This is a genomic window from Sporolactobacillus shoreae, assembly GCF_004684935.1.
GTDB lineage: Bacteria > Bacillota > Bacilli > Bacillales > Sporolactobacillaceae > Sporolactobacillus > Sporolactobacillus shoreae.
On the sequence record NZ_SRJD01000002.1, the window covers coordinates 1 to 57,671 of the forward strand.

The 57,671-nt window shown below is 49.2% G+C and carries 58 protein-coding genes (1 of these 58 running past the window's edge); 41 read left to right on the forward strand and 17 right to left on the reverse strand.

What is annotated here, in order from left to right:
- Positions 1 to 118: 118 nt before the first annotated feature.
- Both E4665_RS18640 and E4665_RS01915 read right to left on the reverse strand, forming a co-directional pair.
- Positions 119 to 250, reverse strand: coding sequence for a hypothetical protein (locus tag E4665_RS18640; RefSeq protein WP_277752199.1), 132 nt, complete (start codon positions 248 to 250; stop codon positions 119 to 121).
- A 50-nt stretch (positions 251 to 300) separates the two neighbouring features.
- Positions 301 to 2,343, reverse strand: a complete 2,043-nt coding sequence (locus E4665_RS01915) for a transglycosylase domain-containing protein (protein WP_135347125.1) — start codon at positions 2,341 to 2,343, stop codon at positions 301 to 303.
- Positions 2,344 to 2,619: 276 nt separating this feature from the next.
- On the opposite strand from E4665_RS01915, the gene E4665_RS01920 reads away from it, so the two are divergent.
- Positions 2,620 to 3,066 carry a YwiB family protein gene (locus E4665_RS01920; RefSeq protein ID WP_135347126.1) on the forward strand — a complete coding sequence of 149 codons (447 nt, stop codon included), beginning with the start codon at positions 2,620 to 2,622 and terminating at the stop codon, positions 3,064 to 3,066.
- 51 nt (positions 3,067 to 3,117) lie between these two features.
- Positions 3,118 to 4,788 carry an arginine--tRNA ligase gene (gene argS / locus E4665_RS01925; protein WP_135347127.1) on the forward strand — a complete coding sequence of 557 codons (1,671 nt, stop codon included), beginning with the start codon at positions 3,118 to 3,120 and terminating at the stop codon, positions 4,786 to 4,788.
- A 90-nt stretch (positions 4,789 to 4,878) separates the two neighbouring features.
- Here argS and E4665_RS01930 read toward each other — a convergent pair whose 3' ends face one another.
- Complete coding sequence (locus E4665_RS01930; protein WP_135347128.1) at positions 4,879 to 6,087, reverse strand: phospholipase D-like domain-containing protein; 1,209 nt, start codon at positions 6,085 to 6,087, stop codon at positions 4,879 to 4,881.
- Positions 6,088 to 6,455: 368 nt separating this feature from the next.
- Between E4665_RS01930 and rpoE the strand changes: the two genes are divergently transcribed.
- The 12 genes from rpoE to E4665_RS01990 all read left to right on the forward strand — a co-directional run bounded on the left by rpoE (position 6,456) and on the right by E4665_RS01990 (position 19,225).
- Positions 6,456 to 6,929: a DNA-directed RNA polymerase subunit delta gene (gene rpoE / locus E4665_RS01935; protein ID WP_241654615.1), complete on the forward strand. Its 474-nt coding sequence runs from the start codon at positions 6,456 to 6,458 to the stop codon at positions 6,927 to 6,929.
- 318 nt (positions 6,930 to 7,247) lie between these two features.
- Positions 7,248 to 8,849, forward strand: a complete 1,602-nt coding sequence (locus E4665_RS01940) for a CTP synthase (protein ID WP_135347130.1) — start codon at positions 7,248 to 7,250, stop codon at positions 8,847 to 8,849.
- A gap of 181 nt (positions 8,850 to 9,030) precedes the next feature.
- Entirely contained in the window at positions 9,031 to 9,411 is a 381-nt protein-coding gene (locus tag E4665_RS01945; RefSeq protein ID WP_135347131.1) for a response regulator, read from the forward strand.
- 278 nt (positions 9,412 to 9,689) lie between these two features.
- On the forward strand, positions 9,690 to 10,985 hold the full coding sequence (locus E4665_RS01950) for a UDP-N-acetylglucosamine 1-carboxyvinyltransferase (RefSeq protein WP_135347132.1): 1,296 nt from the start codon (positions 9,690 to 9,692) through the stop codon (positions 10,983 to 10,985).
- Positions 10,986 to 11,275: 290 nt separating this feature from the next.
- Complete coding sequence (locus E4665_RS01955) at positions 11,276 to 12,121, forward strand: zinc ribbon domain-containing protein (protein WP_135347133.1); 846 nt, start codon at positions 11,276 to 11,278, stop codon at positions 12,119 to 12,121.
- Between the two features lie 575 nt (positions 12,122 to 12,696).
- Entirely contained in the window at positions 12,697 to 13,971 is a 1,275-nt protein-coding gene (gene rho, locus E4665_RS01960; RefSeq protein WP_135347134.1) for a transcription termination factor Rho, read from the forward strand.
- Between the two features lie 111 nt (positions 13,972 to 14,082).
- Positions 14,083 to 14,328 carry a type B 50S ribosomal protein L31 gene (locus tag E4665_RS01965; RefSeq protein WP_135347135.1) on the forward strand — a complete coding sequence of 82 codons (246 nt, stop codon included), beginning with the start codon at positions 14,083 to 14,085 and terminating at the stop codon, positions 14,326 to 14,328.
- Between the two features lie 302 nt (positions 14,329 to 14,630).
- Positions 14,631 to 15,203: a thymidine kinase gene (locus E4665_RS01970; protein WP_135347136.1), complete on the forward strand. Its 573-nt coding sequence runs from the start codon at positions 14,631 to 14,633 to the stop codon at positions 15,201 to 15,203.
- Positions 15,204 to 15,290: 87 nt separating this feature from the next.
- Complete coding sequence (prfA, locus tag E4665_RS01975) at positions 15,291 to 16,364, forward strand: peptide chain release factor 1 (protein ID WP_135347137.1); 1,074 nt, start codon at positions 15,291 to 15,293, stop codon at positions 16,362 to 16,364.
- Entirely contained in the window at positions 16,361 to 17,233 is an 873-nt protein-coding gene (gene prmC / locus E4665_RS01980) for a peptide chain release factor N(5)-glutamine methyltransferase (RefSeq protein WP_135347138.1), read from the forward strand. Before prfA ends, prmC begins: the two co-directional genes overlap by 4 nt.
- A 63-nt stretch (positions 17,234 to 17,296) precedes the next feature.
- On the forward strand, positions 17,297 to 17,998 hold the full coding sequence (spoIIR, locus tag E4665_RS01985; protein ID WP_241654616.1) for a stage II sporulation protein R: 702 nt from the start codon (positions 17,297 to 17,299) through the stop codon (positions 17,996 to 17,998).
- Positions 17,999 to 18,181: 183 nt separating this feature from the next.
- Positions 18,182 to 19,225, forward strand: coding sequence for an L-threonylcarbamoyladenylate synthase (locus tag E4665_RS01990; protein WP_135347140.1), 1,044 nt, complete (start codon positions 18,182 to 18,184; stop codon positions 19,223 to 19,225).
- A gap of 231 nt (positions 19,226 to 19,456) precedes the next feature.
- On the opposite strand, the gene E4665_RS01995 is transcribed toward E4665_RS01990, so the two are convergent.
- From E4665_RS01995 to E4665_RS02025, 7 genes are read right to left on the reverse strand one after another with little or no spacing between them, the layout of a single operon-like run.
- Entirely contained in the window at positions 19,457 to 20,470 is a 1,014-nt protein-coding gene (locus E4665_RS01995; protein ID WP_167815076.1) for a serine hydrolase domain-containing protein, read from the reverse strand.
- Positions 20,454 to 21,347, reverse strand: coding sequence for an N-acetylmuramic acid 6-phosphate etherase (gene murQ / locus E4665_RS02000; RefSeq protein WP_135347142.1), 894 nt, complete (start codon positions 21,345 to 21,347; stop codon positions 20,454 to 20,456). The genes E4665_RS01995 and murQ overlap by 17 nt, the downstream gene beginning before the upstream one ends.
- Positions 21,348 to 21,359: 12 nt before the next feature.
- Positions 21,360 to 22,202 carry a MurR/RpiR family transcriptional regulator gene (locus tag E4665_RS02005; RefSeq protein WP_135347143.1) on the reverse strand — a complete coding sequence of 281 codons (843 nt, stop codon included), beginning with the start codon at positions 22,200 to 22,202 and terminating at the stop codon, positions 21,360 to 21,362.
- 27 nt (positions 22,203 to 22,229) lie between these two features.
- A complete protein-coding gene (locus tag E4665_RS02010) occupies positions 22,230 to 22,718 on the reverse strand; it encodes a PTS sugar transporter subunit IIB (protein ID WP_135347144.1) in 489 nt (162 codons plus the stop codon).
- An 18-nt stretch (positions 22,719 to 22,736) separates the two neighbouring features.
- Positions 22,737 to 23,561 (reverse strand): PTS system mannose/fructose/sorbose family transporter subunit IID, encoded by an 825-nt coding sequence (locus E4665_RS02015; RefSeq protein ID WP_135347145.1) that lies wholly within the window; start codon positions 23,559 to 23,561, stop codon positions 22,737 to 22,739.
- On the reverse strand, positions 23,554 to 24,372 hold the full coding sequence (locus tag E4665_RS02020; protein ID WP_135347146.1) for a PTS mannose/fructose/sorbose/N-acetylgalactosamine transporter subunit IIC: 819 nt from the start codon (positions 24,370 to 24,372) through the stop codon (positions 23,554 to 23,556). Before E4665_RS02020 ends, E4665_RS02015 begins: the two co-directional genes overlap by 8 nt.
- Positions 24,373 to 24,384: 12 nt before the next feature.
- The gene (locus E4665_RS02025) at positions 24,385 to 24,807 is read right to left on the reverse strand and encodes a PTS sugar transporter subunit IIA (RefSeq protein WP_241654640.1); all 423 of its coding nucleotides are present in this window, start codon (positions 24,805 to 24,807) and stop codon (positions 24,385 to 24,387) included.
- A gap of 318 nt (positions 24,808 to 25,125) precedes the next feature.
- Here E4665_RS02025 and E4665_RS02030 point away from each other — a divergent pair, with 318 nt between their 5' ends.
- The 5 genes from E4665_RS02030 to E4665_RS02050 all read left to right on the forward strand — a co-directional run bounded on the left by E4665_RS02030 (position 25,126) and on the right by E4665_RS02050 (position 29,132).
- Positions 25,126 to 25,701 carry a manganese efflux pump MntP gene (locus E4665_RS02030; protein ID WP_174845432.1) on the forward strand — a complete coding sequence of 192 codons (576 nt, stop codon included), beginning with the start codon at positions 25,126 to 25,128 and terminating at the stop codon, positions 25,699 to 25,701.
- Positions 25,702 to 25,792: 91 nt separating this feature from the next.
- Positions 25,793 to 26,968 carry an N-acetylglucosamine-6-phosphate deacetylase gene (gene nagA / locus E4665_RS02035; protein ID WP_135347149.1) on the forward strand — a complete coding sequence of 392 codons (1,176 nt, stop codon included), beginning with the start codon at positions 25,793 to 25,795 and terminating at the stop codon, positions 26,966 to 26,968.
- Positions 26,965 to 27,714 carry a glucosamine-6-phosphate deaminase gene (nagB, locus tag E4665_RS02040; RefSeq protein ID WP_135347150.1) on the forward strand — a complete coding sequence of 250 codons (750 nt, stop codon included), beginning with the start codon at positions 26,965 to 26,967 and terminating at the stop codon, positions 27,712 to 27,714. Before nagA ends, nagB begins: the two co-directional genes overlap by 4 nt.
- Positions 27,715 to 28,443 (forward strand): GntR family transcriptional regulator, encoded by a 729-nt coding sequence (locus E4665_RS02045; protein WP_135347151.1) that lies wholly within the window; start codon positions 27,715 to 27,717, stop codon positions 28,441 to 28,443.
- A gap of 119 nt (positions 28,444 to 28,562) precedes the next feature.
- The gene (locus tag E4665_RS02050; protein ID WP_135347152.1) at positions 28,563 to 29,132 is read left to right on the forward strand and encodes a TIGR01440 family protein; all 570 of its coding nucleotides are present in this window, start codon (positions 28,563 to 28,565) and stop codon (positions 29,130 to 29,132) included.
- A 366-nt stretch (positions 29,133 to 29,498) separates the two neighbouring features.
- On the opposite strand, the gene E4665_RS02055 is transcribed toward E4665_RS02050, so the two are convergent.
- Together E4665_RS02055 and E4665_RS02060 are read right to left on the reverse strand one after the other, a co-directional pair.
- Entirely contained in the window at positions 29,499 to 31,277 is a 1,779-nt protein-coding gene (locus E4665_RS02055) for a glycoside hydrolase family 66 protein (protein ID WP_135347153.1), read from the reverse strand.
- A 181-nt stretch (positions 31,278 to 31,458) separates the two neighbouring features.
- Positions 31,459 to 33,993 carry a glycoside hydrolase family 31 protein gene (locus tag E4665_RS02060; protein WP_241654617.1) on the reverse strand — a complete coding sequence of 845 codons (2,535 nt, stop codon included), beginning with the start codon at positions 33,991 to 33,993 and terminating at the stop codon, positions 31,459 to 31,461.
- A gap of 778 nt (positions 33,994 to 34,771) precedes the next feature.
- On the opposite strand from E4665_RS02060, the gene E4665_RS02065 reads away from it, so the two are divergent.
- The 22 genes from E4665_RS02065 to E4665_RS02170 all read left to right on the forward strand — a co-directional run bounded on the left by E4665_RS02065 (position 34,772) and on the right by E4665_RS02170 (position 53,384).
- Complete coding sequence (locus tag E4665_RS02065; RefSeq protein ID WP_135347155.1) at positions 34,772 to 36,028, forward strand: serine hydroxymethyltransferase; 1,257 nt, start codon at positions 34,772 to 34,774, stop codon at positions 36,026 to 36,028.
- A gap of 102 nt (positions 36,029 to 36,130) precedes the next feature.
- Positions 36,131 to 36,760, forward strand: a complete 630-nt coding sequence (upp, locus tag E4665_RS02070; protein WP_135347156.1) for a uracil phosphoribosyltransferase — start codon at positions 36,131 to 36,133, stop codon at positions 36,758 to 36,760.
- A 473-nt stretch (positions 36,761 to 37,233) separates the two neighbouring features.
- Entirely contained in the window at positions 37,234 to 37,455 is a 222-nt protein-coding gene (locus E4665_RS02075) for an AtpZ/AtpI family protein (protein WP_135347157.1), read from the forward strand.
- A gap of 6 nt (positions 37,456 to 37,461) precedes the next feature.
- Positions 37,462 to 37,911, forward strand: coding sequence for an ATP synthase subunit I (locus tag E4665_RS02080; RefSeq protein WP_135347158.1), 450 nt, complete (start codon positions 37,462 to 37,464; stop codon positions 37,909 to 37,911).
- On the forward strand, positions 37,868 to 38,611 hold the full coding sequence (gene atpB / locus E4665_RS02085) for a F0F1 ATP synthase subunit A (RefSeq protein WP_135347159.1): 744 nt from the start codon (positions 37,868 to 37,870) through the stop codon (positions 38,609 to 38,611). The genes E4665_RS02080 and atpB overlap by 44 nt, the downstream gene beginning before the upstream one ends.
- A 74-nt stretch (positions 38,612 to 38,685) precedes the next feature.
- A complete protein-coding gene (gene atpE / locus E4665_RS02090) occupies positions 38,686 to 38,910 on the forward strand; it encodes a F0F1 ATP synthase subunit C (protein ID WP_135347160.1) in 225 nt (74 codons plus the stop codon).
- A 101-nt stretch (positions 38,911 to 39,011) separates the two neighbouring features.
- Positions 39,012 to 39,497 (forward strand): F0F1 ATP synthase subunit B, encoded by a 486-nt coding sequence (atpF, locus tag E4665_RS02095; protein ID WP_135347161.1) that lies wholly within the window; start codon positions 39,012 to 39,014, stop codon positions 39,495 to 39,497.
- Positions 39,494 to 40,033, forward strand: a complete 540-nt coding sequence (locus E4665_RS02100; RefSeq protein ID WP_135347162.1) for a F0F1 ATP synthase subunit delta — start codon at positions 39,494 to 39,496, stop codon at positions 40,031 to 40,033. Before atpF ends, E4665_RS02100 begins: the two co-directional genes overlap by 4 nt.
- A 13-nt stretch (positions 40,034 to 40,046) precedes the next feature.
- Positions 40,047 to 41,561, forward strand: a complete 1,515-nt coding sequence (gene atpA / locus E4665_RS02105) for a F0F1 ATP synthase subunit alpha (RefSeq protein ID WP_135347163.1) — start codon at positions 40,047 to 40,049, stop codon at positions 41,559 to 41,561.
- A 141-nt stretch (positions 41,562 to 41,702) separates the two neighbouring features.
- Positions 41,703 to 42,572, forward strand: coding sequence for an ATP synthase F1 subunit gamma (atpG, locus tag E4665_RS02110; RefSeq protein ID WP_135347164.1), 870 nt, complete (start codon positions 41,703 to 41,705; stop codon positions 42,570 to 42,572).
- 33 nt (positions 42,573 to 42,605) lie between these two features.
- Positions 42,606 to 44,015 (forward strand): F0F1 ATP synthase subunit beta, encoded by a 1,410-nt coding sequence (gene atpD, locus E4665_RS02115; protein ID WP_135347165.1) that lies wholly within the window; start codon positions 42,606 to 42,608, stop codon positions 44,013 to 44,015.
- A gap of 37 nt (positions 44,016 to 44,052) precedes the next feature.
- Positions 44,053 to 44,481 carry an ATP synthase F1 subunit epsilon gene (atpC, locus tag E4665_RS02120; protein ID WP_135347166.1) on the forward strand — a complete coding sequence of 143 codons (429 nt, stop codon included), beginning with the start codon at positions 44,053 to 44,055 and terminating at the stop codon, positions 44,479 to 44,481.
- Between the two features lie 362 nt (positions 44,482 to 44,843).
- On the forward strand, positions 44,844 to 45,812 hold the full coding sequence (locus E4665_RS02125; RefSeq protein ID WP_135347167.1) for a nuclease-related domain-containing protein: 969 nt from the start codon (positions 44,844 to 44,846) through the stop codon (positions 45,810 to 45,812).
- Positions 45,813 to 46,290: 478 nt separating this feature from the next.
- Positions 46,291 to 46,527, forward strand: a complete 237-nt coding sequence (locus E4665_RS02130) for a DUF1146 family protein (RefSeq protein WP_135347168.1) — start codon at positions 46,291 to 46,293, stop codon at positions 46,525 to 46,527.
- A 131-nt stretch (positions 46,528 to 46,658) separates the two neighbouring features.
- On the forward strand, positions 46,659 to 47,411 hold the full coding sequence (locus tag E4665_RS02135; RefSeq protein WP_135347169.1) for a YwmB family TATA-box binding protein: 753 nt from the start codon (positions 46,659 to 46,661) through the stop codon (positions 47,409 to 47,411).
- A gap of 104 nt (positions 47,412 to 47,515) precedes the next feature.
- Complete coding sequence (gene murA / locus E4665_RS02140; RefSeq protein WP_135347170.1) at positions 47,516 to 48,853, forward strand: UDP-N-acetylglucosamine 1-carboxyvinyltransferase; 1,338 nt, start codon at positions 47,516 to 47,518, stop codon at positions 48,851 to 48,853.
- Between the two features lie 259 nt (positions 48,854 to 49,112).
- Complete coding sequence (gene spoIID / locus E4665_RS02145; protein WP_135347171.1) at positions 49,113 to 50,105, forward strand: stage II sporulation protein D; 993 nt, start codon at positions 49,113 to 49,115, stop codon at positions 50,103 to 50,105.
- 109 nt (positions 50,106 to 50,214) lie between these two features.
- Positions 50,215 to 51,078 (forward strand): stage II sporulation protein SpoIIQ, encoded by an 864-nt coding sequence (locus tag E4665_RS02150; RefSeq protein WP_135347172.1) that lies wholly within the window; start codon positions 50,215 to 50,217, stop codon positions 51,076 to 51,078.
- 204 nt (positions 51,079 to 51,282) lie between these two features.
- Complete coding sequence (locus E4665_RS02155) at positions 51,283 to 51,642, forward strand: 3D domain-containing protein (protein ID WP_135347173.1); 360 nt, start codon at positions 51,283 to 51,285, stop codon at positions 51,640 to 51,642.
- 128 nt (positions 51,643 to 51,770) lie between these two features.
- On the forward strand, positions 51,771 to 52,379 hold the full coding sequence (locus E4665_RS02160) for a chromate transporter (RefSeq protein WP_174845433.1): 609 nt from the start codon (positions 51,771 to 51,773) through the stop codon (positions 52,377 to 52,379).
- Positions 52,376 to 52,909 carry a chromate transporter gene (locus tag E4665_RS02165; protein ID WP_135347174.1) on the forward strand — a complete coding sequence of 178 codons (534 nt, stop codon included), beginning with the start codon at positions 52,376 to 52,378 and terminating at the stop codon, positions 52,907 to 52,909. The genes E4665_RS02160 and E4665_RS02165 overlap by 4 nt, the downstream gene beginning before the upstream one ends.
- Positions 52,910 to 52,913: 4 nt before the next feature.
- On the forward strand, positions 52,914 to 53,384 hold the full coding sequence (locus E4665_RS02170; RefSeq protein WP_135347175.1) for a hypothetical protein: 471 nt from the start codon (positions 52,914 to 52,916) through the stop codon (positions 53,382 to 53,384).
- Positions 53,385 to 53,522: 138 nt separating this feature from the next.
- On the opposite strand, the gene cysC is transcribed toward E4665_RS02170, so the two are convergent.
- The 5 genes from cysC to cysW all read right to left on the reverse strand — a co-directional run.
- Positions 53,523 to 54,116 (reverse strand): adenylyl-sulfate kinase, encoded by a 594-nt coding sequence (gene cysC / locus E4665_RS02175; RefSeq protein ID WP_135347176.1) that lies wholly within the window; start codon positions 54,114 to 54,116, stop codon positions 53,523 to 53,525.
- 12 nt (positions 54,117 to 54,128) lie between these two features.
- Positions 54,129 to 55,283, reverse strand: a complete 1,155-nt coding sequence (gene sat, locus E4665_RS02180; RefSeq protein ID WP_135347177.1) for a sulfate adenylyltransferase — start codon at positions 55,281 to 55,283, stop codon at positions 54,129 to 54,131.
- Between the two features lie 22 nt (positions 55,284 to 55,305).
- Positions 55,306 to 56,031 (reverse strand): phosphoadenylyl-sulfate reductase, encoded by a 726-nt coding sequence (locus E4665_RS02185; RefSeq protein WP_422067239.1) that lies wholly within the window; start codon positions 56,029 to 56,031, stop codon positions 55,306 to 55,308.
- Positions 56,032 to 56,139: 108 nt separating this feature from the next.
- Complete coding sequence (locus E4665_RS02190) at positions 56,140 to 57,198, reverse strand: sulfate/molybdate ABC transporter ATP-binding protein (RefSeq protein WP_135347179.1); 1,059 nt, start codon at positions 57,196 to 57,198, stop codon at positions 56,140 to 56,142.
- 22 nt (positions 57,199 to 57,220) lie between these two features.
- Positions 57,221 to 57,671, reverse strand: the 3' portion of a protein-coding gene (cysW, locus tag E4665_RS02195; RefSeq protein ID WP_135347180.1) for a sulfate ABC transporter permease subunit CysW. It continues 428 nt past the right edge of the window; only the last 451 of its 879 coding nucleotides appear in the window; its start codon lies off the right edge, out of view; it ends in the stop codon at positions 57,221 to 57,223.

A 57,671-nucleotide genomic window follows, 5' to 3' on the forward strand; every position in this document is an offset into this window, starting at 1 on the left:
AACGACCAATTTGGCGACATATTCTCGGTACTCCGAATCAAAAGCCATTTTCGAACACGCCCTTTTTTAGGATAGTACAATCATATGGGATCCCATTCTGACGTGTCCACTTAAAAGACTAACTCCTGTAAAGCACGGAAAGCGGCTGGTAAAGCACGGAAAGCGGCTGGTAAAGCACGGAAAGCGGCTGGTAAAGCACGGAAAGCGGCTGGTAAAGCGCGGAAATCCCGCTGATAGCACGCATTTGCATCCAGCATTTTTGCCCGCTCTCCGTACAAACACTTCAAATAGAAAAATTTTTCACCTAAACCAATGGAACAGTCTGTAAAAAAAGCCCTTGTTCTCCGCTTTTTTCGGTTTTACCGTATTTTCCGTTGTTTCACTGCAGTAAGCAGTCGGCTGCGTGCCTTTGACAAAATAGGTCGGGCGTCCCGGGCATCCATTGCCCGCAAGCAGCCCGGTTTTCGGATCCATGCTGACACTGATCACACCCTCCGGTGGCTTAAACTGGTTTTCCGGCATGCCGTCGAGGGCGGATTCCATAAAATGGGACCAGATGTCCTTCGCGTATCCGGTTTCTGGAAAAGTGCTGATTGTCTCACCCTTGTCATAACCGACCCAGACGGTGGCGACGAGATCAGGAGTAAATCCCGACATCCAGCTGTCGGTCGGTGTTGATCCGGTTTTGGCGGCGATTTTATGTGTCAGCCGTTCGGAGACCTGAGCACCGGTCACTTTTGTATAGCCGTCAAGCCTTTTATCGAAAATGCCGGTCATCATTTGCGATAGTACGAACGAAGCATCCTTGTTCATCACCTGTTTTTTTTGCGGTGACCACTCATACAGCACATGCCCTGCCTGATCTGTTACTTTGGTAATCAGATCGGGCTGAACTCTTTCGCCTTCGTTTGCCAGAGTGGCGTAGCCCCGCGCCATTTCAAGAACGCTGACCGGTTCGGATCCAAGTGCCAGCGAGGGAACCGGGGCGAGTGGACTCGTGATTCCTGCCTCCCGGGCGGCATTGACCAGCTTGTCCATGCCGATGGCCAGATGCGTTTTAACGGCGAAAATATTGTCGGAAAGGGCGAGTGCCTGTTCCATAGTGATCGGCTTGTCCGCATAGTAGCCGCCGAAGTTGTTCGGCGTGTAAGTTTTTTTCCCGTCATCAAAAGTGAAAACGGTCGGCGTGCTTTTGAGCTGCGTTGCCGGAGTAAATCCGTTTCTAAGCGCCGCATAATAGAGAAAAGGCTTGAAGGCGGAACCGGGCGCGCGCTTTGCTGAGACCGCCCGGTTGAATGTGCTGCTCTGATAATTACGGCCGCCGACCATGGCCACTACGCCGCCGGTTTTCGGATCAATAGCGACAAGCGCGGTCTGTATTTTTGAATTCGCCGGAATCGTCTTTTGTACCCAATATTCAGCGGCCTGCTGCGATTCCGCGTCGAGCGTTGTGTAGACTTTCAGACCTCCCGATTCCAGCTCTTTAGCAGTTAGATGCAGTCGGCCGGTCAGTTCCTGTCGGACGGCGTCTTGAAAATAGGGGGCGGTCCGCTGTACTGTTTTCTCTTTGTGGGCGAGTGCGAGTGGTTCCCGGTAAGCGGCATCGGCGCGACTTTTTGTAAGAAAACCGCTGGCAACCATTGTATCCAGAACGACACGTTGTCTTTTTTTTGCTTCATTGTAATTCAAGAGCGGAGAATAGATACTCGGCCCATTCGGAATTCCAGCAAGCATGCTGGATTCTGCCAGTGTCAGATCGTCTGCGTCCTTATTAAAATAGGTTTTTGCTGCGGCCTCGATGCCGTACGCACCGTGACCGTAATAGATCGTGTTCAGGTAGCCCTCAAGGATGTCTTTCTTTGATTCGTTCATTTCCAGACGAATGGTATAAAACACTTCAGTAGCTTTGCGCATCCATGTTTTATCATTGGTTAAAAATAAATTTTTCGCGTATTGCATTGTGATTGTGCTCGCACCCTCAGCCTTGGAAAAACTTCGTAGATCAGCAATAGCCGAACCCGCAATGCGGCGGAGATCAAAACCGTGGTGCTGAAAGAAGCGCCGGTCCTCGATCGCAAGCGTAGCCAGCTTAATAGAAGGGGCCATGTGGTTGATCGCAACCCATTGCTGGCTCTTTGTCTCCCATTTTCCGATCAGCTTCCCTCGGCTGTCGTAAAACAGCGCTGGTCGCGCATCCGGAATGTCCATCGGTCCGGCCAGCTTTGCAGCCAGAAAAATCGCGCATATGAAAAGAAGCAGCGAGCCAAAAAAAACAGCGCTGATCCGCGTCAGCCAGAAAAAAAAGAACCTTTTTCTATTTCTCGCATGTGCGCTATGATACATAGTCAAAGAACCTCCCAAACGAAAAAACGATCTTCCCCGCTCAATCCGTTTCAAATATCTTTTCCGGACATCTTATTTTTCCAATAGTATGCTTCAGTGTTGAGAGATCTAAACGTGGCCGGAAAGGCTAATCTCCCCCTTTTTGGTCAAAGATAGAAAAAATAGCGTTTTAACAAAAAAAGATACTCAGAACCTTGCCCGATGACAGTCATTATTTTATAGTAGTAGAAGTATGGAAAATTGCGCCGAATCGGATGGCGGACTGGAGGCGGGCTCGTGGAGACACATGATATTAATCTTGTTTTTACGAGCCGGACGGAAAATGAAGGTCTGCCGGAAGCGGACGGTGAAACGCGGTCCGTGCTTCAGGGCCGGCTGGCTGAAGGTGCCGGCGGTCTTTATCTTTTTTTCAGCGACAGAATTGAGCATTCGGGAAAAGCGAATTACACAATAAAAATCGGAGATGGTGAAGCGCTGCTCCGGCGTGCGGGAGATCTCCCTCTGAGACAGCCGCTTTTTCTCGGAAAAAGGATGACCGGGAGTTGTGAATTGCCCATTGGTCAGGTGACGACCGAAGCCACGGCGGAAAAAATCGAAGCCGCGTGGGACCGCAAAAGCGGGTCGGGTGCGGCAAAACTGGTCTACGAATTAAAACTTCAGGGGCAGTTCGCCGGGAAATTTTATTTGGATTTCCGATATGATCTGAAACACAAGAAAAATTAAGCTTGTTTCAATAAATTGCGACAGGTTTGAAGGTAATTTGGAGGTTAAAAGATGACGATTGTCGAGCAAGTCAAGCAGCAATTAAAGGAAGAAATCAAGCACGCTGTGGTCAAAGCCGGGCTGGCTGAGCCAGAGCAAGTACCTGAAGTCGTACTTGAAGCGCCAAAGGATAAAGCGCACGGCGACTTCGCAGCGAACATGGCGATGCAGCTGGCGCGGATTGCGAAAAAAGCGCCGCGTAAAATCGCGGAAGAGTTGGTCGCGAACTTTGACAAGAAAAAAGGCCACATTCGCGAAATCGAGATTGCCGGGCCGGGCTTTATTAATTTTTTTCTGGATAATCAGTATCTGACTGACCTGATTCCTGCGATTCTCGAAGCCGGCGACGCCTATGGGGCTTCCGAAGCCGGGGCGGGCAAGAAAATTCTTGTCGAATTTGTCTCCGCCAACCCGACCGGAAGCCTGCACCTCGGCCACGCGCGCGGCGCGGCGGTTGGTGATACACTGTGCAAACTGCTGAACAAGGCGGGTTATCAAGCGAGCGCAGAATATTATATCAACGATGGTGGTAATCAGATTAGCAATCTGGCCGTTTCATTGGAAGCCCGCTACCGCCAGAAACTGGGCGCGGAAGCGGAAATTCCTGAAAATGGCTATCATGGCAAAGACATCATTGAGCTGGCCAAACAATTGGTCGCGCAGTACGGTGACTCGATCATCAGTAAACCTGAAGAAGAGCGCCTGCGCTTCTTCCGCAACTTCGGTGTCGAACATCTGATGCACGGCATCAAAACAGATCTGGCCGACTTCCGTGTCACTTTCGACCGCTGGTACTCAGAGCTTTCACTTTATGAGACGCACAAGGTTGAGGCGGCGCTCCAAGTACTGAAGGACAAGGGCGAAACATACGAAAAAGACAGCGCACTCTGGCTGAAAACGTCGGAATATGGTGATGACAAGGACCGTGTGCTCATCAAGACGGATGGTTCGTACACCTATTTCACTCCGGATATTTCCTACCATAAAGATAAATTCGACCGCGGCTTTGATCAGCTGATCGACGTACTTGGAGCAGACCACCATGGCTATGTGCCCAGAATGAAAGCGGCGATGCAGGCGCTCGGCTACAATCCGGATGACCTGACCGTTCAGATTATCCAGCTCGTGAATCTGTTCAAGGACGGGGAAAAAGTCAAAATGAGCAAGCGGACCGGGAAGGCGGTCACGATGCGCGAACTGATGGAGGATGTCGGCGTTGATGCGGCGCGCTATTTCTTCGCTATGCGCAGCTCGGACAGCCATCTGGATTTTGATCTCGATCTCGCGATTTCTCATTCCAATGAAAATCCGGTCTACTATGTTCAGTACGCCTACGCGCGGATTACGAGTATGCTGAAAAAGGCTGAGGATCTCGAATCGGATCAAACGGTTGCACCGGATCTGAGCCTGCTGACCGGCGAAAAAGAAATCGACCTTTTGAAGAAACTCGGAAATTTCCCGGCAATTGTCGCCGACAGCGCCGCCAAACTGGCGATTCAGCACATTCCGTCCTACCTGTTTGATCTGGCTTCGAGTCTGCACAGCTTTTACAACGCGGAAAAAGTGCTCGATGAAGGCAACATACCGCTTAGCAAAGCCCGCGTCGCGCTGATGAAAGCCGTACGGATCACACTGAAGAACGGCATGGACCTGATCGGCGTCCACGCTCCTGAAAAAATGTAAAAAAGAAGACCAAGAACGGCTCCGTGCAGGGGTCGTTTTTTAGTGTCTGAGAAATTATAAAAATCAATCTGTAGGGCTCTCCTAAGGGGCTCACAGAAACAAACTGAACCAGCTGGCACAGACCGTTTTCAGTTTTTCATACGGGGTCCGCTTTGCAATTTTTTCAGCATTTACGGGCACGGAGTTTTCGCGGATTTCTTTGTGAAGCTGATCAAGCACCTCCCGGATCAGCTCTTTGTCTTCGGAGAAGCCACTGAGTTCATCGTTCCAGAAAAAGCTGCGCTGATCAAAGTTGGCAGTTCCGATGTAACAGAGGCTTTGGTCAATGACAAAAACCTTTGAATGATAAAAACCCTGGTATAAGTGGTACAACCGCGCCCCTTTTTCGACAAGCGGCTTGAGGTAAAAAAACGACGCGGGTCTAACCAGAGCATGATCTTTTTTCATCGGAAGCAGGAAGGTCAATTGAACCCCATGTTCAAGCCGGTCCAGCATGATATTCATCAACTTCCGGGTCGGGATGAAATAGGGCGAGCCGATTATGATTGAGGATTGGGCAGTCCGCAGCTTTTCGGCAAAAAGATCTTCCACTTGTTTGCCGCTCGATCCTGTTAAGGTCAGCCTGGCCGTTCCCTTTTCAAGAGATGGGTAAAATCCCTCCTGATCCGGAGTCTCGCCCGTAGCCAGCTGCCAGTCGAACAGAAAAAGGCGCTGCATTTCAGTGACGCTTTCTCCTTCTACTTTGAGATGATTGTCATGCCAGGAGCCCATTTCAGGTTTATTGCCAATATAATCGCGGCTGACATTGAATCCGCCGAAGTAACCCGTTTTTCCGTCGATGACAGTGATTTTCCGGTGATTTCGTCGGTTCATATAATAAAAGGTGAAAGGGAAACCGACCTTGCCCGAAAAAGCGAGCTGCACGCCCGCCCGTGCCAGCTCATCTTCCTTCTTTTTCATGCCACCGGCACCTAATGAGTCCAGCAAGAGACGTACCTCCACACCTTCAGCTGCTTTCTTTTTCAGAAGCTCCAGCCATTCACGGCCGACTTCATCGGCCTCGAAAATAAAAAAAGACAGATGGATATGGCTCTTCGCCTGGCTGATGCTACGAAGCATATCACTGAAGAGATCACGGCCGTCCGTAAAATAGTGGAGCCGGTTCAGGCCGGGGACGGTCGGGTATTCAGGCAGATCCGGATGCCGCATCTTGATGCCGGTGAAAATATCGAGCAGGATACCGGCGGCAAGTATTATAACGATAAGTACAAGAACGAATACAATCGTAAGTAGCACCATAAAGGTGAAAATCCCCCTGTCCTCAATTCATCAAAATAAAACGACGGATTTTAAATGTCTCTTTTTAATATATCCCAATTTTCCAGATGTATCGACAAAATTTGAGGAGTCGTGCTAACTCTCACAAAGGCCGGCCCGGGTGAAAATTAGGATCCGTTTTTAGGGTGAAACTGCCTCACTTATTTTTTTGTGTGAATACTTGATTTTAGGATCAGAACCGATTATTGTAGTTATTGTATAACCTGCAATGAGCCCGGCTATGCTCTTTTTTAATGCGCGGTGAGAACCGCCGCCGGATATTGGACGGACGGAAGAACGGCCGCACGATGTGAAACGGCTCACTGAAAGGGTCATTGATGAAGGAAAGGGTGTTACCATTGACAGAACATGTACTCGAGAAGTCAAGAGTGAATCAATTGTATGATATATTACTGAGCAGCAACAAAGAACCGAAAGATTTTTACGCGCTGGCAGATCAGGTTTTCAAAGATGGGGAAATTGAGGCAGACAATGGTGAAACCATCGCACGGCTTTACACAACACTTTCACTTGACGGACGTTTTCTGAATGTCGGCCATAATCTCTGGGCGCTGCGTAACTGGTATCCTCTGGACCAACGCGAAGACGATGTCGCCAAAACACTTGGCGATGCACAGCATTCCAAAAATAAGATTGCTGAGGATGGCTTTGACGATTACGATGATTCGGATGAAGACATCGATGAAGATGAAACCGAAGAAGATCTGACCGATGACTCAAGTGAAGATGATTACGACGATCATGATGATGATGATGTGCAGCGGATCAGAAGAAGCGCCGGAATAGATGACGAAGAAGAATGAGAAAAGCGGACCGGGCGGATGGGATCATTGTCCGCCTGTTTTGTCGCCTTTCAGACCTCTTAAGGATTGGCCCAAAAGCGCTCTTGATTCGGGTCATTAAGTCTGTTAGAATTGCAAAGGGCGCAATAGAAACGTTAATGAAGAGAAAAGCGGGGCCCTCCGGAAGAGGAGCGGTGTCGCTTTTATTTTTTATATTTTTTTTGCACTATAGGGAAGTAAAAATTTAAAGGATTATAGTGTAAGGGCAACTAAGGCTCAGCCTGCGCCAAAGGCTTGGTTTTGCCAAGTTTTCTTTATGAGAAGGGGGAAACGTGAAGCATGACGAAATATATTTTTGTAACCGGCGGTGTCGTATCGTCGCTCGGAAAGGGGATTACCGCGGCTTCTCTTGGGCGGCTGCTGAAAAACAGAGGGCTTAAGGTAACCATTCAGAAGTTTGATCCATACATTAACGTGGATCCGGGGACAATGAGTCCTTATCAGCACGGGGAAGTTTTCGTGACGGATGACGGGGCGGAAACCGATCTCGATCTGGGCCACTATGAGCGGTTTATTGATATTAATCTGAACAAGAACAGTAACGTGACAACAGGAAAAATTTATTCATCCGTGCTGAAAAAGGAGCGCCGCGGCGATTACCTTGGCAGAACGGTACAAGTCATCCCCCATATTACAAATGAAATCAAGGATCGGGTGTTCCGGGCAGGAAAAACGACCGGCGCTGATGTGGTGATTACGGAAATCGGCGGTACAGTCGGTGACATTGAAAGCTTGCCGTTCCTCGAAGCGATTCGTCAGATTAAGAGTGATGTCGGCCTGGACAATGTGCTGTATATCCACTGTACGCTGATCCCTTATATCAAGGCTGCCGGCGAGATGAAAACGAAACCGACGCAACACAGCGTCAAGGAACTGCGCAGCCTGGGCATCCAACCGAACGTTATCGTTGTACGGACGGAACAACCTGTGACTCAGGAAATGAAGGATAAAATTGCGCTGTTCTGCGATATCGACAAAAAAGCGGTAATCGAAGCGCGTGATGCGGAAACTCTGTATCAGGTGCCGCTACAGCTCCAGGCCCAGCATCTGGACGACATTGTCTGTGAGAAGCTGGATCTGCCGGATGGCGAAGCGAACATGAGCGAGTGGCACGATCTGGTGGACAAGGTCCTGCATCCCAAACGTGAGATAAAAATTGGTCTGGTCGGAAAATACGTGGAACTCAAAGACGCCTATATCTCAGTTGTTGAATCGCTCAAACACGGTGGTTATAACTACGGTGCGGAGGTTGATGTCCAATACATAAATTCCGAGGATATTCTTCCGGAAAATGTGGACAGCTATCTGAAGGATGTACAGGGCATCATCGTTCCCGGGGGCTTCGGCGACCGAGGCATCGAAGGCAAAATTCTGGCGATTCAGTATGCACGCGAGAACAAAGTACCGTTCTTCGGCATTTGCCTTGGCATGCAGCTGGCTTCGATCGAATTTGCCCGACATGTGCTCGGCCTCTCAGGTGCCGATTCCACTGAATTTGATCAGAAAGCCAAGGATCCAATCATTGATCTGCTGCCCGAGCAGCAGGATGTTGAGGATCTGGGCGGCACGCAGCGGCTCGGCCTTTATCCGTGCAAGATTGTCAAAGACACCAAGGCAGCCGAAGCCTACGGCAAAGAAATTATTTACCAGCGCCATCGTCACCGCTATGAATTCAACAACCAGTATCGTAAAGCCATGACGGAAAAAGGGCTGACATTCTCAGGCGTTAGCCCGGACAACCGACTGGTTGAAATGATCGAACTGGAAGACCATCCGTGGTTTGTCGCCTGCCAGTTCCATCCTGAATTCAAGTCGCGTCCGACACGGCCGGAGCCGTTATTCCGCGACTTCATCCACGCATCGCTGGAAAATAAAAAATAATAAGCCCATTAAAAACTGTCCTTAAGCCTATGTAATCGGCTGACGGGCAGCTTTTTTAATCGCGCCAAAAAAAGTCGGGAAAACATCTCGTAAAATCAAGAATTAAAAGAAGGTAAATCATCCCATACCGGCGAATTTTATTAATGGATTATTGATTCATGTTCCGAGAGAGGGGAATAAGATGGCCGTAAGTGATACTAAAACATTGGGGCGGATCATGGTTGTGGACGACCAGGCCGGTATCCGTCTGTTGCTTAATGAAATTCTGAAGGGTGAAGGTTATGTCCCTTTTCTCGCAGCGAATGGCGGCCAGGCGCTGAAGCTGATTCAGGAAGAGGATATAGTGCTTGTCCTTCTCGATATGAGAATCCCCGGAATGGCGGGGACGGAAATTCTGAAGAAAATAAAAGAACTCAAGCCAGATATTAAAGTCATGATAATGACAGCCTACGAGGACAACGAGATGATGCGGGATGCAATGCAGAATGGGGCCATCGCCTGTTTTTCCAAACCGTTTGATATTGCGGAACTTGTCACCGCGATAAAAAAAGAAGTGGTGTAAGTACGGCTCTGCCGGATGCGGTCAGGCGTCCGCAGACATCTGTTGTTTTTTTTTATGTTATAATAATTAACGACAAGCAGTATATATCGTGTTTTTTTGAGCTGGGACACGGTTTTGCGCCTTTCGTCCGATAATGGATCTTCTTTCAGAAAATTTCAACAGGACATAGGCAGCCTTTTATATTCATACATATTTAAACCGTGAGTCCGGCTTGGAAGATCTCATAGCCAAAATTGGCACATGCCCATATAAGCGACTGAAAAGGAAGTTTTATGAACATGGAAAAATTATTGATTGAAGGCGGACACCGCTTGGGTGGCACCGTCCAGATAAGCGGGGCGAAAAACAGTGCGGTCGCGCTGATTCCGGCGACGATCCTTGCTGACTCCCCGGTAACGATCGATCAGCTCCCTGATATTTCAGATGTCCGCACACTTTGCAAACTGCTGCAGGAAATCGGTGGCAAAATTACCTTTCATGACAATACCATTGTGGTTGATCCGAGAGAAATGGTGGACATGCCGCTTCCGAACGGTTCCGTCAAGAAACTGCGCGCTTCCTACTATATGATGGGCGCGATGCTCGGCCGATTTCATCAGGCAGTGATCGGGCTCCCGGGCGGGTGTAATCTCGGCCCGCGGCCGATCGACCAGCACATCAAGGGCTTCGAAGCGCTTGGAGCCCGTGTCACCAATGAACGCGGAGCGATTTACCTTCGTGCGGAAAGGCTTCACGGCGCGCGCATTTATCTGGACGTCGTCAGTGTCGGCGCAACGATCAACATCCTGCTCGCCGCAGTAAGGGCCGAGGGGCAGACGGTGATCGAGAACGCGGCTAAGGAGCCGGAAATCATTGACGTGGTTACCCTCCTGACAAGTATGGGCGCGAAAATCAAAGGCGCCGGTACCGACGTAATACGTGTTGATGGCGTTCAGGAGCTGCACGGGTGCCGCCACATGATTATCCCAGACCGGATTGAGGCGGGCACGTTTATGATTATCGGTGCGGCCGAGGGGCGTGAACTGCTGATTGACAACGTGATTCCTCAGCATCTGGAATCTCTGACAGCAAAGTTGCGTGAAATGGGCGCTGATGTTCAGACAGGCGAGGATCAGATGCTTGTCTCCAAATGCACCGGTCAATTAAAAAGCGTTGATGTCAAAACGCTTGTCTATCCTGGATTCCCGACCGACCTTCAGCAGCCGCTGACCAGCCTGTTGACTCAGGCGGCAGGTACGAGCATCATCACCGACACGATCTACAGCGCACGTTTCAAACATATTGATGAGTTGCGCCGGATGGGTGCTGAGGTAAAAGTCGAGGGACGTTCGGCAATATTGGGCGGATCATCGCATCTCGAAGGGGCCAGAGTCCGGGCGACCGACCTTCGCGCCGGGGCTTCTCTGGTTATCGCCGGACTGATCGCACGTGGTGTCACGGAAATCACCGGTGTGGAACACATCGACCGTGGCTATGACCATCTGATGGAGAAACTCAGCGGCATCGGTGCACATGTCTGGCGCGAGCAGGCTGAAGAAGCCGAAACCCGCGAAAATCTCAGGGAACAGGAATAAGTGTACGAAGAGTGTTAAAACAGGATGGTTTCTTAATCCTGTTTTTTTTGCAATAGGCTGATTTTAAATTTAATGTTGTTTTTGCTCCTTCGTTGATTGGAGCGAAAAACAACAGGCAAGTGTAGCAAAGCCTTGCAATAAGAAAGTTTAATAGACAGGAATGTCCTTTCTATGCAAATCGGACTAAGTATATTTAACTGAATTTTTACGAAGATAACCTTCCACATTGGTGTGCTTTTTTGTATATTTAAAGTGTTGCATTTATTTATACAAAAATTGGAGATGTAAAAATGAAGTGTCCGAATTGTGGAACTGAAATTGATGCCGACAGCCGTTTCTGTACGAACTGCGGCGCATCAATCATTGGTGCAGCACAGTCTGCACCCGCGTCCGATCCGGAAGCCGGTACGGGTGGTGCCCCATTTTCCAGCCAGCCGGCTCCTTCCGCGTCAAGAGATCAATTAAATGCTACGGCGGAAAAAGGAAAACAAGTGGCTGCCGGTTACTGGGGTTTCCTAGTCCGTACTTTGAAGCATCCGATTCAGGCTTCTTATGAGGAAACGAGTAAAATCTACGGGTATATCAGCATAGGACTGGCATCGTTCTTTTTAGCACTGGGGTTTGCGCTGATGATGCATAACGTGGTTTCCGCGGTAACAGGATTTTATTCATCTGATGTACCCGCTCCCAGTATGGTCGGTCCGTTCTTTGGAATATTCTTTTCCTTGGCTATTCTTTTCCTTCTTGTGGCTGTTATTACATATGCCGTTGTGCACCTGGCTTATAAAGCGGCGACTCCGTTTCATGTCTTTATTTCTCAGTATGCGGGTCAGGCGACACTCGGCGTATTTGCATCGGCGCTTTTTTTCCTATTCGAACTAGTGAAACTCAATAACTTTCTGACAGCCATTCTGCTTGTCTTGGGCATCGGATTGTTTTATCAACCCTTTGCTTCAATCATTTTTACGTATAAAAATAACGGCACCTTCGACAGACTTTACACCTATCTGATCACAACTGTCGTTGTCGGTATCGCCCAGTCCATTTTTATTTCAGTGGTTGCCCTGTCGCTTTTGTCACAAATAGTGTCAGAGCTGCAGGGACTGTTCGGCAGCAACCCGTTTGGCGGTTATTAAACCGTAATAAGAACTGATGAAAGAGAAAGTGGTCCCGGAGACGGGGCCTCTTTTCTTTTGAAATGTTGAAGCCACTATCCAGTATACTGTCTCAGCAACACCTCAATGACACAGGATCAATGATTAGAAACCGGGCTTGCCCAGCTTTTCTTAGTAAAAACGGTAATTCAGCAAAAAAAGGATTTTTTGCAGTTTCTCGCCTGTTTTTTTGAAATTTTGTTCTAATAGTTGATAAAATGGGCATAATGTGCTAAAAAGAAAATAGGTTATATGATGATATCGAACGTTTAAGCTCTTGGAACAAACCCCGCCCAATATGTTTGGCTGGATCACTCCGGCCGGATAACCCCTATGAATGATGGCGGGGTGTGGACTCGGATGAAAAATGTCCTTTTTCCTCTCCAGGCACGTGTCCGTGCTAAATTCCGGAAACCGAAAGCAAAATGTACAATTGAATGACTCAGCGTGCCCCATTCTTGCGTCGGAAGCCGAAATGGAATCTTCCTATCTTTTTTCGTTCACCTGATCAAAATTATCGTAAAAATAATGCAAAATTGAAGAAATGTGGTGTGGCAATGCCAATAACATTAGCAGAATTAGAGAATATGAAACTCAAAGATCTCTATGAGCATGCTAAAGAGTACAAAGTATCTTATTACAGCAAACTGACAAAGCGGGAACTTATTTTTTCAATCCTGAAAAAGCAGGCGGAGCAGGATGGCCTTTCGTTAATGGAAGGCGTTCTGGAAATCATTCCGACTGAAGGGTTTGGATTTTTGCGTCCGATCAATTATTCGCCGAGCTCGGAGGATATTTATATTTCCGCGTCGCAGATCCGCAGATTTGACCTGCGTAACGGCGACAAAGTCACCGGGAAAGTGCGTCCGCCGAAGGAAAATGAGCGATATTTCGGATTACTCAGAGTGGAAGCGGTCAACGGAGTGAATCCGGATACGGCCAAAGAACGGGTGCATTTTCCGGCGCTGACGCCTCTGTATCCAAACCGCCATATGGTTCTGGAAACTGAAAAAGAGAACCTTTCGACACGTATTATCGATATGATCTCGCCGGTCGGCTTCGGACAGCGCGGTCTGATTGTCGCTCCGCCGAAAGCAGGAAAAACGACACTTCTTAAGGAAATTGCGAACAGCATCAGCGTCAATTATCCCGATGCCGACCTGATCGTCTTGCTTGTCGATGAACGTCCTGAAGAAGTGACAGACATTGAACGTTCAGTAAAAGGGGACGTCGTCAGCTCAACTTTTGATGAAGTTCCGGAGAACCACGTGAAAGTCTCTGAACTGGTGCTTGAACGGGCGATGCGTCTTGTCGAGCAGAAGCGCGACGTGATCATCCTGATGGACAGCATCACCCGGCTCGCCCGCGCCTACAACCTGGTCATTCCGCCAAGCGGACGCACACTTTCCGGAGGTATTGACCCGGCCGCTCTTCACAAGCCGAAGAAATTCTTCGGCGCGGCGCGAAATATCGAGGAAGGCGGTAGCCTGACGATCTTGGCCACCGCGCTGGTCGACACCGGCTCACGTATGGACGATGTCATTTATGAGGAGTTCAAGGGTACAGGTAACATGGAACTGCACCTTGACCGCCGGCTGGCCGAACGTCGCATTTTTCCTGCGATCGACATTCGCCGCTCTGGAACACGTAAGGAAGAACTGCTCGTCAACGCCGATCACCTCGACAAACTGTGGACGATGCGTAAGACAATGGATGAATCCGCGGAATTTGTGGAATCCTTTTATAAAAGGATCCGTGAAACAAAATCCAATCAGGAATTCTTCGACCTGTTTGACAAGGAGAAAAACGGGCTGATTCAGGCGCAGCATTAAGCAGCTGATCAGCTTGCAAATTGCCTTCTTGCTTGATATAATACTCGTTGTGCGTTATGCTATCAAACTCTGGTTTGAGAGAATAATCAGGGCGCAAAGGAGATGAATGAAATGAAACCAGGTATCCATCCTGACTATCACAAAGTCGTATTTGTGGACGCAAGTACCGGTTTTAAGTTTTTGAGTGGTTCGACAAAGACTTCGAATCAGACGATCCAATGGGAAGACGGTAATGAATATCCGTTGATTTCCGTCGAAGTAAGTTCCGACTCACATCCATTCTACACGGGCCGTCAGAAATTTGCGGACAAAGGCGGACGTGTCGACCGGTTCAAACAGAAATACAACCTCAAATAAGGCTGTATTCAGAGGCTCGAAAAAAGAAACGGCACTTCCCGGCCACAGCGGTTGCTATCGCGTGTGTCAATCGGAATCAGCCGTTTTAATTTATGTTTTTTTTTTTAAGATAAAAGCGGCAGGCAGGGAGCTCCTGTCTGTTTTTCGTACATAAAAGAATTGCCCAAAACAGGGAGGAGTTGCCCCAAAATCCGGGGAAGTCACCCTGAAACGGAAGCAGCGCCAAATTGGGCAAAACTCGCACCGAATCGCAGCAATCGAATAAACCATTTTTGCATCTACAATAAGAAAGGAAAGATCCCATGGCACAGCTTTTTTTCAAATACGGCGCGATGAACAGCGGCAAATCGATCGAAATTATTAAAGTCGCACATAATTACGAAGAACAGGGGAAACCCGTTCTGCTGTTTACTTCCGGTATTGACGACCGGGATGAGGTCGGCTCCATCTCGAGCCGGATCGGATTCAAACGCTCCGCTATTCCTATTTTTAAAGAGACCAACATTTTCAACATCGTTGCCGACTATAAACCGAGGCCGCACTGTGTGCTGATCGACGAAGCCCAATTTCTCAGCAAGGAGCATGTGCTTCAACTTGCGAAAATTGTTGATGAATGCAAAATTCCGGTGATGGGCTTCGGTCTGAAAAATGATTTTCGTAACGAGCTTTTCGAAGGGAGCAAGTATCTGCTGCTCTATGCGGACAAAATCGAAGAAATGAAGACGATTTGCTGGTTCTGTGAAAAAAAAGCGACGATGAACCTGCGCATCGATAGTAACGGCAAACCGGTTTATTCCGGCGAACAGATTCAGATCGGCGGCAACGAGAGTTATTACCCGGTTTGCAGGCATTGCTACGACCATCCGCCGATCTGACCGGACCCGCGTTTTTTGACGCTTAAAACCGTTGTATCATATAATTAATGTGTAAAGCGTTTTCCCTGAATGGATGTGGTAGAAATCATGTTTGAACGTCTGCAGTCAATGGAGGAGCGTTATGAAAAACTGAATCAGCTCCTGGCCGATCCGGATGTCATCAGCGATCCGGCAAAACTGCGTGATTACTCAATAGAACAGTCCGATCTCCAGGAAACTGTAACAGTTTATAAAAAATACACGGAAACCGTGGACGAGCTCGCGGACGCCCGGACAATGCTCGGCGATCAGCTTGAGGATGCCATGAAACAGATGGTTCAGGATGAAATCATCCGCCTGGAAACTCAAAAATCCGATCTCGAGAATCAGCTAAAGCAGCTGCTCATTCCCAAAGATCCGAATGATGACCGGAATGTCATCGTTGAAATCCGCGGTGCGGCGGGCGGAGACGAGGCGGCCCTGTTCGCGGGCGACCTTTTTCGGATGTACTCCCGCTACGCCGAACAGCACGGCTGGAAAACGGAAATAATTGACGAAAGCCCGAATGAAATCGGCGGATATAAAGAAATTGTTTTCATGATTACCGGCAAAGGCGCGTACTCCAGGCTGAAGTTTGAAAGCGGTGCCTACCGCGTGCAGCGTGTACCGGAGACTGAAAACGGCGGGCGGATCCATTCATCGACCGCGACAGTTGCTGTATTGCCTGAAGCGAAAGATGTCGAAGTTGAACTTAATGAAAAAGACATCCGGGTCGATCGCTTTGCTTCAAGCGGCCCCGGCGGCCAGAGTGTCAACACGACGATGTCGGCGATCCGGCTGACGCACATCCCGACAGGCATCGTTGTTTCCTGCCAGGAAGAGCGCTCTCAGATCAAAAATAAGGAAAAAGCGATGAAAGTTTTGCGTGCACGCGTCTACGATAAATATCAGCGGGAAGCGCAGGAAAAATATGATTCAACCCGAAAATCGGCAGTCGGCACGGGCGACCGGTCCGAACGGATCCGTACCTACAATTTTCCACAGAACCGCGTGACAGATCACCGGATCGGACTTACCATTCATCAGTTGGACCAGGTTCTGGACGGCAAACTTGACGAAATCATTGACGCTCTGATTTTAAATGATCAGGCGAAAAAAATGGAACAGGCGGATGCCCGGTGACACTCAAAAGATTCGAAGCGCTCAGATGGGCATCTTCTTTTTTAAAAGAACATCATCGTGATGAAAATATCGGCGAAATCCTGCTTGAAAACCGGCTTCACCTTTCCAGAACAGATATGCTCATCGAAAACAGGGAACTGCTTACCCCTGAAGACGAGGAGTGGCTGAAGCAGCGGGTGACCGAACACGCGATAAAAGGCACCCCGGTTCAATACATGATCGGAGAAGCGCCATTTTACGGCAGGACTTTCAAGGTCACATCCGACGTACTCATCCCGCGTCAGGACACAGAAGAACTCGTTTATCGGTGCGAGAAGTGGACGGAACGCTATTTTCCGGCTGGGAAAAATCTGTCGGTCTGTGACATCGGAACCGGAAGCGGGGCGATTGCAATTACACTGGCGCTGGAACATCCGGAGTGGGATGTTACGGCGGTTGATCTTTCGCACCGGGCACTGGCGATTGCCAGAGAAAATGCGTCAGACCTAGGCGCAAAGGTTACCTTTAAGCAAGGTGATCTGCTTGAACCTTTAAAGAATGAGGCCTTCGATCTGCTCGTTTCCAATCCACCCTATATATCACGGCCCGAAATGGACGAACTGGGCGATACGGTAAAAAATTATGAGCCTCATCTCGCACTTTTTGGCGGTGATGACGGGCTTGATTTTTACCGAAAAATCATTCGGGAGCTGCCCGCGGTGCTCGGACCCATTCGGATGATCATCGCGTTTGAAATCGGTGCGGGTCAGGGGAACGCCGTCAGCGGGCTGATCCGGAGCGCATTCCCGGACCAGATCGAATCTTTGTCCGTCGAACAGGACATGGCCGGACTCGACCGGAACGTCATGGCCGTGCTCCGCAAGAAATAATTCATTTTTAATGTTTAGTTCCACCGTTTCCTGACCACAATGTCTGGTAAGGAGGCGGGCAAGGTGAAAAAAGTCTTAGCACTTATAATCATTTTATCTATTAATCTATTAGTTTTCTTTTTCTGGCAGAGCAGCACGACAAAAGCTGATGCACAGGGGCCAATTCCGGAGAATGCGATCCGGCTGAGAATTTTGGCGAACAGCGACACCCCGGCGGATCAGACGGTGAAACGTCAGGTCCGCGATGCGGTCAACAGCGACATCACGGGTTGGGTCCGGAATCTTAGAACACCAGCCGAGGCGGAAAAAGTGATCCGCACGCACATGCCGGAACTTCGACAAACAGTCGCACGGACGCTGCGCCGGCTTCACGCGGACGGCACTTTTAAAATCAGACTTGGACAGGCGGATTTTCCAACGAAAATGTACGGTAGTTATGTCTATCCGGCTGGAAGCTATCAGGCCCTTGTGATTTCTTTGGGGGATGGGAAGGGGGCGAACTGGTGGTGCGTTTTATTCCCGCCACTCTGTTTCCTTGACTTTTCAAACAGCGAAGCGGTCCGCAGCAACCCCACGGGTTCTGCGACACCGCAGCCCGCGGTTCAGCAGGCCACTCAGCAGGATCAAGAACAGAGCCAGGCGGCCCAACCTGATCCCGGCACGGGCAGATCAGTCGCTCAGCCGAAAAAACCACAGGACCAAGTGGAGGTACACCTCTTTGTTGTCGATTTTTTCTCGAAAATCTGGCATTCTGTGACAAAGTAAGTAGGCGGTTCTGTCGAATTGTAGACTAATAGGCTTGATTTCGGAAAATGGTGTATACTGAGAGTGTTGTGAAGACCGGCGGGACAGCCGGTCTTATTAGGCATGTCCAAGTCAATAGCTTATTTGAGTCGGCATGCGAAAAATCAGTCTGAACAGCAATTCTGGAATAAAGGGGATTTGATAATGATAGAGACTCAGCTGTGGCGGGTTGATCCTGAAGCCGCAGATCTCGAAAATGATCCGCAGATCAAAGCGGCGGCGAAGTGTCTCAGTGATGGCGAAATAGTCGCCTTTCCGACTGAGACGGTCTATGGACTGGGCGGCAACGCGAAATTCAACGACTCAGTCCGCAAGATTTATGAAGCGAAGGGGCGGCCAAGCGACAATCCGCTGATTGTCCACATAGCGACGATGGAACAAGTCCGTGAAATCTGCACGGAAATCAATCCGCTGGCAAAAAAATTGATGGACACGTTCTGGCCGGGGCCATTGACAATTATTCTTCCCTCGAGGGGCGAGGTTTCTGACGCTATGACCGCCGGCCTGTCAACTGTTTCGGTCCGGATGCCAAGCCATCCCGTAGCCCGCGCCCTGATCCTGGCATCCGGCCTTCCAATCGCGGCGCCTTCCGCAAACACTTCAGGGCATCCGAGCCCGACACAGGCGGATCACGTGCTTCACGACCTTTACGGGAAGATTGCCGGTATCGTTGACGGCGGCGAGACTGGTGTGGGTGTTGAATCGACGGTCATCGATGCCACGACAACGCCAATGACTATCCTTCGTCCGGGCGGCATCTCTCGGGAGCAACTTGAGGAAGTCATCGGTCCGGTTGCCGACGATCCCGGCCTGACGCGGCCCGACCAAGCGCCGAAAGCGCCGGGCATGAAGTACAAGCATTATGCGCCTGAAGCGACCATGTATCTCGTTCCCGCAGGCAAGACGCGTATTCAGGAACTGGTCGCGCATGAGAAAAACAGTGACCGTCGTGTCGGCGTCCTTACAACCGAGGAAAATAAAAAAGATTTTCCGCAGGCCGACGTTGTACTTACCTGCGGCAGGCGCAGCGAGCCGGAGAGTGTGGCGCACAACCTTTTCGCTGTGCTTCGCAACTTTGATTCACAGGATGTCGATGTCATCTACAGCGAAACCTTCGCGGAAACAGGCATCGGTCAAGCCATAATGAACCGTCTTTCCAAAGCTGCGGCCGGACGCGTCATTGAGTAAACGGACATATAGATTAATAAAACGTTTGATTAAATAATAAAGGCACCGATTTCTAAGTTTTAAAAGAAATCGGTGCTTTTTTATGGGTCAGCAGCACATTCAGAAATTCGGGGGAACTGCTGGAGTTTAGGCCCCGTTTCGGAAGTCTTTCGCTGGACTTACATTGAAAAATGTTTGTTTTATTCTTAAAAAATCCCCCGGGCACTTCAGCCTGGAGGAAATCATCTTTAATCAGCTTTCACTTTCAATAAATTGATCAATGAATTGCCTACGCTCACGAACAAAGGCGTCCTTATTGCGGTCTGGATGGATGGCATTGGTGAGCAGTATGAATGCATTGCGCTTCCGGATGTTGAGCAGCATGCTTGTTCCGGTAAAACCAGTATGGTAAAGCCACGTTTCACTGCCATGTTCTATAATCTGCCAGCCGAGTGACCGTTTGTCGTCCCCATCCCTGCGCCAGACTTTCTGCAGATCTAATAAAGAAGATTCATCCAAAACCGGGTTTTTATCGCTGATCAGCACTTCCGCAAAACATGTCAGATCATCGATGGTTGAAAAGAGTCCGGCACTTCCGGCCACTCCGCCGGTCAGCCAGGCTTTGGTGTCATTGACCTCCCCGCAAATCATTCCGCGTTCCTCCGACCAGGAAGTTGCAGCGCATCTTCCAGTGTCGGCCGGGAGGAAGCTGGTGGCAGACATGCCAGCGGGGGCGAAAACTTCTTTTTTTAAAAACTGTCTCAGATCGCCATGAATTTTCTCCAGAACAAATCCGAGAAGCAGGAAGCCAATGTCAGAGTAAACGATCTGCTCACCCCTCGGAGCAGTAGGCTTGACACTGAGTACAGCCTGACGGATGTTCCCTGGAGTGAGGTTGTGCTTGTTTTCTAGATCTGCCGGCAGACCTGATGTATGCGTGAGCAGGTCAAGCACAGTCAGATCGTGGTTCCGGTAATCCGGTAGCACATCATAGATTTTCGTGTTGAGGTTCAGGCTCCCCTGCTGAATGCAGATGAGTATACCGGGGATCGTCCCGACAACTTTGGTTAGCGACGCTAGGTCAAACAGGGTTTCACGCCGCATGGGCACTTTTTCGGGTTCGACCTGTGCCCAGCCGGCCGTTCCGGTCATTGATCTTCCGCTCATGATCAGACTCCAGCAGCCGCCCGGAACCGCTTTTTCTTCAATCAGCCGATTCAACCAGTCACGGATTTTTTTATTCCAGCATTCAATCGTGTAAGGCACGTCGCAGATTGTCCCCCGCTTCCTTAAGCCTTTTCTCAGCGGCCTCTTTATCGACGCCGGTAATTAATGCAACAATCGAGACCGGCACATTATATCCGCTTTCGATCAGAATCGCGCCAACTTCCTTTTCTGCAGCTCCCGTAATTTCCATGACAATCCGTTTCGCCCGTTCGCGCAGTTTGCCGTTCGTCGGCTGAACATTGACCATCAGGTTGCTGAACACCTTGTTGTCTTTGATCATGATTGCTGTCGACATCATGTTTAGAATCATTTTCTGAGCGGTACCTGATTTCATCCGTGTCGAGCCGGTGATGACCTCCGGGCCGACTTCGCAGACGATCGGACAGTCGGCAAGACTGTTCATTGAGCCTGCAGGATTGCAGGTTACAGAGACGGTGACAGCTCCAATGGAGCGTGCATAGTTCATGCCCCCGATCACATAAGGCGTCCTGCCACTTGCAGCTAGGCCAACGAGCACGTCCGCCGCGCTGAAATTAATGTTTTTCAGATCCTTTTCGCACAGCTCCGTATTATCCTCTGCACCTTCGACCGCGCGCCGCATCGCTTCCGGGCCGCCAGCGATCAGGCCGGTGATCCGTCCTTCTTCGATACCAAAGGTCGGCACACTTTCTGCGGCGTCAAGAAAACCTAGTCGCCCCGATGTCCCCGCTCCGACATAGACGATTCTGCCGCCTCTGATGAATTTTGTTGACATGGAATCGACAGCCTTTGTAATTTGGGGCAGAATTTTTGCCACAGCTTCCGCTACTTTGCCGTCCTCCCGGTTAATCATTTCCAGCATCTCAAAGGTCGGCACTGCGTCGATATTCATCGTATCGGGATTTCTTTGTTCCGTATCAATTTTAGAAAGATCCATCATATCACATCGCTAAAGTAGTTTATTAACAAGCTCACTTGTTTCATAGAGGAAGTCTGATACTCTGTCAAAGTCTTTTTGAATCAGGCAAAGGTAAAGCAAGTCAGTATAAAACATCTGCGAAAGTTTCGAACTCACCGCACCGATTCGCAGCCGTTTTTCATCGCTTGGTACGGCAAGCAGGATATCCGCCATCTGGGCCAGTGAATTATTATTTTTCTGCGTGATGGCAACCAGTTTGGCTCCCTTTTCTTTGGCTTTTTCAGCAGAGAGGAGGATTTCCTTTGTTTCTCCGCTGTAAGAAATAGCGATTGCCAGATCATCCGCAGTCATTCCCACTGAAAATTCCAGGTTCATGTGGGGATCCAGGTGGTAGACGCAGGGAATGTTTACCCGGTTCAGCTTATGCTCCAGGTCATACGCAGGCAGCGACGAGGCGTTAATCCCGAACAGATAAATCATTTTCGCACGATCCATAAGATCGACCGTTTGCTCGATCAGGGCAACGTCAAGCATCTGATAAACTTTTTTATTGGTCAGATCGACATAGTTAAAAAATTTATCAACGATTTGCTCCGTATTGTCTGTGTTCAGAAAGATAGGATTCAGCACTTTTTCCTTGGTTGCCGGGCTGATGTCGCGTACAATTTCCATTTTCAGCTGCTCAAGACTGTCACACTCCATCTGCCGGCAAAATCGAATGACTGCCGCAGGAGAAGTTCCGCTGCCTCTGCCGATATCAACAGCTGTCATTCTGGCGAAGGTCATCGCATCTTTGAATAGAAAGTCGGCAATTTTTTTTCCGGTTTTTGTCAGCGTATCGTATTTAATCCGAAGCCTGTCAAAAAAGTTCATATGTCCACAATCTTTCTCAGAGTTTTTTCATTGATTCGCCTTGTCAATAAAAGACAGAATGCCTGTCGCCGGCTCGTTCGGAATCATCTGGGCTGTGACTTCGATTCCATCGTTCACCAATGTTCTTAGAATCGTGATGTCCTCATCGCTCAGACTGACCGATTTCTTGATCTTGGTCTGCCCTTCCTTGTGAGACAGGTTGCCGACATTAAAAGTCGTGATTTTCAACCCGAGATCGAATGCTCTTCTTACATCTTTTATATTTCGGAAAAGCACGAGAACTTCATCATCGTCATACTTTCCGGCATTGAAATTACGAACCGCCTTCTCGACGGACAGGATTGACAGCTTGATTCCAGCCGGACGCGCCAGCTTCAGTGCGTTAATCTCCAACTCATTTTTTACCACTTTATCATTGACGACTGCGATCCGATCAACATTCAGGGAATGCGTCCAGACGGTTGCCACTTGTCCGTGAATTAAGCGCTCATCTACTCTAATATGTTTAATCGTCAATTGACTTCGCTCCTATTTTTAGAACAGACTTACGATCGTTCCAATATTGCCAAGCAATAGGCCCAGCGCGAGAAGAATGAACAGCAGCCTTGTCGATGTCATCTTCTTTTTGCCAAGCAGCCAGTACGAGAAGAGTACGATGGCGATGGGTATAATACCTGGTATGATCTGATCAAGAAGTGCCTGAATGTCAAGCTTGACTTTGCCGATTGTGAAAGCAAGCGGCAGAACAGGCTTGATAACGGCGGGAATCAGCGCTCCGATGACTGTTAGCCCAAGTATCGCTGCGGCTTCAGTCAGATTTTTCAATTGGTTACCGAATTCTGTTGTCAGTCTTTGACCCTGATTATACCCTATAAATGTGAATTTGTAGCGCAGGTAAACAATGCATGCGCCAGCGATTAGCGGGATCAGCAAGCCTACCGCCTGGCCTTGTAGCGCAAGATAAGCGGCAATCGAGAAAATAAGTGTTCGGTAAATGGCGACAAACAGCGTATCGCCGACTCCAGCGAATGGTCCCATCAGCCCGGTTTTAAGGCCGGTAACCGCGTCCGGGTCGGAACCCTTTAGTTTTTCCTCCAGAGCAGTGTTCGCGCCGACAATCAGGTGAGACATTGCAGGTGTTGTATTAAAAAAGCCGAGGTGCTGCTGCAACGCTCGCTTCATCTCTTCATCGTTATTTTTGTACAATTTTTTTAAAATCGGCATGATCACGTAACAATAGCCGAGACCTTGCATTTTTTCATAATTCCAGCCGAGCTGCAGACCAAATAGGTTACGGCGCGCCACTTGATTGAGATCTTTTTTCGTAATGACAGATTCAATTTTCTTCTCTTCAGTCATCAATTTCTACCTCCCCGTCGTCATCATTATTGCTGGCCTGCGGAGCGGGTGCACCATTGGCCGTAGTCGGTTTGAATTCACGTTTGAACAGCATGTAGACTGCGGCAAGCGCCAGTCCGATCAGGGCAACAGACATCATCGTCGTTGTCGTACCGCCGATCGCCATCATAACAAAGCCAATAATAAAGAAGGGGAAGAACTTTTTCAGTGGCAGGTATCTCATCAGGATCGCAATACCTAGTGCAGGAAGAATTGCGCCAGCAGTCTTCAGGCCGAGCATCAGCCACGCGGGCATGTACTGGTTGATCACATTGACGACGCTGTTGCCAAACAGCAAGCCGATGAAGACGGGAATCATACGACTCAGCGTCCATGGCAGAATACCAAGGAGATTTGCCCGCTCAACGCCTTTGTAATTGCCAAGTTTCGCATGACGGTCAGCCCTGTGCTGGAAGAATAGATTGCTCATTCTGGCCAGCACATCCAGCTGTGTGAGCAGAAGTCCTATCGGAACAGCAAGGCCGATCCCGTACTGGGCGCCCTTTGCCGAAAGGATGGCGTAAGCTGTCCCGATTATTGAGCCAGACAGATAATCGGGAACAGAGGCGCCACCGTAAGTCGCGACGCCGAGGATCATCAGCTGCAATGTCCCGCCAACCAGGAGTCCCGTTGTAACGTTCCCCATCAGCAGACCGGTAACCATTCCGCCGAACAACGGCGAGTAGAATCCGAACTGAGCGGACAACGCGTCAAGCTGAGCAAGACCTACATAAATCGTTAAGACAATAATAAGGCCTATCGACAATGTCATTTAAATTCCTCCTCATTCATCGTACTCATCTTCTGTCGTTTCACTATTGCTTTTAAAGCTGATTTGATGAATTGAATCTTTCCCTATAGAAACTAAATATTCCGTCAAATCGCGTAAGCTTTTGTGACCTGCTACAGATGCTTCAACAACAATCGCCAGATTCAAGCCCGTCATTACAGCGATACCGTCGCTGCTCTGAGCCAGGACCGATGCAACATTGCAGGGCGTTCCACCGGGCAGATCTGCAATGATCAACACACCTTCTCTATTTGAAAAACGTTCGAGTGCCTGTTCCATCTTTTCTTTTAACCCTGATGAACCATCATCCATTGTCATACATACGGCTTGAATGTTTTCTATCTCTCCAATAATCATTTCTGCAGATGCCAAGACTTCTTTTGCAAAATTTCCGTGCGAAACCAGAATAATTCCCACCGGCAAGCAATCACCTCCTTTACAGATTAATGTAAATTATCTAACTTGTTTTTATTTTAGATTAATTGAAATATTATTTCAATAATATTTTTATAATTAATTTATGATGAAATATATTTTTAAATGATTGGGTAATGTAATTTTTTTAGCAGAACATGCTTTTGCGGGTTTCCATCGGTATTGTCAGAAATCTTTTGAGAGAAATGTATTCTAGAGCTGCCCGGTTTAAACTTTATCCTCGATCCCATTTAATCATTTCACTCTTCTTCTAATCTTTGGTGGACATGCATAAGTTGTTTTTATGGACAGGGAGGAGGAATGATCGTGGCCGCGGATCTGATCAGCCAGGTTTTCGCATTATTCATAATGGCGCTGGCTCTTGGCATGGACGCTTTTTCTGTATGTATGGGGATGGGGATGAGTGCTTTGCGGCTGCATCAGGCAGCGAAAATTGGAATGTGGATCGGGCTTTTTCATATGCTGATGCCCTTGTCCGGCATCGTTCTGGGGCACCTTCTTTCGCACCGGTTCGGGGAAATAGCAGGACTGGCTGGCGGACTGCTCCTTGTTCTGATTGGGACACAGATGATTCTATCTTTAGCCAGGCAGGATTATGAGAAAAAAGATCTGGCCTATGCATCGGATACCGGTGTGATGCTGTTTTCGTTAAGTGTCAGCATTGACAGCTTTTCCGTCGGACTGGGGATGGGATTATTCGGCACGCGCGTTCTGGCGGCAATATTGATTTTTGGACTGATCAGTATGCTGATGGCCTGGGCCGGATTTTACATTGGTCACCGAACCCAACGATATTTCGGCCGTTATGGTGAGGTACTAGGCGGTATTATCATGCTCTTCTTCGGGCTAAAACTGATTTTCCACATTCCCTTGTAAGGGAAGCATGATGATCGTCATTTTTATTACATCTAGTTGTCTATACATATATACAATAAAATGATAAACTAAGAGGAGGGAGTGATTATCGATGATGAAAAAAGTTACCGGGTGTTCTATTTATTCAGACCATGAATGGATTAATAACGGCAGCCTGGCCTTTGAAAACGGAAAAATTGTAACAGTCGGCCAAGCGCTGGATCAAAGTTCAAATGAAATGATCCATTTTCCAGAGAAGTACAAGTGCATACCCGGAATGATCGATATGCATATTCACGGAGCAAACGGCGCGGATACAATGGACGCGACGCCGGAAGCACTGAGCACGATTGCGTCTGCTCTTCCGAAAGAAGCGACCACTTCATTTCTTGCGACAACGATCACACAGTCGGAAGAAGCCATCGAAGCGGCCTTGAAAAATGCGGAAGAAGTCATTGGAAAGCAAAAACCAGGAGAAGCAGAAATTGTAGGCGTTCACCTGGAAGGACCATTTATCAGCAAAGACAAAGCGGGAGCGCAGCCACTGGAATATATTTCAGTGGCTGACATTCACCGGTTCGACGAATGGCAGAAGCTGAGCGGCGGGCACATTAAAGAAGTAACACTGGCTCCTGAAATAGAAGGAGGGCTGCCTCTGATCCGGCATCTCGCGGATCAGAACGTTGTGGCTTCTATTGGGCACAGTAATGGCACCGGCGAGGATGTCATCCGTGCTGTTGACGCCGGCGCTACCCAGGTGACACATGTCTATAACGGTATGAGGGGCATGCACCATAGGGAACCCGGCATACTTGGCGGCGCACTTCTGCATCATGAGCTTTACAATGAACTAATCTGTGACGGCATACACGTATGCCAGGGTATGGTCAACCTCGCCTATAAGCTGAAAGGCAGTGACCGCATGATTCTGATTACGGATGCCATGCGCGCCAAATGTCTGAAGAACGGAACGTATGACCTTGGCGGACAAGAAGTGCTCGTAAAAGACGGGTTGGCTGTTCTTGCTTCCGGAACGATTGCCGGCAGTGTGCTGAAAATGGACCAGGCGATCAGAAATATACTTGATTTTACCGATGCGACACTCGAAGATATTGTCCAAATGGGCGCCGTCAATCCAGCGCGTCAGTGCGGTATCTTTGACAGAAAAGGGTCGCTTGAAGCCGGCAAAGATGCCGATTTCATTATTCTTGATGAAGAGGATCAGTTGGTTATGACTGTGTGCAGGGGGATTATCGCTTATCAAAGGGGAGGCAGCCAGCAGCCATGAAAATCATACCTGTGACCGATAAAAACGTAATGAGCCGCCGCGCAGCTGAGATGATAAGTACGCTCGTCAGGGAAAAACCCGACGCGGTTCTTGGGCTGGCAACGGGTGGGACACCGGAGGAAACCTATCGCAGACTTGCGGACGACTACCGAAACAATCATACCACCTACCAGAAGATACGGACGGTTAACCTGGATGAGTATGTCGGACTTTCTAAAGAAGACCCAAACAGTTATCATAAGTACATGGAAAATCACTTCTATAAATTTGTTGATATTCCGGCGGATCAGCACTTTCTTCCGGATGGCAACGCGGTCTCGCTTGATCAAGAATGCGGGGATTATGACCGGATGATCGAGCGTTTGGGCGGGGTTGACCTCCAGCTTCTCGGGATCGGGCGCAATGGCCATATCGGTTTTAATGAACCGGGTACATCGCTTAACATCGGGACACATGTGGTTACCCTGACTGACTCAACCCGCTTGGCCAACGCGAGGTTCTTTGGCTCAATGGATGCCGTTCCAGTACAGGCTGTGACTATGGGCATTGGCACGATCATGAAAAGCAAATCAATATTGCTGCTCGTGTCGGGGAAAAGCAAAGCTGAAGCCATGAACAGGCTTCTGGAGAGTAAAACTCCCGATCCTGATTTTCCAGCTTCTGTTCTTGTCAGCCATCCGGATGTGACGGTCATCGCTGATGCTGAAGCTCTTTTCCTCACAAATAAGAAGGTAGGTAAATTTTGAATGATTGATCGTCAGTCGCCCGTCCCCGTTTACTTTCAGATCGAACAATATATTGAGCATCTGATTGAGGCGGAAGATCTTAAAGAAGGGGACAGAATTCCTTCTGAGAAAGAATTTACCGAACAATTTCAAGTGTCGAGAATGACCATCAGACAGGCCGTGATGGATCTGGTCAGTCAGGGCATTCTGATCCGCCTGAAAGGTAAGGGGACCTTTGTTTCCGAACGAAAAAAAATTGAGAAACCGCTGACAGGTCTTAATGGTTTTACTCAGGAAATGGAAAGCCGCGGGCTGAAGCCGGACAGCAGGTTGCTGGATTTCAAATTGTCGGTGCCGTCAAAAAAGATCGCCGCGAAACTCGCTCTGGACGTCGGGCAGAACATCTTTGAAATTAAAAGGACGCGGCTGGCCGATGGATTACCGATGGCTATTGAAACCTCCTTCATACCATCCGGACTTGTACCGGAACTCACCGCTGAGAAAGCAAATCAGTCCTTGTATGACTACATTGAAAAAGAATGCGGTTTGGTCATAGACCACGCCGAGCAAACGCTTGAAGCTTCGATTGTGACAGCTCGGGAAGCAAAACTTCTCGAAGTTCCGAAGGTTTCGCCTGTCCTGCTTATTGAACGTGTGTCCTATTTGAAGAGCGGAGAACCTTTTGAATTCACAAAATCACTTTATCGTGCAGATCGCTATAAATTTATTATTCGCCTCCCTAATGCATGAGATTTAAAAAAAATGCTTCTTCCGACAAAAATTTCCCGGGGAATGGTCGATAATACCCGTTTCAGGGTAACCTGTTATAATGAAAATGGTTGAGAACAGGGAAGGGCGCAAATAAAAAAATGGAATTGAATCAGCAGATTATAGATGAAGTCAGTCGCGCAGTGGGAGATCTTGAAAAAGCGATGCCATTTGATTCGCGGCACTTGCTCGTTGTTGGATGCAGCACCAGCGAAGTCGGTGGCAATCGGATCGGCACATCCGGATCAATGGATGTGGCCGCGTCCATTTATGAGGCTCTGAAAAGAATTCATGAGCGGACTGGAGTCCGTTTCGCTTTTCAGTGCTGCGAACATTTGAACCGGGCACTTGTTCTAGACAGGGACGTCGCTGATCATAAAAGATACGATCCGGTCACGGTCCGACCAATTCGGCATGCGGGCGGGTCAATGGCTACCTACGCTTATGAGCAATTAACCGATCCTGTGGTTGTTGAATACATCAAGGCGGACGGCGGTATCGACATCGGAGACACGCTAATCGGCATGCACCTGAAACCGGTCGCAGTTCCGGTCCGCAGTGACGTAAAACGGATCGGAAGCGCCCATCTTGTGATGGCCAGAACCCGTCCGAAACTCATTGGCGGAGAGCGAGCCGTCTACACTGAAAAAGAAACCTCGGGAACGATCTAAGGAAAAGGGCCACTGCATGATTGAGAAATCAACCATGCGGCGGCCCTTGGTTTTTTATAGCAAATCATTTTTTCTAATCATTTCGCCTTCCCAGGTAAGACGAACAATTTTAAATTCATGCCGTTTGGCTTTTGTTTTAAACATCGCACAGAATGAAATATAGTCATCATGAGGCTCAATGGCATACAACCGCACATAGGTCATTCGGGTGCGTATTTTTCTGAAATAGTTTTCTGCGATTTGAGTCAATTCCTTCTGCGTTTTCATTTATTTATTTTAAAAAATCAGCTTCAGGAAAACACTGGTAAATGAAACCAAACTCGCACTAGTAAAGGAATGGAAACGATTTCTTGAATTTACTCCGTGCTAATAATTAAAGACAATCATATCCCAATATTCGAGCGAGGGAACATTCAGGTGTACAGCGCTCCCTTTCTGTTGAAAGGGCAGGCTGACCGGTATTCCATTCTTATAATCAGGTGAAACCAGCCAGATTTTTTTGACGGGCTTTTTTTCGGTCACTGTAAAATTGAGATCCCGCCGGGTGGCTGGCTTCGTCTGAGTACCGTCCGTGTCCCGCCAGTTCATCGAATGCGCATCGAGAAAATTGATCAGATGTAGGATTTTCTGGTTGCCCACCTGTTTGGCAAAAGTCCAGATATGCCCCTGCTGTGGATCCGCCGACAGGGGCAGCAGCTCCTCGGAGTGCACATCAATCGGTTCATTTTTCGCTCCATCCCTGAGCAGATTTTCGTAAGCGGTCAGAAAATCATAATAATGCGTGATCCGGTTCTGCAAATCCGAAGACATCGCCAGGTGGGAGAAGGGAAAGTACTCCTTCGACAGCATGTGTTCGCCGAGCTCGATGTGGTCACCGCCGGAAGCGAAAATGACACTGTCTGTCAGCAGCACGCCCGGTGTGTTAAATGTCCCGGTGCCGTCCGATTTTCTATAATCCATATAAGCGGCGAGTACCGAACTTTTCCTGCCGCCGGAGTAATTGCTGTTTGCATCGATGATTTTCCGGAGATCTCCATATGAAGGGGTCTGATCCCAAACTTCACTGTATAAAAAGTTAACGTCTGCGGATGCAATATCCTGCTGGCCGAATTGTCCGACCGCATTCATGACAAGATCTTTGTCTGGCATCTGGCTCCGGATCTGATTTAGAAACCCGGAAAAACTGTTCTGCAGTGGCACAACGTGGCCGTTTTCATCATAAACAGTCCCGCGATCACCGAGTTGGTCGACATGCCAGCCATCAAAAGGCAGGAACTGATAAACTGTTTTCTGCTGTCTGATCAAATAATTCTGCCAGCCGGGATTGGCCGGATTCATTAAATAGATATCGCTTTTCCAGCCGGCCGGCAGCGGATTGACATCGACCTGATTGTGATTCGGGTCTTTAAAAAGGAACCAGCCTCGCTGCGTGCCGTCCTGTTCCGAGTTGGCCAGAGCGCCGTATAGCAGGTTGTAGGACATGGCTTTCATGCCGCGCGCGTGCGCCGCGTCAATATAAGAGCGGACGGTCCAGCGGTCCACCGATCTGCCCGCGATGTCAGTCCAAGTGGATGGAATGCTTCCATTATTTACAGTTACCGGCTGATGATGCTTTTCACTCCAGTCATAAAACTGGATGCCATTGATGTGGTATCGGTTCAGCTGACCGATCGTTGACTGGATCTGCGCTTCCGTCATCGCCTGAAAATTGCTGAGAAAACCGTAGCGCGGAAATTTGCTCCAGTCGCCGGATACGTCAATACCGATCGTTTCCCGCTGCACCCGCCCCGAATCCTGCAACTTAACCACTGCGAGATAACCACTGAAATCGCGGTCCGGCGGCTGCCAGTTCCAGCTGATCTCACGTTTTCCGGCAGCAGAAACGGTCTGCTCACCAATTTTTTGGTCCAAATGATAATAAGTCACACTCAGTTGAGCGTCACGGACTCTGCTGTTCAGTGAAAAGCGGACGTTCTCGCCCGGCTTATAAGCGGCATGGTCCGTCTGCAGTCCGGAAAAAAGCGACTCGCTCACCTGGAGCTGAACGTTCTGCCGGGGGGCCTGTCCTGGCCGTAAAACCAGATAGATGATCAGTGCCAGCACGAGAACGGCAGCTATCAGTACTTTCTTTGAAGCTCGCTTCATCGTCCGATCACATCCTTTTCGAATCCCTGTCTGTCCACACAGCTATTAGATTTTGAAACCGAAATCCGGTTTATGCGTGATCCTCATATTCGCATGGCTTTTCAAATTTCCGCATGATTCCAGGAATGATACGCCATTCTCCGCCCGGGGCACATCCCGCCGGACGGTCTTGTAAAAAAGATTACCTGATAAATACTTTGGATTGCAATCCTGCAGGTATTTTTACATCGAGTTCTTTTGTCGTACCATCGTAATAATAGCCTAGATCCTGCCCACCCAGTTGCTCGAGGCTGTCCGTTTGATCAAAGGCCTGATAGCCGGTGCGTACCATCGACGGCCGATCCACGTTGTGCAGCTTCAGTGTATAGGACTGAATCGCAGACGCATAATTGCTCACTTGTTTGTCCTGACTGAAAACAATGCGTCCGCCTCTTTTTTCAACCTGGAAGTTGGTCAGGTTATAAGCGCCACGCTCATGATCCAGTGAATGACCGTCATCTTCATAAAAACTGAAAGACGCCTGGGAATTCAGATAAGTGTCGAGAATCAGATTTTTCAAAGGCTTTTCTCCGGTATATTGTTGGACATCACGTGACGGGATGATTGAATCCTTTTTCACAAAAATGGGCATCGAATCCAGCGGCACATTAACGGTGATCGTCTGTCCGCCCTGGTATTCCTTCTGACTGTCGAAATCAACCCATGTTTCGCCTTTTGGCAGATAGACGCTGCGTGATGTTTTTCCTTGTTCAACAATCGGTGCGACCATCATCGAATCCCCGAATAGGAACTGGTCACTGATATTGTAAGTCTTCCGGTCATGCTGATACTGGAAAACAAGCGGCTGCTGCACGGGACGGCCGGTTTCCGCGGCGTTGTGAAACGCGTTGTACAGATAAGGAAGCAGCTGATAACGAAGGTTGATATACTTTTTGCTGATTTTTTCAACATCGCTGCCGAACGACCATGGTTCCTGCGTGTAACTCTTATCGCTTGTCCCGTCATAATGAATGCGCGAGTAGGGTAGGAATGAGCCAAGTTCGATCCAGCGCGCAAACAGCTCCGGAGTCGCTTCATTTCCGAATCCTCCGATATCGTTGCCAACAAAGGCGGCGCCGGAGAGGCCCAAATTCATATTCATCGGAAGGGACATCTGTAGATGCTCCCAGTCACTCAAGCTGTCACCGGTCCAAACCGCGGCGTAACGCTGAGTGCCGGCGAACATGTCGCGAGAAAGGATGAACGGCCGTTCATCCTGCCGTGTTTTCTGCCACGCCTGATAGGTGGCCTCGTCTTCGAGGTGTCCGTACAGATTGTGAAACTCGGACGACAGAATTTTATTCCCGTTGTCGTCTGTTCCATATGCATCAAGCGGAAGTGTATGGTTGAATCCCTGAGCATCGTTAAAAACGGCCGGCTCATTCATATCGTTCCAGATGCCGTCGGCGCCCGATCCAAGCAATGAGTCGGCAACGTGTCCTGCCCACCAGTCACGCACCGTGCTCCGCAGAAAATCGGGGAAGACGGAATCCTTCGGCCAGACCGGTCCGACATAAGGCTTACCGTCAGCTTTTTTCACCCAGTAATCCTTGGCCGTTCCATCCTGATAAATCGAATACTGATCATCTGCTTTCACGCCCGGATCGTTGATCGCTACAGCATGGAGGCCGCCCATCTGTTTGAGTTTGTCCAGCGCTTTTTTATAGTCATCCTTCCAGGTGAACACCCGAAAGCCATTCATATAGTCGATGTCAAAATGGAGTGCGTCGAGCGGGATTTGCTTATCGCGGTATGTCTGCGCTACCTGAGTTAGTTGATCCGGAGTATAACCCCAGCTGCTCTGGTGCAGGCCAAGCGCCCACTCCGGCGGCAGGTTGATCCGTCCCGTGAGTTCCGTGTACTGATCGATGACATGCGATATATCGGGTCCATTCATAAAATAATAAGTCAGCGGCCCGCCATTCGCGTAAAAATAGTAATAGTCATCGGACTCTTTCTCCATGTTGTAATAGGAACGGTATGAGTTGTCGAACAGGATGCCATATGCATTCCCTTTTTTCAGTCCGATGAAAAAAGGAATCGTCGTATAGACATATTTTGTGTCGTTGGTATAGCCATAGGCATCCGTATTCCACATGCCCATCGCGGTGCCCCGCTTGTTCAGTGTGCTGCCTGTCTGTTCGCCGAAGCCGTAAAAATTTTCGCTTTTATCGGTTTTTTTGAAAACATAAGGTTTTCCATTTTCATAGCCCGAAGAAGCCCCGTTTTTCAGGTAATCTTCGCTAATCACGTGTCCGCTTTGATCAAGAACTTTGATCGCGAACGGTTTCTTTTTGAGCATAATCGTCAGTTTATCTGTCTTGACGACGACTTGATTCCTTTGGTCGCGGATCGCAAAAGCCGGCGTTTGCCAGTCTTTCTTTTGTATAGCTGGTGAATCTTTTTCTTCAGATCCGTCAGGAAGGACGGAAAACTTGAAAAGATCCGGCGAAAGAAGGTGGAGGGTACTTTGATAATCCCCAAGATCCAGCTGGACACCATCTGAAATCTGACGGACATTCTGAACCGAAAGCTTTTGCAACTGCTGCAGGTTCAGCGGTGTATCCGCTTCAGGCTGCGTTGTCGCGGCTGCGTGCGGCAGCGCCAGCGTAAACATCAGGACAAATGCAAGGACAAGGGCGACTATTAATTTGAACCTTGATAAATAGTGGGACACGAGAATGCTCCTCTCATTTTTGAAGCGGGGGAAAAGATGTTTACCCCGGTCTATGTACCGCATGAGCGGCATGTTTCCATTATTTGGAAAAGTATTCAATTGTTGAAAAAATCAGACAATGTGTAAAAAGGTCCGGCACAGCCTGTACGCTAAAAGTGTTCCGGCTCAGGCAAACCGTTGCCAGATCTCTTTTCATAGGCTGGGATCAGATCGGGAGGATGCGCATCGAATGACGATTGATTCCAAACCAAATGTATAAGACCTTCAGCAGGGATTCAACTAGAAAAATATGCCTGTAAGACCCTTAACCATGAGCTTGAAAAAGGCTGATATGATTACGGGGTGGGGATGAAAGCGATATACCTGGTTGCGGACGCGTGCCCTGAATTTTCGAAAAAATCATTCTAAAGACCCCTGACTTCCGTGGTCGGACGCTGTCGCCGCTTTTTTTCCCGGCTCTTTTTAATATTCCTCAATAATCCTGTCATCTCTGTCTTCTTTTTTTAGTATGTCCGTAATAATGTAAAACGGATTTCATATTATTCTGGAAAAAATTGTTTGTCCGTACCTGAAGTTTCCATATGATCCGTACTATGCCCTGCCTAAAAGATGCACGGTGGAATATAAGTGTGTCTGACGTCGGAAGTCCTCAGAACTATCAAACGTAAACGGCAGAGACCCATCCCTCAGTCTGATTTAATTCACTCTTACCGGACAAAATATGATAAACTTTAGATTGAATCAGACATCAGAGGTTGAGAGGAGTTGCACGCCATCCATGAGCGGAATTGAAGCACAGGATCCGGAAGTTTTCAATGCAATTGAAAAGGAACTTGGGAGACAGAGGAAGAAAATCGAACTGATCGCGTCGGAAAATTTCGTAAGCGAGGCGGTTCTTGAAGCGGCGGGCTCTGTCCTGACGAATAAATACGCAGAGGGCTATCCAGGGCATCGCTATTACGGCGGCTGCGAATATGTCGATATCGTCGAAGATCTGGCGAGAAACAGGGCACTAAAGCTTTTCGGTGCGGATCATGTGAATGTCCAGCCGCACTCAGGCGCGCAAGCGAACATGGCCGTATACGACGCGGTACTCGAACCTGGAGATACCGTGCTCGGCATGCGCCTTGCGCACGGCGGTCATCTGTCGCACGGCAGCCAGGTGAACTTCAGTGGCCAGCTCTATCATTTTGTGGATTACGGTGTGACCCAAGAGACGCAGCGCATTGACTATGACGAAGTCAGAAGCCAGGCGCTGAAATATAAACCGAAACTGATCGTTGCAGGTGCAAGTGCTTACCCGCGCATTATTGATTTTAAAAAATTCCGCGAGATTGCTGATGAGGTCGGTGCCATGCTGATGGTCGACATGGCACATATTGCCGGGCTCATCGCGACCGGACTGCATCCGAGCCCAATCCCGTACGCCGATTTTGTGACGACAACAACTCACAAAACACTCAGGGGACCGCGCGGCGGCATGATTTTTTGCAAAGAAGAATATGCCAAGAAGATCGATAAAGCGATTTTCCCGGGCATCCAGGGTGGCCCGCTGATGCATATCATCGCAGCGAAGGCCGTAGCGTTCGGCGAGGCCCTTCAGCCTTCTTTTAAAAAATATTCCGAACAGATCGTTGCCAATGCCAAAGCGTTTGCCGCGGCCCTGCAGGAGAACGGGCTGAACCTCGTTTCCGGCGGGACGGACAATCACCTGCTGCTGGTCGATGTACGAAATCTGGGTATAACCGGCAAGAAGGCCGAAGCCGTCCTTGACAGCATCGGCATCACAACGAACAAGAACGCGATTCCTTATGATCCGGAAAAACCATTCGTGACCAGCGGTATTCGCATGGGTACACCGGCTGTGACCACACGCGGCTTCAAGGAAGACGACATGAAGGAAGTGGCGTCAATCATTGCAACGGCGCTGAAGAATCCGGAGGCCGAGGCGGTACTGTCCGCGCAGGCACAGCGTGTCGACGCGCTGACGGAAAAATATCCGCTCTATGCCACTGGAACGGGTGCTTTCGCCTGATTGATCCATATTTATAGAAGAAAACCGTCTCGATTCTTTACGAGAAGGTTGAAATATTTCAGAGAAAAAGAATTTTTTGTTCAGAAATTGGAGGCAGGAACCATGGGAAAGCTGGTTGTATTGGATCATCCGTTGATTCAGCACAAACTGACAATGATCCGCGATCACAGGACAGGCACGAAAGCGTTTCGGGAGCTTGTCGATGAGGTTGCCACGTTGATGGCGTTTGAAATCACACGCGACCTTCCGCTTGAAGAAACAGAAGTAGAAACCCCGGTTGCCAAGGCAAAGGCCTACCGCATCGCTGGGAAAAAACTCGGCATCGTGCCGGTACTCCGCGCCGGTCTTGGTATGGTTGACGGTGTGCTGAATCTCATTCCGGCAGCAAAAGTCGGCCATGTCGGGCTCTTCCGCGATCCGGAAACGCTGAAACCGGTGGAATACTATTTCAAAATGCCGCCTGACATTTCCGAACGTGACCTGATCATTGTCGATCCGATGCTCGCGACTGGCGGTACTGCGGCGGAAACAATCACTCTCCTGAAAAAACGCGGGGCACATAACATCAAACTGATGTGTTTGATTGGTGCGCCTGAAGGTGTCAAAGCGGTTCAGACCGCGCATCCAGACGTCGACATTTATTTGGCGGCGCTGGATGACCACCTGAACGAGCACGGCTATATCGTCCCGGGTCTCGGCGACGCCGGCGACAGGCTGTTCGGAACAAAATGAAATGGATGGATGGCAAACGGGCTTTCGGTGAAAACTATTTTCACAGAAAGCCTGCTTTTTTCGACTTTATTTTCTTTGTTGGTGATTTGTCACAATTTAAAGGTGACGAATGGAGAAAAAGTGATTAGAATTCTAAGTGTAAGGGAACGAAGAAAAAGTGACATCGCACAACATAAAGCCTTACATGAGTATGTGACGCATTTCACAATATGTGACAAATTGTTGACATTACGACAGCGCTTTCGTAAAATTAAGTAGCAATGTGCTTTTTTAATGAAAGGCGCAGGTGCTTTTTCCAGACAACCGGTTTGGAGCACTGGATACTTGTCAATTGTTTGTTGAAATTGTGTCGTGTCCCGGATCTGCGGCCTTGCATTCGAAAGACATAGTGGAGAAGAAAGTTTCTCGGAGCTTTCTAGAAGCTGAAGGATCCGGACAGACTGAAGATTGGAAACAGGTATCGGGGGTCTCGCATGAGCGGAAAAAAGAATGTCAACCCGCTTCAGATGGCGGCCATGGTCAGTGCCATGGGATTTGAGATTTTTTCGTTTATCCTTATTGGTGCCCTCGCGGGAAAGTATCTGGACGGGCGTTTTGCTCCGTCACATCTCTGGCTGCCGCTGTGCGCGGTCGCCGGTTTTCTGTTCGGTCTTGTTAGTTGCTACTACACTCTGAAATCTTTTACGAAGGACTGATCTGCGATGAAACAATTGATCGCATGGTCTTCCCGCATGATTTTAATCGTTTCGGCGATTTACGTGTCCACTTTCGGGTTAATCTGGTTTTTCAGACCGGCGAGGGCGCTTGCAAGCGGTGCCCTCCTCGGCGGATTAATCAGTTTATATAATATTTTTCATCTGGCATTACGATTGAGGATAGCCGGGCTCCGGGCCCGTTCGGGATTGAGACCTGCGGGTTTACATAGTATCATACGTATTCTGACAGTGGTCTTCGGTACACTGCTTGTGTATCGGTTCAGGGCCCGTATCGACTATCATTCGTTTGTGCTGTCTCTGCTTTTTGGTTACCTTTTGCTTGTGCCGGTGATCAGTTTTTATTATTTAAGAAAGGGAAGCACAAAGTCTTCGGATGAAGGGAGGGACACTCTTGGATCTGACTCCGAAAGTGAAGTTTCTCGGAATGACGTTTGATGTCACAATGATGATCGGCACGGTTGTTTCCGCGCTGATCGTGATGCTGATTGTGTTTCTGATGACGCGCAAATTGACCATGCGGCCGTCGGGGAAACAGAATCTGATGGAATACCTCATTGATTTCATCAGCGGAATTACCGGGACGATGCTGGAGAAGAAGCAGGCATCAAGATATCTGAGCTTTGCGCTGACAACTTTTCTTTTCATACTTGTTGCCAACCTGCTTGGTGTCGCGGTCATGGTGACGGCTTCGGCCCATGGCCCGATACCTGCGCTGGGCATTACGGCGCAAGGCTTGGAAAAGGCCAAAAATTCACTCAGCTGGTTCAAATCGCCGACGTCCGACTTGAACGTCACTGTGGCGATGGCGGGAGCGATTTTCATCTACTCGCATTTCGCCGGAATCAAAAAAAGCCCGCTTAATTATTTAAAGGGCTACGTCAGGCCTTACTGGTGGATGCTTCCGATTCACCTGATTGACGAACTGTCCAAACCGGCCACGCATGCACTCCGGCTTTGGGCTAACATTTTCGCAGGCGAAGTGCTGATCCTGATTCTACGCGAGGCACCGTTTTATTTTACGGGTGTGCCGCTGTTCGCGTGGATGGGTTTTTCAGTATTTGTCGGCTGCATCCAGGCCTATATTTTTACGGTACTGGCAATGGTTTATATTTCGCAGAAGGTGGCAGGCGAGTGATTGTACAATGACAATCGGCTGCCCGGTTTCACGTGTGTTTACCAAAATATAGACATACTAGGAGGAATCTTTTTATGAGTTTCGCAGTTCTAGCTGGTGGTATTATGATCGCGTTTGGCGCTCTTGGAGCAGGTATTGGCAACGGCTTATTGTTCAGCCATTATTTGGACGGCATTGCTCGTCAGCCGGAAGCTCAGGGTAACCTGTTCGGACAATCCATGATCGGACTTGGTTTGATTGAAGCGATGCCTGTCATTTCGATCGCATTCGGTATTCTGGTACTCTTTGGTATTATCTGATCCGCGAGATTGGCGGATGTTCGGAGAAGCGCAATGCATTCCCGCTTCCGGGCACAATCCGGAAAATCAAGTAAATTTTTAGATTGAAAGGAGTGGCAAATGTGTCTTTTTCTCTGGGAAGTATTATCTTCCAGTTAGTCGTCATGCTCCTGCTGATGATCTTCGTGGCATGGGTCGGCGTCCGGCCTGTTCTGGGAATTATGGACAAGCGTAATAAATACATTAACGGTCAGATCGACAGCGCTGAGAAGACCCGCACTGATGCCGAGGCATACTTGGCTCAGCAGAAAGCCGAGCTCGAGAAAGTCCGCGAAGAATCACGCGGAATTATCGAACAGGCTAAGAGTCAGGCGGCTGCAGAAGCGAAAAGCATTAAAGATGCTGCAAAGAATCAATCCGACCTGCTGGTGAAAGAAGCGCAGGAAGAAATCGGCCAGGAGAAAGAAAAAGCCATTGCCGCCATCCGCGACGAAGTGGCTGATCTCTCTGTACTGCTCGCATCGAAAATACTTGAAAAAGAAGTCAATGCTAAAGACTACTCGAAAGAAATTGATCAATTAATGAAACAGGTGGGAAGTCAGCGATGAGCGAAATTGTAGCGAACCGTTATGCGAAGGCGCTTTTTGAAGTTGCTGAAGAACGCAATGCCATTGATTCAATTGAAACTCAGCTGTCTTTGGTGACAAAGGCGCTGGATGAAAACGAGGATCTCAGCCGTGTGCTCATGCATCCGCAGGTCAGCGCTGAGAATAAAAAAGCATTGGTTGGCAAACTTTTTGAAGAAACGGCAGGTCTGGAAGTCCTGAATCTGCTGAGACTGCTCATCGACCGTAAACGCGAATCAATAATCGATGACGTGCTTGAAGCCTACACACACATGGCGGATGTCACAAGAGGCATTCTTGATGTCACTGTGACAACTGCAGTACCGCTTGATGAAGATGAAAAGCAGGATCTGGCCGAACGTCTTGGAGAAGTTCTCGGCAAACAGCTCCGTATGCATGTCAAAGTCAAGGAAGACATCATTGGGGGCATCCTGCTCCGGATCGGCGATCGTCTCTACGACGGCACGCTCGCAGGCAAACTTGCAGGCTTCAAACAGGAGATTAAAGTAGGTAAATAGGGGTGAAAATATCGTGAGCATTAAAGCGGAAGAAATCAGCTCACTGATCAAACAGCAGATTGAGAATTATCAATCGACTGTTGAAGTGAGTGAAGTCGGCACTGTAATCACTGTCGGCGACGGGATTGCCCGCGTCCACGGCCTTGACAGTGTTATGTCGGGCGAGCTTGTCGAATTTTCCAACGGTGTTATGGGCATGGCTCAGAACCTTGAAGAGGACAACGTTGGTATCGTCATTCTCGGCTCTTTCACAGACATTCATGAAGGTGACGAAGTCAAAAGAACCGGGCGCATCATGCAGGTTCCTGTCGGCGAGGCTCTGCTCGGCCGCGTCGTGAACCCTCTGGGTCAACCGATTGACGGCAAGGGTCCGATCGTCACAGAAAAAACACGTCCTGTCGAAAAGAAAGCACCAGGCGTCATGCAGCGTAAATCAGTATTCGAACCGCTGCAGACTGGTATCAAAGCGATTGACGCGATGATTCCGATCGGTCGCGGCCAGCGTGAATTGATCATTGGTGACCGCCAGACGGGTAAAACAGCCATCGCGATCGACACGATCATCAATCAGAAAGATCAGGATGTCATCAGTATCTATGTCGCTATCGGTCAGAAGGAATCGACCGTTGCCGGCGTTGTGAACACACTGAAAGAATACGGCGTTATGGATAAAACGATTGTTGTTTCGGCGGGAGCATCAGAACCTGCACCGCTGCTTTATCTGGCGCCTTATGCCGGTGTAACCATGGGCGAAGAGTTCATGTACAACGGCAAGCACGTTCTCATCATTTATGATGATTTGTCCAAACAGGCAGCGGCATACCGTGAACTTTCTTTGCTGCTTCGCCGTCCGCCGGGCCGTGAAGCATTCCCGGGCGACGTTTTCTATCTGCACTCAAGACTGCTCGAACGTGCGGCCAAACTGAGTGACGAACTGGGCGGCGGGTCAATTACCGCGCTGCCAATTATTGAAACGCAGGCCGGGGATATTTCAGCATATATCCCGACAAACGTTATTTCGATTACAGACGGCCAGATCTTCCTTGAATCGAACCTGTTCTATTCCGGTATCCGTCCGGCCGTTGACGCCGGTACTTCTGTATCACGTGTCGGCGGTGCTGCCCAGATCAAGGCGATGAAGAAAGTTGCCGGTACGCTGAAACTGGATCTGGCTTCCTATCGTGAACTGGAAGCATTCTCACAATTCGGGTCGGATCTGGACAAGTCGACGAAGGCCAAACTGGATCGCGGTGCCCACACGGTTGAAATTCTGAAACAGGATCTTCACAAACCGTATCCGGTCGAAAACCAGGTTATTGTGCTTTATGCATTGACCAAAGGCTATGTCGATGATGTGGCGCTGAGCGATGTCAAGCGCTTTGAGAAAGAACTGCTTGCTTATCTGAAGCAGAATCATCCGGAGATTCAGGACAGGATCAAAGAATCCGGAAATCTGCCGGATGACAAGCAATTCTCAGCCGCAATTGCTGAATTTAAGAAAACATTTGTTGCGTCGAAGGCCGAGTGACGCCGTTTAGAAACGGTGCCCAGCCATTCGATTCGCTGCTCAGCAGATAGATGACATATAGAGCCTGTTTGAAAAGGAACAATTTTTACACAAACCTTTCGGACACCTCTTGCAACGACCTTTCAAAGGTGGTGAACGAACATGCCTTCAATGCGTGACATAAAGGAAAAAATTGCGTCAACCAAAAAAATGAGTAAGATCACCAAAGCGATGCAGATGGTCGCAGCTGCGAAACTGAACCGCGCCCAGGAAAGCGCGCAGCACTACTCGGCCTATGCCGATAAGCTGCGCGAAGTTGTGGCGAGCATCGCCAGCGGACTGCCCAAGGGCAATAACAGCAAACATCCGATGCTCGCGTCCCGCCCGGTAAAGAAGACGGCCTATCTGGTTCTTACTGAAAACCGTGGCCTGGCTGGCGCCTACGACAGCAACGTGCTGAAATATACACAGAACCTGATCGCGGAGAAACATCAGTCCAGGAGCGAGTACACGGTCATCGTCACAGGAAAAATCGGCCTGCATTTCTTTGAAAAAAGAAACTATCCGGTCGCATTCAGCAAAACGGATGTGCAGGATGAAATCAACTTTGACGATGCCGTCGGTTTTGCCAAACAGGTGATTTCCCTGTTTGATAATAAAGAAGTTGACGAGCTGCATTTGATTTACAATCACTTTATTAATGCAATTTCCCAGACTGTGGTTGACAAGCAGCTGCTTCCCCTCACCGATCTAAGTGATAAGCCAGTGAAAAAGGCGAATTACATCTATGAACCGGATGAGGACGAAGTGCTGCAAAGTCTGCTGCCGCTTTACGCAGAAGGGCAGATCTACGGGGCCCTGCTTGACGCTAAGGCAGCTGAACAGGCGGCGCGCATGACGGCCATGAGAAGCGCCTCAGACAACGCGAACGATATTATCGATCACTTGTCGCTGTCATATAACCGTGCACGCCAGGCGGCGATCACTCAGGAAATTACAGAAATTGTCGGCGGAGCTGCCGCACTCGAATAAATGTGCTTAAAAAAGCTGATAGGAGGTACTTCAATGAACAAGGGGTATGTTACTCAGGTCATGGGCCCGGTTGTCGATGTTAAATTCGACCGCGGCCAGCTTCCTGAAATCTACAATGCTCTGACCATCAATTATAAAGCCGAATCCTCCAATGAAGCGGATATTCATCTGACGCTGGAGGTTGCGCTTCATCTTGGTGATGACTCCGTGCGCACGATCGCCATGGACTCAACAGACGGCCTCGTCCGCAATATGGAAGTTGTTGACACGGGCGCGCCAATCTCTGTTCCGGTCGGTGACGCGACACTCGGACGCGTATTCAACGTACTCGGCGAAGCGATCGACGGCAAGCCGGTTGCTCCCGATGTTGAAAAAAGCTCGATCCACAAAGATCCTCCGAAATTCGCCGACCTGTCGACGAAGACGGAAGTGCTCGAAACCGGTATTAAAGTCATCGACTTGCTGACGCCTTACATCAAAGGCGGAAAAATCGGCCTGTTCGGCGGTGCAGGTGTTGGTAAAACCGTTCTGATTCAGGAATTGATTCATAACATTGCTGAAGAGCATCACGGTGTGTCGGTATTCGCCGGCGTCGGTGAACGCACCCGTGAAGGTAATGACCTGTACTTTGAAATGACGGATTCCGGAGTTATCAAGCAGACAGCCATGGTGTTCGGCCAGATGAACGAGCCGCCGGGTGCCCGTATGCGTGTAGCCCTGTCCGGTCTGACAATGGCGGAATATTTCCGTGATGTCGAAGGCCAGGACGTGCTGCTGTTCATTGACAACATTTTCCGTTTCACACAGGCCGGGTCGGAAGTTTCCGCGTTGCTCGGCCGTCTGCCCTCAGCCGTTGGTTACCAGCCGACGCTGGCTACAGAAATGGGCCGTCTGCAGGAACGAATCACATCGACGAAAAAGGGTTCCGTAACATCGATCCAGGCCGTTTACGTGCCTGCCGACGACTACACTGACCCTGCCCCGGCGACAACATTCTCACACCTGGATGCAACGACCAACCTGGAACGCGCACTGACCCAAATCGGTATTTACCCGGCCGTTGACCCGCTGGCGTCTACATCGCGCGCTCTGTCGCCCGATATCGTTGGTGAGGAACATTACGAAGTCGCTGAACGCGTGCAGATGACACTTCAGAGATACCGCGAACTGCAGGATATCATTGCCATCCTCGGTATGGACGAACTGTCTGACGAAGACAAACTGACTGTCAGCCGCGCCCGCCGTATCCAGTTCTTCCTCGGCCAGAACTTCCACGTTGCCGAACAGTTTACCGGAGTTCCCGGATCCTATGTACCGGTTGCAGAAACCATCAAGGGATTCAAGGGCATTCTCGACGGCAAATATGATGACGTTCCCGAAGAAGCTTTCCGCAACACGGGAACCATTGAAGACGTTCTCGAAAGAGCGAAACAACTGGTCTGATGATTAACCACTCAGACCGGATAAAGGGGGCTGGCAGATGAGCACAGTGCATACGGATATTGTCACACCCGCGGGCAAAGTGTATGAGGGTGACGTTCACATGGTTTGTGTGCGCGCCACAAGCGGCGAAATGGGTGTCCTACCGCACCACATACCGATTGTCGCCCCGCTGGAAATCGCCCTGGTTCACCTGAAACACGAAGACGAAAATCACATCGATTACGCCGCCGTGCACGGCGGATTCATCCAGGTAAGCCGTGACAAAATCACGATCCTTTCGGAAGCCGCTGAAATGAAAGACCAGATCGACGTCAAACGCGCCGAGAAAGCAAGAGACGATGCCCAAGCTCAGCTCGCAACCCTTCACGCAACCTCCGAAGGTTACGCTGAAGCACTGCGGAAGCTGAAACGCTCCGAGCTCCGCCTCTCCACCGCCGCCATCGACGGCAGCGTTCCGGAAGCATAAATGGATAGAAGCAACAAAAGAAGAACCCCGCGTGGGTTCTTTTTTTTGCTTGACGCAAAATATTGGACTCGGCTGGTAAACATGTAAATACGGCTGGTAAACTCCTGAACTTGGCTGGTAAAACACGGAAAGCGGCTGGTAAATCCACGGACATGGCTGGTAAAGTAGCAGATCCGGCCAGTAAAGCATGAAAAGTGGTTGGTGAATGTTGAGTCTTGCTGCAAAACTCTGGAACAGAATAGCCATTCATCAAAATCCGATAGAATTAAGCCCGTTCCCCGCAGTTTTCATTTTTTAATAAAAAAAGGAAACACCACGACTTATGTCGAATGATGTAGTACCAATATAGGGTAGGTGAACCAATGGAAATCATTAAACAATGTGAAATTCCTTATCATGTCCGTCAACTCAGCGAGCTTTGCTCAAGGTTTTTAGGACCGCCAGAAAAGAAGGAAGATTTGCAGAGAAAACTAAACAGGTATTTAGCCGGGTACAAAGGGGAGAAGTCGCTGGATTATTTTCTCAGCCTCATCCCGGAAAAAGAAGTTCTGGCTCTACATCAAATTCGTTTGAAAGGCGGAGCACATCATTTCGAGATCGACTGCATCATTCTGACAACTCGCGCGCTTCTAATCCTTGAAGTCAAACACATTGCCGGAGTACTCAGCTTTCACTCCAAAATCAATCAATTGGTGCGGTCAATTGATGGCGAAGAACAGCGCCTCCCCGATCCTATAACCCAGGCTGATCGCTTGCACGTTCAACTTCAGGTCTGGCTCACTGCACGAAAACTTGGCCCCATTCCAATTGAAAAGCAGGTCGTCATCACTTCTCCCAGATCAATTCTCGATACAAGAGACTCCGATGAAAAATTCTTCAAAATCGCATGTCTTATTGAGCGTGTCCCGCACAGAATCAGCGAAATACTCCGGAGACATCCGCAAAAGCTTTTTACCTTACCCCAGATAAAATCAATAGCTCGCAAATTGTGCAAAGCTCATGAACCGCTGATTCAAAATGTATATGAAGTTTACAATGTCCAGCCTGAGCAGATTCACCGCGGTGTTCAATGCTCGTCATGCGGAATTTTTGGCATGGACAGAAAAAAGGGGAAATGGGTCTGTCCTGAATGCGGACATTCATCCACAAAAGCGCACTTGAGATGCTTAAAAAGTTATGTGCTACTGAATGGCTCATCGATCACTAATAGGCAATGCAGAGATTTTCTTAGACTGAAGTCCGACTCAATTGCTCGGAAGCTCCTCCAAAAGATGAATCTTCCCTCCACCGGAAAATTCAAAGACCGCATTTATCATCTTCCAATAGAGTGATCGGCTGGTAAATATTTAAATCTGGCTGGTAAATTCGTGAGTTCGGCTGGTAAAGTGCTGAACTTGGCTGGTAAAATCACAAACTCGGCCGGTAAATCCCCAAACATGGCCGGATTCATTCGCGGATCCCACTACTACTCATGCACAATCAACTAAAACCAAGCATACGATCCAATCATTGTTCATTTTCTGTATAGATCCATGCTTTACAATTAAAAATTAGCGCACAACACCGAAAAAAATTCGCCATTCCTGTATTAATTCTGAAAAAACAATCATTGATGAAAAGTATGGTTATTTTGTGTCAATCGCGCTAAAATAATAACGAGCTTTAGATTATGGTTTGGTTACTTTTATATTACAAAATGGTTACGATCAGGAGATGGATGCACACCCCCGGATCAGCACACGAAAGTTATAATTAGTGCTGTTGCCCGGGGAAACGGGCATTACATAACAGATCAGGCAGGTGTAAGAGATGATGACGAATGTAGGGGTCCAGGCGCTGATCAGCATTTTTGTTCATTTACTTGTGCTGGTTCTGACCTGGTGGGCGCTGCAGAGTTTGAAATTTGATCTTCTGTTCCGGCACCCGAAAACCCTTCAGGCAAGAATATTGTATATTCTCCTGGCGGTCGCCATCAGTTACCCGGTGGCTCAATTTTTTCTCGACTATGTGAACTGGTCATTGATGCTTCCACAAATTTACGGCTGAACAAAGGTGTTCCGCCGTTTCGCTGAAGTTATCCCTGAACATTGAAAAAAGGGCTTTTTTGACGAAAAGTTCCACGTATGACCCCCTCTTCAGTCAGGCAATACTGAAAACAGGGAGAGGGGCGTGTAAAAGTGAAACGGAATCTTATTTTATTATTTGCTGTATGGTTCGCTATTTTGATGGCTGGAAGCGGCGCGCAGGGTAAGGCCCTGCAGAAAGCGCCGGATCCGATCAGCAGGATCGCACTTTTTTCAAAAACATTGCGACAAGATCAGGCTCAAATCATTGGCTGGTCGGTATTTGCCCGTGAAGAACATTCTTCGATGGTCACCCGGCAGGAATTCGCCAAAACCACTGACTATGCTATGAAAAATCAACCCGGCTTCAACTGGCGCTTCGCCGGCAGTCATAACGGCGTACTCAGCTGGTCAGGCATTAAAACGGAACCATCCGGCTTGAAAACCAGCCTGACTTATTTCGCATATCCAGCAGGAAAAATGTATCGGACAGCTACGCTTTACCAGGCTCAGGCGGAGGCCTTCAACCCAAGAGAATGGCCGAATCAGCAACAGAATATGTGCCGTTCGATCGCTAAAATTTTCCACGGACAAAAGCACATATTCTCTTGTGTCAGAGCTTACGACAGTGATAAAATGAAACTTGGCTTACTGAATCAGGGAGACCGTTATCTAAAGCTTTTTTCAGCCGCTCCGATCGAACGACTTAATGAAAAAACCTTTGTTTCGATTTCCGCATATAATAACGCATGGAACGATAGCATAAATTCTGGAAACCGACAAATGAATTTTCAAGTGGCTCTGAGAAATGACGGCGAGCGGACCATCATCACGATGGGCACGCCGATCATTACACTTGAATACTGAAAACGGGTTTCCGGTCCCTGTCCGGGGGAAAGAGCAGCATGCGTGGACAGAGGATCGGCCCGGCTCGATCGAAGAGATATAAATGGACGCGGAGGGGAAAAAGTTTGGAGAAGATTATTGTTCATGGAGGAAAGCGGCTTTCAGGCTCGGTGAAGATTGAAGGCGCAAAAAATGCAGTACTTCCCGTCATTGCCGCATCGATGCTGGCAAGCGAAGGCACGAGCAAGATATATAATGTGCCGGAGCTGGCCGATGTATACACAATCAATGAAGTTTTGCGTTATTTGAACACTTCGGTTAATTATGAAAATAAAACCATCATGGTGAACGCTATAGCGGAATTATATACTGAAGCGCCATTTGAATACGTTCGGAAAATGCGCGCATCATTTCTGGTCATGGGCCCGCTCCTGGCCAGAGTCGGCCACGCGAAAATTGCACTGCCGGGAGGCTGTGCCATCGGATCCCGCCCGATTGACCAGCATCTCAAAGGCTTTGAAGCGATGGGCGCTCGTGTTTCCATTGGCAATGGCTCCATTGAAGCGAGTGTTGACGGCAGATTGAAGGGATCTGTCATTTATTTGGATTTTCCAAGCGTCGGCGCGACGGAAAATATTATCATGGCGGCGTCACTGGCTGACGGCGAGACGGTTCTCGAAAACGCGGCCTGCGAGCCGGAAATCGTTAATCTGGCCGAGTACCTCAACGCGATGGGTGCAAAAATCTCCGGAGCCGGCACCGGCCGAATCACAATTGTTGGTGTGGAAAAGATGCATGGCGCCGAGCACACGATTCTGCCCGATCGGATTGAGGCAGGAACCTACATGATCGCCGCGGCGATTACCGGTGGCAATGTGCTGATCGAGGACTCGGATGTTGAAGACCTGCGTCCGCTGATCGCCAAACTGCGTGAAGCTGGCGTCGAGGTTAGAGAAGAACTTGGCGGCATCCGCGTCATCGGCACGGATCACCTCCAGGCCATTGATGTCAAAACGATGCCGCACCCGGGTTTCCCGACGGATCTTCAGGCACAATTCATGGCACTGATGCTTAAAGCGAAAGGTACTTCCGTCATTACGGAAACCGTTTTTGAAAATCGTTTCATGCACGTCGAAGAATTTCGTCGGATGAATGCTGCAATAAAAATTGATGGCCGTTCCGCTATTATCAGTGGCGCATGCGATCTTCAGGGCGCTGAAGTTTCGGCAACCGATCTGCGTGCGGGGGCGGCGCTTGTCATTGCAGGCCTCGTGGCGAAAGGCTACACGCGTGTCAAACGGCTTCACCATATCGACCGTGGGTATGTCGACCTGGCCGGCAAGCTTGCCGCGCTCGGTGCCGACATTGAACGCGTACGCGTCAGCGAATCCGAACAGACAGCGCCGGCCGCAGCAGCTGAAGAAGTCCTGCCGCAGCTCGCCGCCAACCCGAAATTCGCTTGAGACAACAAAAGTAACCATTCAGAGGTGCTGATAACCTGCGCCTCTTACATACAATCGCTGGCCGGCTGGGCATAATCCCGGCCGGCTTTTTTTATCCCGGAATCCACCCAATCAGATTATATGCCCGGCAATTTTTTTTATTCCCGTATATCTGACAAAAAGCTAGTGTTCCCAAAAGTGTCAAAATCATGCGCGTCGTTCTGCGCGGGGAGGAGCAAGCATATATTAAAGATAAAAACCCATCCGCCGGAGGAATTTTATGAAAAAATCCGCCACACTGCTCCTCATCTTCGCACTGGTCATCCTCGTCATTCCGGCCGCGGTTGTTCTGCCTTTTTCACAGAAACAGGCCGCACAAGAGACTGCCGCACATCTGGCTCTTTTCCAGACCAGAAAATCATCGCCACCTTCTGTCACAGTATCGGTGCATCGCTCCCTGAGTGGAAAAACCGAGCAGGTTGATCTCAATCAGTACCTGATCGGGGTCGTCGGTTCGGAAATGCCAGCGTCCTTTCAGCCCCAGGCTCTTGAAGCTCAGGCGCTGGCGGCACGCACCTATATCATGTCCCGGATCATCAATAATCCCGGCCAGTCTGTCACCGATACGGTAAGCAGCCAGGTATACCACAGCCCCCAGGAACTGAAACGCATCTGGGGCAAAGATTACACCTGGAAAATGGCCAAAATCGAGAAAGCTGTCGCGGTAACCGACAATCAGGTCATCACCTACCATGGCAAGCTTATCTCCCCGGTTTTTTTCTCAACGAGCAACGGCTATACAGAGAATGCCAAAGATTACTGGACGACCGACGTGCCTTATCTCAAATCCGTGCCGAGCCCCTGGGACAAACTCTCTCCTAAATATAAAATGGAAAAAAAGATAAGCGCGTCCGATGCCGCGACGGCACTAGGGACCACGCTTCCCGGCAATGACGGCGAGCTGGGTACGGTCGTCAAAAAAACATCGACCGGTCATATCGCTCAATATCGGATCAGCGGGAAGCTTTTTACAGGCAGAGAAATCCGCGAGAAACTGAATTTGAGTTCCACGGATTTCACGCTGATCCGGAGCGGGGGCACAATTATCGCGGGCACACTTGGAGACGGCCACGATGTCGGCATGAGCCAGTACGGAGCCCAGGGCATGGCGCGTGAAGGAAAGACCGCCGAGCAGATTGTCACCTACTTTTACCAAGGCACCCAGGTCAGCAAGATGACCCTCAGTCCCGGAAAATCAGTGGCGAAAAAATAAACCCGAATCTCATAAAATAGCGGACCAAATCACAATTTTAAAAGATTTTTCGCCGAAAATGTATAGATCACCGGCAATCTGATCAGAATGATTGCTGAGGTGATGCAAGTTGACAGAAAATAAAGATCAGAAGAAATTGCAGGAAAAAGAGCTGTCCGGTCTGCGTAAACTGGCAAAGCGGCGCTGGTTCTATCCCGCGTTATATTTATGTGTCGCGTCGCTGATTCTGACCGGCGTGCTGCTGTTCCAGCTGCGCGGGGCGGACCAGGCAAAGAACCAGGAAGAACAGAACCGCGTTGTATTCAACCAGAACAAGCCTTCCAGTCCACTGACAGCGGGCGAAGAAGTCTTCCAGTGGCCGGCAGCAAAAGCGGATACGCAAGTTGTCCAGCCCTTCTATGACGCGAAAGGAACCACTGAAGAACAGCAAGCCGCTCTCGTAAACTATAACAACACCTTTGTCCAAAATACGGGTATCAACATTGGCGCGAAGGACGATCAATCGTTTACGGTTACAGCGGCGTTAAGCGGAACAGTCACTGAAGCGAAAAAGGACAACCTGCTCGGCTACACCGTCACATTGAAACACGCGAATGGCGTCGAATCGCTTTACCAGAGCCTCGCGTCTATTGATGTCAAGATGGGCCAGGAAGTGAAGCAGGGCGATACAATCGGAACAGCTGGAACGGAAGCCTTCAACAAACCGATGGGCATCCACGCACACTTTGAAATCCGCAAAAACGGTATCCCGGTTGACCCTGTTGTCTACATGGACAAAGCGGCGTCCGATATCAAAACGGTAACCGTTGGTGCTCAGTCGACAACCGCGCCGGTCGCATCGGAAAAAACGAAAACCAATCAGGGTGGAAGCAGTACCCAGACACCCGCACCGGCTCCCGGAAAAACAGATCAAAGCAAATCAAACACGGGCGGCAGTTCGACCGGACAGGGTTCACAGAACTCCGGCAACTGAGCCACAGCAGAATAATAGATTAGCAAACACGGCTGCAAGCTTAGCCGGGAGGAATCGAGCGATGCGCCAGGTGCGCGTCGCTTTTTTGATATCAAGGGAGATTTGTAACCGAATCAAAAACCATCTGTCATCTGCCTGTTACCAGTCTGTTATATAAAACTGGTAAATTTAAGGCATAAAGAAAGAGAGGCAGACGAGAATAAAATGAAAAGAACACTAATGACTTTAGCTGCTGCTCTGTTACTGGTTACTGGAATAACGAATCAGACTGCTGATGCAAGAACTCATTATAAAACGATCAAAGTTTCAGCCACTGCGTATTGTGAAATGGGAAGAACAGCAACAGGATACAATCTCAGATCGCACCCGAACGCCAAAGAAATTGCTGTCGATCCGCGATACATAAAACTGGGTTCCAAAGTATACATTCCAGGCTACGGAACAGCCATCGCAAGAGACACAGGCGGCCGAATCAAAGGCCGCATCATTGATGTCCACTTTAAAACGCGCCATCAGGCGATCATGTGGGGAAGAAAGCATTTAACCATCAAAGTATACCGGTGAATCAGAGAGAAGCTCTCAAGTGCGAGGGCTTCTTCTTATTTACGATTTTTTTACCAAATCAGGGTTTGTTCAAGCATTGACCATTACTATAATAAAGATATGAGTGCTTGATAGAAAGGTTTGATTGGATGGCAACGAAAGAGAATGAAGAGATAAAACCGGAAAAGGCGCCTGCCCGATACATGGATATTCTGATCGCCTTTTTCCGCTCCAGCATTTTGAGCTTCGGGGGCGGTCCGTCGGGAATTCCCCTGATTGAAGCGGAAGTGGTGAAACGGTATCATTGGATGACGATCGAGGAATTCGGCGACATGGTAGCGATTGCGAACGCATTGCCCGGGCCGATCAACACGAAATTGGCTGGCTATATTGGCTGGAAACTGAAAGGGATTGGCGGACTTTTTGCGGCGATTATTTCCAGTGTCTTTCCTATGATTATCACTATGATTGTGCTGCTTGGTTTTTTGTCTGCATTTCAGGAACAAAGATGGGTGCGCGGTATGACACAGGCTGTACTTCCTGTTGTCGGTGTCATGATGGCGCAGCTGACGTGGAGCTTTGTGTCCAGCGCAAAAGAAGGCCTTGGCTGGACAGTCACCATCATTCTGATTGCCATCAGTTTTATCCTGATGGAAGTGCTTCATGTGCAACCGCCGATTCTGATCGCGTTGGTGCTTCTTTTAGTGCTTCTCAAACCAGCGAAGCGAAATCGAATGAAGGCGGGTGAAAAAAAATGACTATTTTCTGGCAGATTTTCATCGCCTTTTTCATACCTGGGATCCTCGGCTACGGTGGGGGACCCGCTTCGATTCCGCTGATTGAAAATGAAGTAGTGGGTCACTTTCACTGGATGAGTGTGACAACATTCAGCAATGTCCTGGCGATCGGCAACTCATTGCCTGGGCCGATCGCGCCGCAAATGGCCGGCTACATCGGCTACCAGCAGGGCGGCGTATTGGGCGCTCTTATTGCGGTGTTCGCGACAGTTGCCCCATCGCTCATTCTGTTGATTTTGCTCCTGCGATTGCTGTACTCATTCAAAGATTCACCCAAGGTCAAATGGCTGACCCTGCTGATCCGCCCGATCATCGTCGTGATGCTTGGGATGATGGCCTGGAACTTTTTCGTTGCGTCGAAACAAGCGTCTGGTTGGGTACCGCTGATGCTGATCGGTGCCGCCAGCTTCATACTTATGCAGCGTTTCCGGATTCATCCGGCATTCGTCATTGCTGGTGCCCTCCTTATTGGTGCGGCTTTTATGGGGTGAGAGTATGTACTCATGGAGAATCACCAAATACGATCCGGCGAAAAGAAATCAAGACGGCAGTTATGCCGATGCCAAAGAATGGACCTCGTACTCAGATATCGGAAAATCAGTCAGCGAAGACGAGTATCTGCGCACGGAGGAAAATTATCTTAATGCGATCAAGGCGTTCGCGGAGGAGCTGGCGATTACGGAAGTTTCCCTCAGTGCGCTTGACGGGAATTCAACTGAGGATGCAATCAATCTTTTTAAAATTTGGCTCGGCAAAAAGATCAGTCTGAAAGATGCTGTGAAACTGGCGAGATTAGTGCTAAGGGAAGACTTGTGGTGCAAGATGGAAGTCCCAGACTACTTTTTTGTCCATTTCGGCTACGACTACTACATGTACATCGGGGCATACAAGGATTGCCCTGCAGCCAGAAAAAAAACCGAAGCATCCGGCCTTTTTGTTGAATCCTTTGCTTCACCTTATTTATAGGCTATGTTTAAATTCAATGTTGTTTTTGCCCCTCCGCTGTTTGGAGCGAAAAACGACAGATAAGTTTAACAAAGCCTATTTATAAGAAAAGCTGTCCCGAGTTGGGACAGCTTTTCTGGACTTATGAGTTTGCCAATTTCAATGAATAATCTCTTTTTCCTTTAGATATAAGAGGATCTGCTCTGTGCTTTCTTCCAAAGTCTGATGCTCCGAATCGATCGTAAGTTCCGGCGATTCAGGCGCCTCATAGGGCGAATCAATTCCTGTGAAGAAAGGGATCGCCCCTGACCGCGCTTTTTTATATAAGCCCTTTGGGTCGCGGGATTCGCAGACATTCAATGCACATTTGACATACACCTCGATAAACTCACCGGGTTCAAAACGTTTTCTGGCTGAAAGGCGGTCGCTTCGGAACGGGGAGATGAACGCGGTCAGGACGATCGAATTACTATCGACAAATAGCTTAGCCACTTCTCCAATACGGCGAATGTTTTCCTTTCGGTCGTCTTCTGAGAAACCGAGATCCCGATTCAGCCCGCTGCGGATATTGTCGCCGTCAAGCAGATAGGTCCGGTGGCCAGCGGCGAAAAGCGCCGCCTCCAGGCGATTGGCCAGTGTGGATTTTCCGGAACCGGAAAGCCCGGTAAACCAGATGGCTACTCCTTTTTGACCGCTCTGTTTCTCCCTGTCCGCCTTGGTGATGGTTGTCTGGTGCCAGATAATATTTGCCATGAGCGCTACCTCCTAATGACCGATGGTTTCGGATTCCGCCCGCAAACCCTGGATCAGGATCTGAGCGACCTCGGGCCTGCTGAATGTTTCGGGAGGACGGATACCGCTGCGCAGCATCTCCCGGACCTTCGTCCCAGAAAGAGCGACGTGGGAAGACGCGGGGTGGGGACACGTTTTATTGGAGCCCATCCCGCCGCATTTTTTACAATAGAAGCTGTTCTCGAAAAACAGGGTCTGAATATCCAGTTCGTCTCTCGTGAAATTCGAAAAAATTTTCTGCGCGTCATAGGTACCGTAGTAGTTCTTCACACCGGCGTGATCGCGCCCGACAATGAAATGGGTGCAACCGAAATTTTTTCGGCAGATGGCGTGAAAAACCGCCTCTCTCGGACCTGCGTAACGCATAGCGGCAGGGAAGACCGCGAAGGCCGTTCGTTCCTTAACATAGTAATTGTCGATCAGCGCGTGGTAGCTGCGCATTCGGATGTCGGCCGGAATATCATCCTTCTTCGTTTCTCCGACGAGAGGGTTGATAAAAAGGCCGTCAATCGTCTCCAACGCTGTTTTCTGGATGTATTCATGGGCGCGGTGGATCGGGTTACGTGTCTGGAAACCGACAATCGTCCGCCAGCCTTTTTCGTCGAACCATGCCCGTGTTTCGGCAGGATCCAGATAGTCGCTTGTAAATTCCGCGGGGCGTTCTGAACGCCGGACCAGTTCCACAGGACCGGAAAGATAGATATCGCCTCGGTCAAAGAGCCGCCGGACACCGGGATGCTCCGGATCTGTGGTCAGATAGACATTTTCTGCCTCCCATTCTTTATCGGGACGAAATTTGCCGGTGACTTTCAGCGTGCCGTAAATCGTACCGCGATAGTCCAATTTTACGAGATCGCCCTCGGAAACACTTTCGGCGACATTCTCCGATACAGGGAGTGTGATCGGAAGCGTCCAGGCAAGGCCGTTCGTCAGCCTCATGTTTTCAACAACAGAGCGATAATTTTCTTCATCAAAGAAGCCGGTCAGCGGGCTGTATGTACCGTTGGCGATTAATTCCAGGTCGCTTAACGCCACGCGGTCAATCGGAAGCGTTTTTTGAATGCCGCTGACATCTTTTCCAAATGCCTGGCGGTTAATTAATGTGCCGCCATGGGGTAAACTCGTCATTTTATTCCCACCTTTTTTAAAATCAGGATTCACGAACACTATTTTTCAGATGGAGGCCGCATTCGGTTTTGTCAAAAGCGCTCCAACGCCCAGCGCGCTGATCTTCACCCGGTTTCACCGGAGCGGTGCAGTAGGCGCAGCCGATACTTGGATAGTTCCGGTCATGAAGCGGATTGTAAGGCAGGTCATGATCCCGCACATAATCCCACACGTCCTGCCAGGTCCAGTGGATCAGCGGGCAGATTTTGACCGAACTAAATTTTTCATCCTTATTAATAAATTGGACATTCCGTCTCATCGGAGACTGCTCATGGCGGAGTCCGGAAATCCAGGCGTCATAGTTCTTCAGCCGTTTCCTCAGCGGATCGACCTTCCGCAACTGGCAGCACAGATCCGGCCGCCGTGTCCACAACTTTTCACCATACTTGGCAGCCTGTTCTTCGGGGGTCAGATCAGGTTTCTGCCTAATGATCTTCAGCTCCGGATAGCGTGCTTCGACGCGATCGACCAGCTCATAAGTCTCTTTAAAATGGAAATTCGTGTCCAGAAAAATGATCGTTGCGTCTTTTTTCACCTGATGAATCAGGTCAATCAGCACAATGCCTTCAACACCGAAACTGCAGGAATAAGCAACCCGTTCGCCGTATGTGTCATATGCCCACCGCAGCACCTGTTGGGCTCCTTTATAGGCAGTTTCAGAAGATAATTCAGGCAGCAGTTGTTCTGACCAATGCGCGTAGCTTAACAAATCTTGTGCCATTGTTCACTCCTCCTTCAAAGGCGGCCATCCCGGAAAATGAGATAAACGACCTAAAAGAACGGACTCTTAGATCGTCTATGGCTTCATAGACAACAATTAATTGACGGTGAAAACCTTGACCTTCTTCGCCTCAAGAAAAACATGCTGATTCTTGCTCAACGAAAGCTTATCAAATTCCCGTTTCGTCACTTCCACTTCAAGATTCTGATTCTCATCCTGCCTTTCGAGTTCCAGTCGGATCACAGAACCGGACGGGTGGATATGCGTCACCGTCGCAGAAAGCGTGCGGTCAGCTGCCTGTTCATTTGTCGCCTGGATGGTGAACTCGTCGGGCCGGATGAAGGCGATACCGTCCGCCTGTCCGGCCGTGTCAACAGGGATACGGAACGCGCCGGTGGTGAAGAGTCCGTCGCTGATTGTTCCGCGGACCTGATTCACGTTGCCAATAAAATCATAAACAAAGGAATTGGCGGGATTCTCATAAACCTCGGTGGGCGTCCCGACCTGCTCAATCCTTCCTTTATTAATGATCACCACGCGGTCAGCCACTTCAAAAGCTTCTTCCTGGTCATGGGTGACGAGGAGACTGGTCATTTTAACCTGCTGATGAAGACGCCTCAGCCACAGCCGCAATTCCTTCCGGACCTTTGCATCGAGCGCGCCAAACGGTTCATCCAACAGCAAAATGTGAGGCTCGATGGCCAGCGCGCGGGCGAGAGCAACGCGCTGCCTCTGCCCTCCCGAAAGCTGCGAAGGATACCGGTCCCCGTAAGGCTCAAGCCGAACGAGATGGAGCAGCTGATCCACTTTTTCCTGAATCTCCTTCTTTGACGGGCGATCCCTTCTCGGTTTGGCCTTCAATCCATAGGCGATGTTCTCGCGGATGGTCATTGTGTTGAATAAAGCATAATGTTGAAAAACGAATCCCGCCTTTCGCTTCTTGATCGGCGCGTCGGTCAGATTCTCGCCATGAAATAATATGGTTCCTTCATCGGCATATTCCAGTCCCGCAAGGACTCTGAGCAGCGACGTTTTTCCGGATCCGGAAGGCCCAAGCAAAGCGACCAGCTCACCGGTTTTAATGGTGAGATCAATATTTTTCAAAATTTGATAGGGACCGTATGATTTGGAAATATTCTTTAATTCAATACTCATGCGCACCATCCTTCATCTTTTTTTAAGCGGGACGAGTGTTTTTCCAGTCAAAATAGCTTTTCAGAATGAGAGACACGATCGCGACGACGGACATCAGCGACGACAGGGCGAAGGCGGCAGTCATCTGGTAGCCGTCATAAAAAGCTTCGACCTGAAGCGGCATTGTGTTCGTCTGCCCAACGATGTGCCCGGATATGACGGAAACCGCGCCAAAATCGCCGATCGACCGGGCACTGCACAGGATTACCCCATAGAGCAGTCCCCACTTAATATTGGGCAAAGTGATTTTAAAGAACGTGCGTAATGTGCCCGCCCCAAGAATAAGCGATGCTTCCTCTTCAAGGCTTCCCTGATTTTCCATGAGTGGAATAAGCTCACGCGCTACGAAAGGATACGTAACGAACAGTGTGGCGATGACAATGCCCGTGGTGTTAAATACCAGCTGAATATTTTGGCTAAGCAGCCACCTTCCC

Excerpts from the sequence above, each read along its gene's own strand:
- E4665_RS02130 (WP_135347168.1), top strand. The coding sequence starts at position 46,291 with ATGATGACGAATGTAGGGGTCCAGGCGCTGATCAGCATTTTTGTTCAT.
- argS (WP_135347127.1), top strand. The coding sequence starts at position 3,118 with ATGACGATTGTCGAGCAAGTCAAGCAGCAATTAAAGGAAGAAATCAAG.
- E4665_RS01965 (WP_135347135.1), top strand. The coding sequence starts at position 14,083 with ATGAAACCAGGTATCCATCCTGACTATCACAAAGTCGTATTTGTGGAC.
- murQ (WP_135347142.1), bottom strand. The coding sequence starts at position 21,347 with ATGGATCTTTCTAAAATTGATACGGAACAAAGAAATCCCGATACGATG.
- E4665_RS02055 (WP_135347153.1), bottom strand. The coding sequence starts at position 31,277 with ATGAAGCGAGCTTCAAAGAAAGTACTGATAGCTGCCGTTCTCGTGCTG.
- prfA (WP_135347137.1), top strand. The coding sequence starts at position 15,291 with ATGTTTGAACGTCTGCAGTCAATGGAGGAGCGTTATGAAAAACTGAAT.
- E4665_RS02155 (WP_135347173.1), top strand. The coding sequence starts at position 51,283 with ATGAAAAGAACACTAATGACTTTAGCTGCTGCTCTGTTACTGGTTACT.
- E4665_RS02030 (WP_174845432.1), top strand. The coding sequence starts at position 25,126 with ATGATCGTGGCCGCGGATCTGATCAGCCAGGTTTTCGCATTATTCATA.
- E4665_RS02045 (WP_135347151.1), top strand. The coding sequence starts at position 27,715 with ATGATTGATCGTCAGTCGCCCGTCCCCGTTTACTTTCAGATCGAACAA.
- E4665_RS01955 (WP_135347133.1), top strand. The coding sequence starts at position 11,276 with ATGAAGTGTCCGAATTGTGGAACTGAAATTGATGCCGACAGCCGTTTC.
- cysC (WP_135347176.1), bottom strand. The coding sequence starts at position 54,116 with ATGGCAAATATTATCTGGCACCAGACAACCATCACCAAGGCGGACAGG.
- upp (WP_135347156.1), top strand. The coding sequence starts at position 36,131 with ATGGGAAAGCTGGTTGTATTGGATCATCCGTTGATTCAGCACAAACTG.
- E4665_RS02065 (WP_135347155.1), top strand. The coding sequence starts at position 34,772 with ATGAGCGGAATTGAAGCACAGGATCCGGAAGTTTTCAATGCAATTGAA.
- atpG (WP_135347164.1), top strand. The coding sequence starts at position 41,703 with ATGCCTTCAATGCGTGACATAAAGGAAAAAATTGCGTCAACCAAAAAA.
- E4665_RS01950 (WP_135347132.1), top strand. The coding sequence starts at position 9,690 with ATGGAAAAATTATTGATTGAAGGCGGACACCGCTTGGGTGGCACCGTC.
- atpE (WP_135347160.1), top strand. The coding sequence starts at position 38,686 with ATGAGTTTCGCAGTTCTAGCTGGTGGTATTATGATCGCGTTTGGCGCT.
- atpD (WP_135347165.1), top strand. The coding sequence starts at position 42,606 with ATGAACAAGGGGTATGTTACTCAGGTCATGGGCCCGGTTGTCGATGTT.
- E4665_RS01990 (WP_135347140.1), top strand. The coding sequence starts at position 18,182 with ATGATAGAGACTCAGCTGTGGCGGGTTGATCCTGAAGCCGCAGATCTC.
- E4665_RS02080 (WP_135347158.1), top strand. The coding sequence starts at position 37,462 with ATGAAACAATTGATCGCATGGTCTTCCCGCATGATTTTAATCGTTTCG.
- E4665_RS02190 (WP_135347179.1), bottom strand. The coding sequence starts at position 57,198 with ATGAGTATTGAATTAAAGAATATTTCCAAATCATACGGTCCCTATCAA.
- E4665_RS01970 (WP_135347136.1), top strand. The coding sequence starts at position 14,631 with ATGGCACAGCTTTTTTTCAAATACGGCGCGATGAACAGCGGCAAATCG.
- E4665_RS01940 (WP_135347130.1), top strand. The coding sequence starts at position 7,248 with ATGACGAAATATATTTTTGTAACCGGCGGTGTCGTATCGTCGCTCGGA.
- atpC (WP_135347166.1), top strand. The coding sequence starts at position 44,053 with ATGAGCACAGTGCATACGGATATTGTCACACCCGCGGGCAAAGTGTAT.
- E4665_RS02075 (WP_135347157.1), top strand. The coding sequence starts at position 37,234 with ATGAGCGGAAAAAAGAATGTCAACCCGCTTCAGATGGCGGCCATGGTC.
- E4665_RS02125 (WP_135347167.1), top strand. The coding sequence starts at position 44,844 with ATGGAAATCATTAAACAATGTGAAATTCCTTATCATGTCCGTCAACTC.
- E4665_RS01930 (WP_135347128.1), bottom strand. The coding sequence starts at position 6,087 with ATGGTGCTACTTACGATTGTATTCGTTCTTGTACTTATCGTTATAATA.
- spoIID (WP_135347171.1), top strand. The coding sequence starts at position 49,113 with ATGAAAAAATCCGCCACACTGCTCCTCATCTTCGCACTGGTCATCCTC.
- E4665_RS02020 (WP_135347146.1), bottom strand. The coding sequence starts at position 24,372 with ATGACATTGTCGATAGGCCTTATTATTGTCTTAACGATTTATGTAGGT.
- E4665_RS02160 (WP_174845433.1), top strand. The coding sequence starts at position 51,771 with ATGGCAACGAAAGAGAATGAAGAGATAAAACCGGAAAAGGCGCCTGCC.
- nagA (WP_135347149.1), top strand. The coding sequence starts at position 25,793 with ATGATGAAAAAAGTTACCGGGTGTTCTATTTATTCAGACCATGAATGG.
- E4665_RS02170 (WP_135347175.1), top strand. The coding sequence starts at position 52,914 with ATGTACTCATGGAGAATCACCAAATACGATCCGGCGAAAAGAAATCAA.
- nagB (WP_135347150.1), top strand. The coding sequence starts at position 26,965 with ATGAAAATCATACCTGTGACCGATAAAAACGTAATGAGCCGCCGCGCA.
- E4665_RS02050 (WP_135347152.1), top strand. The coding sequence starts at position 28,563 with ATGGAATTGAATCAGCAGATTATAGATGAAGTCAGTCGCGCAGTGGGA.
- E4665_RS02165 (WP_135347174.1), top strand. The coding sequence starts at position 52,376 with ATGACTATTTTCTGGCAGATTTTCATCGCCTTTTTCATACCTGGGATC.
- E4665_RS02005 (WP_135347143.1), bottom strand. The coding sequence starts at position 22,202 with ATGAACTTTTTTGACAGGCTTCGGATTAAATACGATACGCTGACAAAA.
- E4665_RS01915 (WP_135347125.1), bottom strand. The coding sequence starts at position 2,343 with ATGTATCATAGCGCACATGCGAGAAATAGAAAAAGGTTCTTTTTTTTC.
- E4665_RS02015 (WP_135347145.1), bottom strand. The coding sequence starts at position 23,561 with ATGACTGAAGAGAAGAAAATTGAATCTGTCATTACGAAAAAAGATCTC.
- E4665_RS02100 (WP_135347162.1), top strand. The coding sequence starts at position 39,494 with ATGAGCGAAATTGTAGCGAACCGTTATGCGAAGGCGCTTTTTGAAGTT.
- sat (WP_135347177.1), bottom strand. The coding sequence starts at position 55,283 with ATGACGAGTTTACCCCATGGCGGCACATTAATTAACCGCCAGGCATTT.
- E4665_RS01945 (WP_135347131.1), top strand. The coding sequence starts at position 9,031 with ATGGCCGTAAGTGATACTAAAACATTGGGGCGGATCATGGTTGTGGAC.
- E4665_RS18640 (WP_277752199.1), bottom strand. The coding sequence starts at position 250 with ATGCAAATGCGTGCTATCAGCGGGATTTCCGCGCTTTACCAGCCGCTT.
- rho (WP_135347134.1), top strand. The coding sequence starts at position 12,697 with ATGCCAATAACATTAGCAGAATTAGAGAATATGAAACTCAAAGATCTC.